The sequence below is a fragment of the Oceanimonas marisflavi genome (assembly GCF_003049725.1).
GTDB lineage: Bacteria > Pseudomonadota > Gammaproteobacteria > Enterobacterales > Aeromonadaceae > Oceanimonas > Oceanimonas marisflavi.
Map to the genome: position 1 here is coordinate 1 of NZ_QAGM01000007.1, position 57,671 is coordinate 57,671.

The 57,671-nt window shown below is 59.6% G+C and carries 51 protein-coding genes and 2 pseudogenes (1 of these 53 running past the window's edge); 17 read left to right on the forward strand and 36 right to left on the reverse strand.

Annotated features, from left to right (window positions below):
* Window positions 1–233, forward strand: a pseudogene (locus DA373_RS16430) (hypothetical protein); the annotation flags it as partial.
* A 110-nt stretch (window positions 234–343) separates the two neighbouring features.
* On the opposite strand, the gene DA373_RS06055 reads toward DA373_RS16430, so the two are convergent.
* The 20 genes and pseudogenes from DA373_RS06055 to DA373_RS06155 form a co-directional block, all read right to left on the reverse strand.
* The gene (locus DA373_RS06055) at window positions 344–943 is read right to left on the reverse strand and encodes a LysE/ArgO family amino acid transporter (RefSeq protein ID WP_107851439.1); all 600 of its coding nucleotides are present in this window, start codon (window positions 941–943) and stop codon (window positions 344–346) included.
* Between the two features lie 80 nt (window positions 944–1,023).
* Entirely contained in the window at window positions 1,024–1,335 is a 312-nt protein-coding gene (locus DA373_RS06060) for a hypothetical protein (RefSeq protein WP_107851440.1), read from the reverse strand.
* Between the two features lie 42 nt (window positions 1,336–1,377).
* Complete coding sequence (locus DA373_RS06065) at window positions 1,378–1,779, reverse strand: GFA family protein (RefSeq protein WP_107851441.1); 402 nt, start codon at window positions 1,777–1,779, stop codon at window positions 1,378–1,380.
* 312 nt (window positions 1,780–2,091) lie between these two features.
* On the reverse strand, window positions 2,092–2,583 hold the full coding sequence (locus DA373_RS06075; protein ID WP_107851442.1) for a gamma-glutamylcyclotransferase family protein: 492 nt from the start codon (window positions 2,581–2,583) through the stop codon (window positions 2,092–2,094).
* 23 nt (window positions 2,584–2,606) lie between these two features.
* The gene (locus DA373_RS06080; protein WP_107851443.1) at window positions 2,607–2,981 is read right to left on the reverse strand and encodes a VOC family protein; all 375 of its coding nucleotides are present in this window, start codon (window positions 2,979–2,981) and stop codon (window positions 2,607–2,609) included.
* A gap of 31 nt (window positions 2,982–3,012) precedes the next feature.
* A pseudogene (locus DA373_RS06085) lies at window positions 3,013–3,189 on the reverse strand (YnfA family protein); the annotation flags it as partial.
* A gap of 286 nt (window positions 3,190–3,475) precedes the next feature.
* Window positions 3,476–5,569: an elongation factor G gene (gene fusA / locus DA373_RS06090; RefSeq protein WP_107851444.1), complete on the reverse strand. Its 2,094-nt coding sequence runs from the start codon at window positions 5,567–5,569 to the stop codon at window positions 3,476–3,478.
* Window positions 5,570–5,968: 399 nt separating this feature from the next.
* The gene (locus DA373_RS06095; RefSeq protein ID WP_107851445.1) at window positions 5,969–7,213 is read right to left on the reverse strand and encodes a hypothetical protein; all 1,245 of its coding nucleotides are present in this window, start codon (window positions 7,211–7,213) and stop codon (window positions 5,969–5,971) included.
* A 223-nt stretch (window positions 7,214–7,436) separates the two neighbouring features.
* Entirely contained in the window at window positions 7,437–8,741 is a 1,305-nt protein-coding gene (locus DA373_RS06100) for an HlyD family type I secretion periplasmic adaptor subunit (RefSeq protein ID WP_157953688.1), read from the reverse strand.
* Complete coding sequence (locus DA373_RS06105; RefSeq protein WP_107851447.1) at window positions 8,734–10,419, reverse strand: type I secretion system permease/ATPase; 1,686 nt, start codon at window positions 10,417–10,419, stop codon at window positions 8,734–8,736. Before DA373_RS06105 ends, DA373_RS06100 begins: the two co-directional genes overlap by 8 nt.
* A 10-nt stretch (window positions 10,420–10,429) precedes the next feature.
* Complete coding sequence (locus DA373_RS06110) at window positions 10,430–20,449, reverse strand: VCBS domain-containing protein (RefSeq protein ID WP_107851448.1); 10,020 nt, start codon at window positions 20,447–20,449, stop codon at window positions 10,430–10,432.
* A gap of 1,069 nt (window positions 20,450–21,518) precedes the next feature.
* Window positions 21,519–22,454 carry an ABC transporter permease gene (locus DA373_RS06115; protein ID WP_107851449.1) on the reverse strand — a complete coding sequence of 312 codons (936 nt, stop codon included), beginning with the start codon at window positions 22,452–22,454 and terminating at the stop codon, window positions 21,519–21,521.
* Window positions 22,455–22,458: 4 nt separating this feature from the next.
* Window positions 22,459–23,433, reverse strand: a complete 975-nt coding sequence (locus DA373_RS06120) for an ABC transporter permease (RefSeq protein ID WP_107851450.1) — start codon at window positions 23,431–23,433, stop codon at window positions 22,459–22,461.
* 128 nt (window positions 23,434–23,561) lie between these two features.
* Complete coding sequence (locus DA373_RS06125) at window positions 23,562–25,118, reverse strand: ABC transporter substrate-binding protein (RefSeq protein WP_107851451.1); 1,557 nt, start codon at window positions 25,116–25,118, stop codon at window positions 23,562–23,564.
* A 35-nt stretch (window positions 25,119–25,153) separates the two neighbouring features.
* The gene (locus tag DA373_RS06130) at window positions 25,154–26,881 is read right to left on the reverse strand and encodes a dipeptide ABC transporter ATP-binding protein (protein WP_107851452.1); all 1,728 of its coding nucleotides are present in this window, start codon (window positions 26,879–26,881) and stop codon (window positions 25,154–25,156) included.
* A 453-nt stretch (window positions 26,882–27,334) separates the two neighbouring features.
* Entirely contained in the window at window positions 27,335–27,817 is a 483-nt protein-coding gene (locus DA373_RS06135) for a phosphatidylglycerophosphatase A (RefSeq protein WP_107851453.1), read from the reverse strand.
* Window positions 27,814–28,782: a thiamine-phosphate kinase gene (gene thiL, locus DA373_RS06140; RefSeq protein ID WP_107851454.1), complete on the reverse strand. Its 969-nt coding sequence runs from the start codon at window positions 28,780–28,782 to the stop codon at window positions 27,814–27,816. The genes DA373_RS06135 and thiL overlap by 4 nt, the downstream gene beginning before the upstream one ends.
* Before the next feature lie 48 nt (window positions 28,783–28,830).
* Window positions 28,831–29,241 carry a transcription antitermination factor NusB gene (gene nusB / locus DA373_RS06145; protein ID WP_107851455.1) on the reverse strand — a complete coding sequence of 137 codons (411 nt, stop codon included), beginning with the start codon at window positions 29,239–29,241 and terminating at the stop codon, window positions 28,831–28,833.
* Between the two features lie 13 nt (window positions 29,242–29,254).
* On the reverse strand, window positions 29,255–29,722 hold the full coding sequence (gene ribH / locus DA373_RS06150; RefSeq protein WP_014291642.1) for a 6,7-dimethyl-8-ribityllumazine synthase: 468 nt from the start codon (window positions 29,720–29,722) through the stop codon (window positions 29,255–29,257).
* Window positions 29,723–29,828: 106 nt separating this feature from the next.
* Window positions 29,829–30,752 (reverse strand): mechanosensitive ion channel family protein, encoded by a 924-nt coding sequence (locus tag DA373_RS06155; protein WP_107851456.1) that lies wholly within the window; start codon window positions 30,750–30,752, stop codon window positions 29,829–29,831.
* 215 nt (window positions 30,753–30,967) lie between these two features.
* Between DA373_RS06155 and DA373_RS06160 the strand changes: the two genes are divergently transcribed.
* Window positions 30,968–31,870 carry a DMT family transporter gene (locus tag DA373_RS06160; RefSeq protein ID WP_107851457.1) on the forward strand — a complete coding sequence of 301 codons (903 nt, stop codon included), beginning with the start codon at window positions 30,968–30,970 and terminating at the stop codon, window positions 31,868–31,870.
* On the opposite strand, the gene siaD is transcribed toward DA373_RS06160, so the two are convergent.
* The 12 genes from siaD to glyA all read right to left on the reverse strand — a co-directional run bounded on the left by siaD (window position 31,867) and on the right by glyA (window position 42,298).
* Complete coding sequence (siaD, locus tag DA373_RS06165; protein ID WP_107851458.1) at window positions 31,867–32,658, reverse strand: biofilm regulation diguanylate cyclase SiaD; 792 nt, start codon at window positions 32,656–32,658, stop codon at window positions 31,867–31,869. The genes DA373_RS06160 and siaD overlap by 4 nt on opposite strands.
* A complete protein-coding gene (siaC, locus tag DA373_RS06170; protein ID WP_107851459.1) occupies window positions 32,651–33,028 on the reverse strand; it encodes a biofilm regulation phosphoprotein SiaC in 378 nt (125 codons plus the stop codon). Before siaC ends, siaD begins: the two co-directional genes overlap by 8 nt.
* Before the next feature lie 20 nt (window positions 33,029–33,048).
* Window positions 33,049–33,591: a biofilm regulation protein kinase SiaB gene (gene siaB / locus DA373_RS06175; RefSeq protein WP_107851460.1), complete on the reverse strand. Its 543-nt coding sequence runs from the start codon at window positions 33,589–33,591 to the stop codon at window positions 33,049–33,051.
* Entirely contained in the window at window positions 33,551–35,596 is a 2,046-nt protein-coding gene (gene siaA / locus DA373_RS06180) for a biofilm regulation protein phosphatase SiaA (RefSeq protein ID WP_107851461.1), read from the reverse strand. Before siaA ends, siaB begins: the two co-directional genes overlap by 41 nt.
* Window positions 35,597–35,878: 282 nt before the next feature.
* Window positions 35,879–36,223 carry a HopJ type III effector protein gene (locus DA373_RS06185; RefSeq protein ID WP_107851462.1) on the reverse strand — a complete coding sequence of 115 codons (345 nt, stop codon included), beginning with the start codon at window positions 36,221–36,223 and terminating at the stop codon, window positions 35,879–35,881.
* Between the two features lie 15 nt (window positions 36,224–36,238).
* A complete protein-coding gene (locus DA373_RS06190; protein ID WP_107851463.1) occupies window positions 36,239–36,898 on the reverse strand; it encodes an alpha/beta hydrolase in 660 nt (219 codons plus the stop codon).
* Window positions 36,891–37,445, reverse strand: coding sequence for a HutD/Ves family protein (locus tag DA373_RS06195; protein WP_107851464.1), 555 nt, complete (start codon window positions 37,443–37,445; stop codon window positions 36,891–36,893). The genes DA373_RS06190 and DA373_RS06195 overlap by 8 nt, the downstream gene beginning before the upstream one ends.
* A gap of 67 nt (window positions 37,446–37,512) precedes the next feature.
* Complete coding sequence (ribBA, locus tag DA373_RS06200; protein ID WP_107851465.1) at window positions 37,513–38,622, reverse strand: bifunctional 3,4-dihydroxy-2-butanone-4-phosphate synthase/GTP cyclohydrolase II; 1,110 nt, start codon at window positions 38,620–38,622, stop codon at window positions 37,513–37,515.
* A 30-nt stretch (window positions 38,623–38,652) separates the two neighbouring features.
* A complete protein-coding gene (locus DA373_RS06205; RefSeq protein WP_107851466.1) occupies window positions 38,653–39,306 on the reverse strand; it encodes a riboflavin synthase in 654 nt (217 codons plus the stop codon).
* Window positions 39,306–40,421, reverse strand: coding sequence for a bifunctional diaminohydroxyphosphoribosylaminopyrimidine deaminase/5-amino-6-(5-phosphoribosylamino)uracil reductase RibD (gene ribD / locus DA373_RS06210; RefSeq protein WP_107851467.1), 1,116 nt, complete (start codon window positions 40,419–40,421; stop codon window positions 39,306–39,308). Before ribD ends, DA373_RS06205 begins: the two co-directional genes overlap by 1 nt.
* Window positions 40,422–40,871, reverse strand: coding sequence for a transcriptional regulator NrdR (nrdR, locus tag DA373_RS06215; protein WP_107851468.1), 450 nt, complete (start codon window positions 40,869–40,871; stop codon window positions 40,422–40,424).
* 173 nt (window positions 40,872–41,044) lie between these two features.
* Window positions 41,045–42,298: a serine hydroxymethyltransferase gene (glyA, locus tag DA373_RS06220; RefSeq protein ID WP_107851469.1), complete on the reverse strand. Its 1,254-nt coding sequence runs from the start codon at window positions 42,296–42,298 to the stop codon at window positions 41,045–41,047.
* Window positions 42,299–42,535: 237 nt separating this feature from the next.
* Here glyA and DA373_RS06225 point away from each other — a divergent pair, with 237 nt between their 5' ends.
* From DA373_RS06225 to fis, 15 genes are all read left to right on the forward strand, one after another.
* On the forward strand, window positions 42,536–43,159 hold the full coding sequence (locus DA373_RS06225) for a molecular chaperone TorD family protein (RefSeq protein WP_107851470.1): 624 nt from the start codon (window positions 42,536–42,538) through the stop codon (window positions 43,157–43,159).
* Between the two features lie 7 nt (window positions 43,160–43,166).
* Window positions 43,167–43,520, forward strand: coding sequence for a DUF2956 domain-containing protein (locus DA373_RS06230; RefSeq protein WP_107851471.1), 354 nt, complete (start codon window positions 43,167–43,169; stop codon window positions 43,518–43,520).
* A 12-nt stretch (window positions 43,521–43,532) separates the two neighbouring features.
* On the forward strand, window positions 43,533–44,501 hold the full coding sequence (locus DA373_RS06235; protein ID WP_107851472.1) for an amidoligase family protein: 969 nt from the start codon (window positions 43,533–43,535) through the stop codon (window positions 44,499–44,501).
* A complete protein-coding gene (locus tag DA373_RS06240) occupies window positions 44,489–45,178 on the forward strand; it encodes a gamma-glutamyl-gamma-aminobutyrate hydrolase family protein (RefSeq protein ID WP_107851473.1) in 690 nt (229 codons plus the stop codon). The genes DA373_RS06235 and DA373_RS06240 overlap by 13 nt, the downstream gene beginning before the upstream one ends.
* The gene (locus DA373_RS06245) at window positions 45,171–45,602 is read left to right on the forward strand and encodes a YqaA family protein (RefSeq protein WP_107851474.1); all 432 of its coding nucleotides are present in this window, start codon (window positions 45,171–45,173) and stop codon (window positions 45,600–45,602) included. The genes DA373_RS06240 and DA373_RS06245 overlap by 8 nt, the downstream gene beginning before the upstream one ends.
* Before the next feature lie 193 nt (window positions 45,603–45,795).
* Window positions 45,796–47,745 carry an acetate--CoA ligase gene (acs, locus tag DA373_RS06250; RefSeq protein ID WP_107851475.1) on the forward strand — a complete coding sequence of 650 codons (1,950 nt, stop codon included), beginning with the start codon at window positions 45,796–45,798 and terminating at the stop codon, window positions 47,743–47,745.
* A gap of 325 nt (window positions 47,746–48,070) precedes the next feature.
* Window positions 48,071–48,520, forward strand: coding sequence for a type II 3-dehydroquinate dehydratase (aroQ, locus tag DA373_RS06255; RefSeq protein WP_107851476.1), 450 nt, complete (start codon window positions 48,071–48,073; stop codon window positions 48,518–48,520).
* Window positions 48,521–48,555: 35 nt separating this feature from the next.
* Complete coding sequence (gene accB, locus DA373_RS06260; protein ID WP_107851477.1) at window positions 48,556–49,017, forward strand: acetyl-CoA carboxylase biotin carboxyl carrier protein; 462 nt, start codon at window positions 48,556–48,558, stop codon at window positions 49,015–49,017.
* A 9-nt stretch (window positions 49,018–49,026) separates the two neighbouring features.
* Window positions 49,027–50,367, forward strand: coding sequence for an acetyl-CoA carboxylase biotin carboxylase subunit (gene accC, locus DA373_RS06265; RefSeq protein ID WP_107851478.1), 1,341 nt, complete (start codon window positions 49,027–49,029; stop codon window positions 50,365–50,367).
* Between the two features lie 120 nt (window positions 50,368–50,487).
* Window positions 50,488–50,853, forward strand: coding sequence for a RidA family protein (locus DA373_RS06270; protein WP_107851479.1), 366 nt, complete (start codon window positions 50,488–50,490; stop codon window positions 50,851–50,853).
* Window positions 50,854–51,303: 450 nt separating this feature from the next.
* Window positions 51,304–51,546, forward strand: coding sequence for a DUF997 family protein (locus DA373_RS06275; protein WP_107851480.1), 243 nt, complete (start codon window positions 51,304–51,306; stop codon window positions 51,544–51,546).
* Window positions 51,536–52,990 carry a sodium/pantothenate symporter gene (gene panF / locus DA373_RS06280; RefSeq protein ID WP_107851481.1) on the forward strand — a complete coding sequence of 485 codons (1,455 nt, stop codon included), beginning with the start codon at window positions 51,536–51,538 and terminating at the stop codon, window positions 52,988–52,990. Before DA373_RS06275 ends, panF begins: the two co-directional genes overlap by 11 nt.
* A 159-nt stretch (window positions 52,991–53,149) precedes the next feature.
* Window positions 53,150–54,025: a 50S ribosomal protein L11 methyltransferase gene (gene prmA / locus DA373_RS06285; RefSeq protein WP_107851482.1), complete on the forward strand. Its 876-nt coding sequence runs from the start codon at window positions 53,150–53,152 to the stop codon at window positions 54,023–54,025.
* Window positions 54,026–54,197: 172 nt separating this feature from the next.
* Window positions 54,198–55,187, forward strand: coding sequence for a tRNA dihydrouridine synthase DusB (gene dusB, locus DA373_RS06290; protein ID WP_107851483.1), 990 nt, complete (start codon window positions 54,198–54,200; stop codon window positions 55,185–55,187).
* A gap of 2 nt (window positions 55,188–55,189) precedes the next feature.
* Window positions 55,190–55,489, forward strand: a complete 300-nt coding sequence (gene fis, locus DA373_RS06295) for a DNA-binding transcriptional regulator Fis (RefSeq protein ID WP_014291613.1) — start codon at window positions 55,190–55,192, stop codon at window positions 55,487–55,489.
* A 127-nt stretch (window positions 55,490–55,616) separates the two neighbouring features.
* Here the strand turns inward: fis and DA373_RS06300 are convergent, their stop codons facing one another.
* From DA373_RS06300 to DA373_RS06315, 4 genes are all read right to left on the reverse strand, one after another.
* Entirely contained in the window at window positions 55,617–55,913 is a 297-nt protein-coding gene (locus tag DA373_RS06300) for an addiction module antidote protein (protein ID WP_107851484.1), read from the reverse strand.
* Complete coding sequence (locus DA373_RS06305; RefSeq protein WP_107851485.1) at window positions 55,906–56,211, reverse strand: type II toxin-antitoxin system RelE/ParE family toxin; 306 nt, start codon at window positions 56,209–56,211, stop codon at window positions 55,906–55,908. Before DA373_RS06305 ends, DA373_RS06300 begins: the two co-directional genes overlap by 8 nt.
* Before the next feature lie 121 nt (window positions 56,212–56,332).
* Entirely contained in the window at window positions 56,333–57,040 is a 708-nt protein-coding gene (locus tag DA373_RS06310) for an inorganic diphosphatase (RefSeq protein WP_107851486.1), read from the reverse strand.
* A gap of 72 nt (window positions 57,041–57,112) precedes the next feature.
* Window positions 57,113–57,671 carry the 3' portion of an iron ABC transporter ATP-binding protein gene (locus DA373_RS06315; protein WP_107851487.1) on the reverse strand. 200 nt of this gene lie beyond the right edge of the window, so only the last 559 of its 759 coding nucleotides appear in the window; its start codon lies off the right edge, out of view — the gene reads right to left on this strand; the stop codon is at window positions 57,113–57,115.

The following is a 57,671-nucleotide window of genomic DNA, read 5'->3' on the forward strand; positions in this document are numbered from 1 at the left end:
TGATTGCGCAGGTCGCCACGCTGATGCTGTGGCTGGTGGGATTCGAAGCGGAGCACCAAGGATGGCACCGGCGCTACCAAGCCAATACGGCGCAACGCCGGGTGCTGTCCTTTTTGACCTTGGGCAAACAAATGTTGTTTCATGAACCCCGGCGAGTAACGGGCTCGCTCCTGGAGCGAGCCCTGGCACGACTGAGCCGGCTTTATGTACTCTCATTGGGTGTTTCGGCATGATCCCAAAAAACTGGGGAGCCCTCAGCGCGAAGGCGGGAGTCCAGGGCAAATGGCTCCGGTGCTAACGGCAACATCCAGACAAAAAAGCGAAGCCAGGCGGCTTCGCTTTTTTACACCCCCAGCACCAGGGTTACCGCAATGGTGGTCATCATGACCCCCACCACAAACTCCAGCACCTTCCAGGCCCGGGGCCGCTGAAACACCGGAGCCAGCACGCGGGCGCCGTAGCCCAGACTGAAAAAGAACACCATGGAGGCACAGATGGCCCCAAGCGCAAATATTCCCTGAGCCTGATATTGAGTGGAAACGGAGCCCAGCAACACCACCGTATCCAGATAGACATGAGGGTTCAGCCAGGTAAAGGCCAGACAGATGGCCACGGTTTTCAGCAGCGACTGCCGGGTTTCGCCCGAAGCCGTCATGGCATGGGTGGTACTGAAGGCCGATTTAAAACTCAGAAAGGCATATACCGCCAGAAAGGCCGCCCCGCCATAGCGGGCAAGGGTCTCAATGGCCGGAAACTGCTGCACAATGGCCCCAAAGCCCGCCACGCCCAGCGAGATCAGCACCGCATCGGACAGGGCGCACACCGCACACACCACAAACACATGGTGGCGTTTAATACCCTGTTTCAGTACAAAGGCGTTCTGGGAGCCAATGGCCAGGATCAGAGAAAAGCTCAAAGCAAAGCCGGAGAGAAAGGTGGACATCAAATAACAGCGCTCTGTGCAGGAGTAAACCGCTAATGGTACAGGCAGGTGCAGTTGGAATGTAGCCTTATGGCTGTTTATTAACTCCTATGAGGATTTGTTTGTGCCTGAAACTCTTCAGACAGTTCCGCCACCAGCTTATCATCTGCCAGCCCTCTGGATCGCATGGCCAGCAGCTGTAACCGGGCCTGGGAGCGGCTGTGGCCATCAAATATCTCTGACACTTCCTCATCACGCTTATTCATCAGATCAAACAGTGCCAAATAGCGCTGATGTGCCCGCTCATCCTGATGAGTGATCACTTGCTCACACTCGCTCAGTATTTGAGTGCAGAATCTATCCAGAGCCTGCTCTTTAATCACTCTAAATTTCTTCCAGTCACTTTCTTTCATTAATAAAAACCTTGTAAAACCAAGAGTGATGATGAGCTTAGCTCAAACTGGCATCTTCTTGAACACCGGCACTCCATCTGACTTTTTGCTCCAATTCATCTGGCGGCAGGTAAAAATACGTGCCGCGGGCAACAGGGAAACCTCAGTGTCCAGGCTCCCAGCCGGCACCACCAGCAAGCCGGCAACCTGAGTGTTTGGCAAGGCCGAGCCGCAATGCTTGCAGAAGCATTTGCTGTGGCGAGTGCCGGGAAGCGTGAAAGACGCCACCGCATTCACGCCCGACGTCCAGCTCAGCCTGGCCGATTGGGAGAACAGGTTAGCCCCATGGGCCGATCCCGTGTCTTTTTGACAGCGCCGGCAATAACACAGATAAAAGCTGTCGAACTCGCCTTTGACTTCAAAACGCACAGTGCCACACAGGCAAGAACCGGAATATATCGTCATAACCGCTCCTTTCTGGACTGTAAAGTTTCCGGCTTAGCAAACGCTGGCTGCAGCAGTTTCGTTAGTTCTCAGCCAGTGGTATGGCCTGCCCGATACTGTGCTATTGAGCGCTCAAGGTGCCTGTCATTTTCGAAAGAGCACAGCAGATACACCGTTTCCATCAGGCTGTTGTAATACTCAAGCGACATCTTCAGAGTTTTTACGAGTAATAATGGTCACATCGGCGTCATTAACAACGTCACCCAGCACCGCTTTCAGGCGGTTACTGACTTCGGTAAAAGATACAATTTTCATGACGGCTCCATTATCACATCATTGGTAAAGCCCGGTCTCCCGCCGGTGGCGCTCCCGATTTGAATCTTCAATTGCCGCAACCGCACCCAGCGCCCTGAGATAGTCGGCCGGCAGACCATGCTCCTCGGCGCCGTGCAGCACATGGGCCTTGTACCATGAAAACGGCATCAGGCCGGCATCGATATGGGTGGCGACATAACACACCGCCGCCAGTTCGGCTCCTGACAGTGTTATCACCCGTACCGGCTTTTCAGCATAACCGGCACCCAGCCCTTCCACCCGATCCAGCCAGGGCTTCTCCGCCGGCGAAATATCATACACTACACCGTAAACAAGGTCGCTCGGCTGCCCGGTGCTGACAATATCGCACTTGCCCGAGCCGTCCTGGCCGACCTTGTGAAACATCAGCCGGTACCGGCTGAGCTGGGCCACCGCAATCACTCTAGAGGAAGGCACCCGAGCGCGCATGCGGGCAAGAGATAGATTGGAGCCGTAAGCGAAATAGAGCATGGGTTTATCTGATATGACCGCGTCTAAGACCAGGACGCGGCATCCTGGCAGACCAGGTGAATGATGGATGCCGGGCTCGATATCCAGAACGCCTGCATACCCTCTGGCAGCGGCTCAATCTCGTCACGGCGCACCACGCCCGCCGCGTTAAGCTGCTGTGCGGCACCGTCAATATCATCGGTGACCACTTCAAGCCAGGTTTCGGCCTGGCTCAGCCCCGGAACGGAATCGAGCCAGAGATTGTTGGTGCCAAACTGAAAGCCCACGGCAGGTGCCTGCTCCGTTATTTCCCGAAAACCGAGAACATCACGATAGAAGCGCACCGTTTCATCGTACAAGTGAGGCGGTATCTTAAGCGCGATATTGCGGCCGGCCGTAAACTTCACTTTTTTGCTCATACGAACCTCCGAGTGGCTGACGCTGCATTAACTATACGCTTCTGGGAGCGAACATGATGATCGCCATTCCCAGCAAGGCGACTGATACCCCCACCAGATCCCATAAGGTGGGGCGAATGCCGTCCACTGCCCACAACCAAAGTATCGCCACAAAAATATAGACACCGCCATAAGCGGCATAGACCCTGCCCGCCGCCGTTGGGTTTAGCGGTGTTTGTGGAATGGGCTCCCGCCTTCGCGGGAGCGACGAATGAAAGTGCGGGAGTGATAGCAAGCAGACAACTCTGTAGTATCACGAAGCAGCAGCGGGGATTGCCGGAGCTGACCGTCACATGCCAGGGATGGCATGTGCCGAGCGACCCAGGGAGGGGCTGGAAGCGTGTCAGCGGAGCGCAACCACGCTGCTGCTTCGCATTGCGTTCGCTGATGTTCCGGGCAAAAAAAACCGCTGCCGAAGCAGCGGTTTTTATCGAAGTATTCGGGGTTAGCCGAACTTACTTCTTGGCTTCGGCGGCCTTGCGCTCTTTCACCTGAGCTACCACTTTCTCGGACACGTTGGCCGGGCAGGCAGCGTAGTGAGAGAATTCCATGGAGAACTGGCCGCGGCCAGAAGTCATGGTACGCAGAGAGCCGATGTAACCGAACATTTCGGACAGGGGTACGTCAGCCTTGATGCGCACGCCGGTCACGCCCGCGTTCTGATCCTTGATCATGCCGCGACGACGGTTCAGGTCACCGATAACGTCACCCACGTGATCTTCCGGAGTGAACACGTCAACCTTCATGATCGGCTCCAGCAGCTGGGGCTGAGCTTTCGGCAGAGACTGACGGAAGGCGCCCTTGGCGGCGATTTCGAACGCGATGGCGGAGGAGTCAACCGCGTGGTAGGCACCGTCGGTCAGTTCGAACTCGATGTCCAGTACCGGGAAGCCAGCGATCGGGCCGGTCTTCATCATGCTGGCAACACCCTTTTCGATGGCGGGCCAGAATTCCTTCGGTACGTTACCACCCACTACGGAAGACTTGAACACCAGACCGGTGTTGGCTTCGCCCGGACGGATGATGTAGTCGATCTTACCGTACTGACCGGAACCACCAGACTGCTTCTTGTGGGTGTAGCTGTCTTCAACCTGAGCGGTGATGGTTTCGCGGTAGGCTACCTGCGGCTCACCTACAATCAGCTCAACGCCGTAGGTACGCTTCAGAATGTCTACCTTGATGTCCAGGTGCAGTTCGCCCATGCCTTTCAGGATGGTTTCACCGGAATCTTCGTCGGTTTCTACGCGGAAAGACGGATCTTCGGCAACCATTTTACCGATGGCCACGCCCATCTTCTCGGAACCGCCCTTGTCCTTCGGCGCAACGGCAATGGAGATTACCGGCTCGGGGAACACCATGGCTTCCAGGGTGCAGGGGTGCTTGACATCACACAGGGTGTGACCGGTCTGCACGTTCTTCATACCGATGATGGCGATGATGTCACCAGCCTGGGCAGAGTCCAGCTCGGTACGCTCGTCGGCCTGCATTTCTACCATGCGGCCTACGCGCTCGGTCTTGCCGGTGGCGCTGTTGAGGATGGTGTCACCCTTCTTGATGCGGCCGGAGTAGATACGTACGAAGGTCAGGGCGCCGAAACGGTCGTCCATGATCTTGAACGCCAGCGCTTTCAGCGGGGCGTCGGCGTCTACGATGGCGTGCTCGCCGGTCTCGTTGCCTTCTTCGTCGGTCAGCGGCTGCGGATCAACTTCGGTCGGGCTCGGCAGGTAGTCGTTCACGGCGTCCAGCACCAGCTGCATGCCCTTGTTCTTGAACGCGGAACCACAGTAGGCCGGGAAGATGGCCATGGTGCGGGTACCCTTACGGATACAACGCTTGATGTCTTCGATGGAGGGCTCTTCACCTTCCATGTAGGCTTCCATCAGGTCGTCGTCTTGTTCAACGGCGCTTTCTACCAGCTGCTCACGGTATTCTTCAACCATGTCAACCATGTCGGCCGGCACGTCTTCGATGGTGTAGTTTTCGGCATCACCGGAGTCGTCCCAGATATAGGCCTTGCGGGTCAGCAGGTCAACCACACCCTTGAACTCGTCTTCACGGCCGATGGGCAGAACCATTACTACCGGGTTGGCAGCCAGTACGTCGCGGGTCTGCTGAACTACGCGCAGGAAGTCGGCGCCCAGACGGTCCAGCTTGTTCACGAAGATGATACGGGCAACGCCGGATTCGTTGGCATAGCGCCAGTTGGTTTCGGACTGGGGCTCAACACCGCCGGAACCACAGAATACGCCGATACCGCCATCCAGTACTTTCAGTGAACGGTATACTTCAACGGTGAAGTCAACGTGTCCGGGAGTGTCGATAACGTTGAAACGGTGACCTTTCCAGAAGCAGCTAACAGCAGCAGACTGGATGGTAATACCCCGCTCGGCTTCCTGCTCCATGAAGTCGGTGGTGGACTCACCGTCGTGGGTCTCGCCCGCCTTGTGGATTTTACCGGTCAGCTTGAGGATACGTTCGGTTGTGGTGGTCTTGCCCGCGTCAACGTGAGCAAAAATACCGATGTTTCTGTAATGTGATAAATCAGACATGATGCAACTTTATATGGTTGATTAAAGAAGTAGACGGAGCATGCGAAGAGTACCAGCACACCGCACCTCAGATTTCGAGGCGCACATTATGCAGTAGAACCCAGCCGCGCGCAAATGGCCCGAGCGGGTTTGCGTGCACTTTTTGTGCAGAACCGGCTCAACGCCCCGGCTCCGTATTTTCTGCCGTCTTTCACGGCCGGACCGCCCCCTTGATTCCGGCATGCAGTCCGGTAGCCTGCTCAGATACCGCCGTTGGCCACCTTATAGTATACCCAGCCAAACAGGCCGGCGAAGATAATCACGGTCAGCAACACCTTTAGCCAGATAAATTTCACGTTGGTCTCCTGTGGAGCCGGGAGGCCCCTTCCGCAGGGCATGATTGTGACATTGCCCAGACGGTTATGCCAGCCCGGGCAGCGCCGCCAGCACAAAAATGGCCACCACCACCAACGCCGACATGGCCGCCGCATAGCCCAGATTCCAGCGCATAATGCGGAACGAGTCCAGCCCGTAACGGCCCTGAAACGCCAGGTTAATGCCCGACAGCGGCCCGGTGGAAGTGCCCACCGCCCAGGACGACAAAAACACCAGCGCCAGCAGGGTATGGTCGGGCTCAAGGGGCATCAGCACCGCCCCTGCCAGCGAGATACAGATAATGGGATGAATACCGAGCAACGACAGCACTACCGTGGCCGAATAGGTCACACTGGCCTCCACCGGGCCAAAGTGCGTCAGTGGCAGGCTGCCGCCCAGGGTGGAAAACAGGGTTTCCAGGCCATAGCCCAGCACCCCGGCGGCCAGAAACAGCGCCAGCTCGTTGCCCATTTGCGGCAGCCGGCCACTCACCAGCCCGGCCACCACCGCCAGCGGTCGTTGCCGCTTTACCGTGAGAATGGCCAGGGTCAGCGCCGGTGCCATCAGGGTGATCACCGCCAGAATGGAGAGCGCCGGCTTCAGCTCATGCAGTGTCAGCACCGCCGCCGCCAGCAAACCCGGCAGCAGCAGGCTGCACAGTGCCAGGGGCATGCTCACCAGCCACAGGGTCGCCAGCCGGGCATCGGGGGCCACGCTCAGCGACACCGCCATGGCGACAAAAAACGGCGACCAGAAGGCGGCGGCGGTAAAGCCGCGGATCAGCACCAGCGCCTGCTCCCGGGTCACACTACCGCGCCGGGACAGACGATCGCCGATAATAAACACCGACGACAAATTGATCACAGAGCCAAACAAATGCACCGCCGCCAGGGTGGACGCCAGCGCCCGCTTGCCTTTGGGCGAACGCTCGTCGTCTTCGGTTTGTGGCCGGCTCACCAGGCTTAAAAAGCTGACCGCCACCAGCATGGACAACAAGCCGCTGTTGCCCGCCACCAGCCGCTGCGGATCCACCTCGGCCCCCTGCCCTGCGCTCCAGACCAGGCAGCCGCCCCCCACCAGCAACAACACCAGCGCCTGGGTGCGGTTGCGTTTGGCCAGCCCCGGCCACAGCAGCGCCGCCGCACACCAGTACGCCAGCCCCGCCCAGTGCGGCGCAATCCCCAGCCCCAGCAGACCGGCGGCAATCATCGCCATGGCCGCCAGGATCAGGCCTCCGGCCAGTTGCCGGCGCAAAGACAGGGGAAACAGCGAATACAGGGTGGCGAGCAAGGCAGGCTCCGGGATAACGACGGTAAAGGCGGATGATAACCATAAACACCGCGAGCTGTAAGGCTGTAGGTTGTGATGAGCGAAGCGAATCCCAACAATGCAGGCGCCTGTGACATGCCGTCATTTCCGCGCAGGCGGAAATCCAGGAGCCCGACGCCGGCCTGTAGCACTGCGCCGGGCCACACATGGTCCCCCGCCTTCGCGGGGGCGCTTTCTGAAAGCCTTATTGCTCCCGCATCGCCCGGTTCAGCCCTCGTCGCAGGGGGTCCAGCAGGTAATCAATGGGCGTATGGGCACCGGTCAAAACGATCACTTCCGCCTGCATGCCGGGATAAAGCTCGGCCCCGGCGGGCAACGCCGTTGTTGCATCCTCCCCCAGCGCCACCCTGGCAAGAAAATACCCCTGCCCGGTTTGCTCATCCACCAGTCGATCCGCCGACACCCGTTGTACTTTCCCCGGCAAGGGCTGCATGTAGCGCATATTAAAGGCGGGCAGATGCACCAGCGCATCCAGGCCGGGTCGTACTACCTCAATGTCTACAGGATCTATCCTGGCTTCTATCACCAAGGGCTCATCGCTGGGCACTATGTCGAGTATGGGTTGTCCCGGTGACACCACCCCGCCCAAAGTATGCAGTTGCATATTGACCACCACGCCATCCAGAGGCGCACGCAAGACAGTTCTGGCCAGTACATCTCTGGCCGCCCTGAGCTGTTCATTCAGATCCAGCAATTCCGACTGCACCTCACGCAACTCGGCCACCACCTTACTCAGGTGGGACACCCGCAACTCATCGAAACGGATCTCATTCTCGGCAACACTCTGGTGCAACAGGGCCACCCGGGCCCGGCTTTTACTGATTTCCCCCCGGGCCTCGGCCAGCTCCTTTTGCAACTCCAGCAGCCGTGGCTTGCTGGCCAGTCCTTTTTCCACCAGTTTGCGGTTGCTGCCAATCTCATCCCGGATCAAGGCTACCCTCCCCCGCTGAGCCTGAATAAACTCCCCCAATCCGTCCATCTCAGCCTGATACTGGTGAATACCCTGGGCAATAATATCGTGACGTCTGGCCAGGTATTCCCTGTTGGTGGCGAAGATCCGCTGCTGCACCGAAAAAATATCGGCCCAGCGCTCCAGCTTGCCTTCCACCGGTGCCGCTGCCGGCAACGGCAGCTCGGTCTCGCCATCCCGCTCCGCCATCAGCCTGGCCTCCAGCGCCCTGGCTCCCAGATAACGCCCTTCCAACAACTCCAGGTTGGCTCTGGCCTGAGTCGCGTCCAGCTCAACCAGCACCTGCCCGCGCCGAACCTGATCACCATCCTGCACCAGCAAATCTTTAACAATTCCGCCCTCCAGATGCTGCACCGTTTTGCGCCTGGACTCCACACTGACCAGCCCCGGTGCCAGGGCCGCACTGTCCAGCGGAGAAAGAAAGGCCCAGGCCCCCAGACCACCAAAAAACAGCGCCAGCACCAGTACCCCCACCAACACCGGCGCCGCCAGACCAATTGTGTGCGTCGACTTATCCATGTTGACCTCCCGCATGTTGCACCAGTGGCGCCATCACTTCTTCCCTGGGGCCAAAGGCGGCCACCTGCCCCTGTTGCAGCACCAGCACCTTGTCTACCTGCTGCATGGTGGCGGGTCTGTGGCCAATCAGCACCACTGTCGCGCCTCTTTCCTTGAGCCGGCCTATGGCCTGCTGCAGTGCCTGCTCGCCCAGGTTATCCAGGCTGGCACCGGGCTCGTCCAGCACCACCAGAATCGGTTTGCCAAACAGGGCGCGGGCCAGGGCCAGGCGCTGACGCTCACCACCGGACAAGGCGCGCCCGCCGTCTCCTATTTCGGTGTCGTAGCCCTGAGGCAGCCGCAATATCCACTGGTGGCATCCCGCCGCCTGGGCCGCTTCCAGAATTTGTGGTGAATCTTCTTCTCCCATACGGGCAATGTTCTGTCGCACCGTACCGGAAAACAGCTCCACATCCTGAGGCAGATAACCGCAGTGAGGTCCTTTTTCCTCAGACGGCCACTGGCTCATTTCCACCCCGTCCAGGCGCACTTCTCCCGCCTGAGGCCTGATATTGCCAAGCAGCAACCGGACCAGGGTGGACTTGCCCGCTCCCGAAGGACCGATAATGCCCAGCACCTCCCCCGGCGCCAGCTCAAAGCCAATGCCCCTGAGCAGGGGGGACTGGCAGCCGGGATGGTAGTAAGTCAGCCCTTCTACCGTGAGTTTGCCGGCAGGCTCGGGCATGGCAAGAGCAGGGGCAGTGTCGGCAATGGGTGCCAGCATGGCCCTTACCTTGCGGTAGGCGCCCAGTGCCGACAACATGGTCCGCCAGGAGGCAATGGATTGCTCCACCGGGGCCAGGGCCCGCCCCATCAGAATGGAGCCGGCAATCATGCCACCACTAGTCAGCTCGCCCTGGATCACCAGCCAGGCGCCGGCTCCCAGCATCATAACCTGCAACCCCAGGCGCACAAACTTGGAGCCGGCCGTCACCAGGCCGGCTCGTTCGCTGGCCCGGCACTGGGCCGCCTGCCCGCTGTTGTAGCTGCTGCGCCAGTGCGTCAGCAACTGGGGCATCATGCCCATGGCGTGAATGGCGTCGGCGTTGCGCACCGCGCCTTCGGCACGTTCCATCGCCTGCCGGCCGGCACCGGCCGACGCCGCCAGCAGCCGGCGGGTTAGCCACTGGTTCAGCAACGCCAGCACAAACAGTACCAGGGCACCGGCACTGGCGGCCCATCCCAGCAGGGGGTGAAGCACAAATACAAAGGCCAGAAACACCGGTACCCAAGGGCAGTCCAGCAACGCCAACACGGCGGGGCCGCACAAAAAGCCCCGCAGCCGCTCCAGCTCGCGCAGCCCCTGCACCGAGGGCGCTCCCCCTTGGCCGGCGGCGCGGATCTCCGCCGCCAGCAATTCATTGGCCCAGTGGTTATCCAGCCAGCGGCTCAGCCTAACCATCAGCCAGCCCCGCACTACTTCCAGGGCAGCCATGGTGGCTAGCGCTACCAACACCATCAGGGTGAGCAACAACAGGGTGTCCTGGGAGCGGGAGTTGAGCACCCGGTCATAGACCTGCAGCATGTAAATGGGAGTGGCCAGCATCAGCAAGTTAACGGCCATGCTGAACAGCAGCACCCAGGCCATGGCTCCCCATAACCGCCCCAAGGGGCGGTGAAACACGGACTTGGCATTCATATCGGCCTCCTCAGCTCAGCAGATCGTTGGGGTCGGTAATGCCGGTCACGCCCAGCAGGGTGACCTGATTGCCATCGCCCAGATCCACCTGGGTGGCATCCAGGCTGCCGTTGCCGTCGGTATCGGTCTCATTCAGGCTGTTGATGGTCACGCCATCGGTCAGTTGCAACTGATCCTGGCCGGGCGCAAAGTCGATAATGGTGTCCTGGCCCGAGTTGGCGCCAAACACAAATACATCCGCATCATCGCCGCCCAAGAGCCAGTCGTTGCCCTCTCCCCCGGTGAGGGTGTCGACGCCGCCCTCGCCCAGCAGCAGTTCCGCCAGGGCGCTGCCCGTCAGGCCGTCTGCCCCCGGCCCCCCCCGCAGCACCGCCTCGGGGGCAAGCAAGGTAGTGGTTACCAGGCCGCTGTCGGCTATCTGCACCAGCAAATACTGGGTGGCCAGGGCGCCGTCGGCGTCTTCAATGCGAATGCCGTACAGCTGGCTGAGCTGCTGCCCGGCCTCCAGGCCGGCCTGCTCGGCGGCGCTTAACGAGAAGTCCCAGTGCACCCGGCCCTGGCCGTCGCCGCTGGCGCTGTCGGCCAGGGTCGCGGTCAGGGTGCCCAGGTAGCCGCCGTCCAATTCCAGCACGCTGACCTGGTGGCTGTCGTTCAGATCCAGATCGGAGAAATAAATCTCGTTCTGGGGCTCCAGGTCGATGATTTTCTGGGCAATTCCCGGGCTATCATACCAGGCCACCACCAGGGCGCCGTCGCCCCGGACCGAGAAAGAAGGCTGGCCCTGATAGCCGACCGTATTGCCGTTAACCACAAATTCATCTCCGATGGCGTTACCGTTGGCATCATAGCGCTGGCCGGCGATGCCAACACCGTTGCCATCCACTCCTTCCGACTCCCAGATAATCACAAAGCCGCCATCGTCCAGGCCCTGCACCCTGGCGTTGCCCTGTTGTCCAGGTGTTTGGCTGTTGGCCCGGAACTCACCGCCCACGGCGTTGCCGTCCCCGTCGAAGCGCTGGGCAAAAATGTCGAAGCCAGAGCCATCCGAACTTTTCCAGACAATCACAAAGCCGCCGTCATTCAGGGCCCCCACGGAAGCAAAGTACTGGGTACCCGCCGTGGTGCTATTGACCTGGAATTCATCGGTGCTGCCACCTATGGCCAGCGGGGTGCCGTCGCTTGCAAACAGCCGGGCGAAAACGCCCCAGACATTGCCATCGGCGCTTGAGCTATCGCTCCATACGCTGACCAGGCGACCATTGGCCAGGCCCGCCACCGTCTCGGCGCTACTGCCTTGCGTCACCTGGGTGCCGGCGATGGTGGTATTGGTGAGCAACTCACCGGTGGTGGCGTTGCCGCCGGCATCGTAAAAGCGGGTATAGATATCACCACTATCACTTTGCCTGCTGGTCCAGCTTACCGTAAAGCCGCCATCGGCCAGGGCGGCAACGCTGGCATCATACTGCTCGCCGACAGTGGACTCGTTTATCAAAAACTCGCTGCCCTGCGCCACTCCGCTGGCATTGTAGCGCTGGCCGTAGACGCCAGCGCCCGAGCCATCCTGGTTAAGGCTATGCCAGACCACCACAAAACCACCGCCCTCCAAGCCGGCGGCGCTGGGGTAATATTGCTGATCCGCCGTGGTGGTATTGATCAGGAAGGAGCCGCCCACCGCATCGCCATTGGCATTGAAGCGCTGGCCGAAAATATCCTGACTTCCGCCGTTGAATTGATACCACACCACCAGATGGCCACCGTCATTCAGGGCCGTCACCTCGGGGGCAGAGCCGGAGTTGCTCACCGCTTGGTCCTGGCCCGTGGCCGGCAGGGTGGCGGTGTGCTCGATCACCTTTTGCATTAACTGGCCGCTATCCTGCCAGACCGCCACCAGGGCGCCGTCTGCCCGCAGCGTTACAGCAGGGTTGGTCTGGCTGCCCGAGGTGAGGGTATTCACCACAAATTCATCGTCCAGCGCCAGGCCGCCGGCATCATAACGCCGGCCCGAGATGCCCCAGCTATTGCCGTCGACCCCATTGGACTGCCAGAGGATCACAAAGCCGCCGTCGCTCAGCCCCTGCACCCTGGCGTTTTGCTGCAAGCTCTCGGTATAGAGATTGACCTGAAATTCGCCGCCCAGGGCGTTGCCGTCGCCATCGAAGCGCTGGGCAAAAATGCCGTCATTTGAACCGTCCGGGCTTTGCCAGGCGATGACAAAACCACCGTCATCCAGGGCCCCGACAGACGCCACCCACTGATTGCTCGCCGTGGTGCTATTGACCTGGAATTCATCGGTGCTGCCATTCACCGCCACCGCGATGCCCTGGTTATCCAGCAGCCGGGCGAAGACGCCGTAGCCGCTGCCATCGGCGCTAGAATCGATCCACACGCTCACCAGGCGACCATTGGCCAGACCCACCACGGTTTCGGCCGTGGAGCCAAAGGTCGCCTGAGTGCCGCTTGTGGTGGTATTGGTCAGCAGTTCATTGGTGGTGGCAGAACCGTTATCATCGTAGAGCCGGGTATAGATATCGGCACTGCCGCCATGATCGCTCCTCCAGCTGACCGCAAAGCCGCCGCCGGCCAGGGCGGTCACGCTGGATTCAATTTGCTCATTGGCGGTGCCCTGGTTTATCAGGAACTCGCCGCCGATGGCGGTGCCGTTGGCGTCATATAACCGGCCCACTATGCCGTTTCCCGAGCCATCCAGATTCTGGCTTTGCCAGACCACCACCACATGACCGTTCTCCAGGCCGGCGACGCTGGGGTAGCGCTGATCGCCGTTGGTGGTGGTGTTGATCAAGAACTCGCCGTCCACCGCCTGGCCTTCGGCATCGAAACGCCGGCCGTAGACGCCGTAGCCAGAAGCATCCGGGTTGCCGCTGTGGCTGGCCATCCATACCAGCAGATGGCCGCCGTCGGCCAGGGCGGTAATGGCGGGGCTTTGGTTATTCTGGATCACCTCGTTAACAAACCCCGCCAGGGTAACATCGGCCGGGCTTTCAATGATTTTCTGCGCCATCTCACCGGTATACTGGTCACGCCAGACTACCACCAGGGCGCCGTCCGCCCGCACCGCCAAATCCGGAGCGCTTTGGTTACCCAAGGTCTGGTCGTTAACGATAAACACATCCCCCACCCGGTTGCCATTAACATCGTAACGCTGGCCGGCAATGCCGTAACCGTCGCCATCCAGGGGTAACGTCGCCCAGACAATCACAAAACCGCCGTCATTCAGCCCCTGCACCTTGGGGTTAAACTGGCTGGTACTAAAAGGCTCCCTGTTTATCTGGAACTCGCTTCCCAGGGCGTTGCCATCGCCATCGAAACGCCGGGCAACAATATCACCGCCGCTATACCAGCTAATCACAAAACCGCCGTTATTCAGGGCGCCGACCGAGGCCCAAAACTGGCCTCCCGCCGTGGTGGTATTGATCTGGAACTCATCACTGCTGCCACCGATGGCGACCGGAGTGCCGTCGCTTTCCAACAAGCGGGCGAAAACGCCACTGCCATCGGCGCCGGATCGGTCAACCCAGACGCTAACCAGACGACCATTGGCCAGGCCCGCTACCGTTTCGGCTTGATGGCCTTCGGTAACCTGATCGCCGGTGATGGTGGTATTGGTCAGCAGCTCGTTGCTGGTGGCGGTGCCGCCGGCATCAAAAAACCGGGTATAGATATCGGCATCACCGCCATGATAGCTGTACCAGCTTACCGCAAAGCCGCCACCGGCCAGGGCGGTGACGCTGGGCTGTTCCTGAGTGCTGGCAGTGCTCTGGTTAATCAGAAACTCGCCGCCGCTTGGAGCACCGCTGGCATCAAGCAACTGGCCGAAGATGCCGCTCCCATCGCCGAGGCCATTGCCTCGCCACACCACCACAGCACCGCCTCCCGCCAGGCCGGTGACACTGGGGTAATGCTGCGAATTGACCGTGGTGGTGTTGATCAGGAACTCAGCGCCCACCGTGTCGCCATTGGCATCAAAGCGGCGGCCATAAACGCCGGAGCTCGAGGCATCGGGGTTAGCGCCGTCACTGGCCGTCCACACCACCAGATGGCCGCCGTCGGCCAGGGCCGCCACCGAGGGCGTGCCGCCGTGCCCGGCAATATCGGGCCCGACCGACTGATCCAGCGTTGATACCGGCCGGGCCGGACGCAAGCCTGTGGCCAGGTTGGCGGTGATCACCGGGGCATCGTTCGGGTCGGTCAGCTCCTCGGCCGAACCTAGGCCGATCACGCCCAGCAGGGTGACCCGGTTGCCATCGCCCAGATCCACCCGGGTGGCATCCAGGCTGCCGTCACCGTCGGTGTCGATTTCATTCAAGCCGTTGATGGTCACGCCATCGGTCAGTTGCAGCCGATCCTGGTTCACTGCAAAGTCGATGACGGTGTCCTGGCCTGAACTGGCGCCAAACACAAATACATCCGCATCCGCTCCGCCCAAGAGCCAGTCGTTGCCTTCGCCCCCGGTGAGGGTGTCGGCGCCGCCCTCGCCCAGCAGCAGCTCCGCCAGGGCGCTGCCCGCCAGGCCATCGACCCCCGGCCCACCCTGCAGCACCGCCTCGGGGGCAAGCAAGGTGGTGGTTACCAGGCCGCTGTCGGCAATCTGCACCAGCAAATACTGGGTAGCCTGGGCGCCGGCATCATCTTCAATGCGAATGCCGTAAAGCTGGCTAAGCTGCTGCCCGGCCACCAGGCCGGCCTGATCGGCGGCGCTCCAGTCAAAGCGCCAGTGCACCCGGCCCTGGCCGTCGCCGCTGGCGCTGTCGGCCAGGATGGCGGTCAGGGTACCCAGGTAGCCGTTGCCCAACGCCAGCACGCTGATCTGGTGGCTGTCGTTCAGATCCAGATCGGCAAACTCGATGTCGCCTTGCGGGTCCAGTTGAAATATTTTCTGAGAGATACCGCCGGTTGTACTATCTTGCCAGGCCACCACCAGGGCGCCGTCATCCCGCACATCAAAGGAAGGGTTAAATTGATTTCCCACGGCTTGGTTGTTGATTGAAAATTCACCACCCAACGCATTGCCGTTTACATCATAACGCTGGCCGGCGATGCCATAGCTAAAGCCGTCGGCGCCTTGGGATTGCCAGATAATCACAAAGCCGCCATCGTCCAGGCCCTGTACTTTAGGATACAGCTGCTCACTTTGAGTAAAGCCGTTGACCTGAAACTCGCCGCCCACGGCATTACCATCACCATCGAAGCGCTGGGCGAAAATACCGTTTCCCGAGCCCTCCGGGCTAAGCCAGACGATGACAAAGCCACCGCTATTCAGAGCCCCTACCGAGGCATAGAACTGGTTGTCCACCGTGGTGGTATTGACCGGGAACTGATCGGTGCTGCCATTTACCGCCACTGCGTTACCCTGCGCATCCAGCAACCGGGCAAAGACGCCCCAATTGCTACCATCAGCGCCTGAGTTATCGCTCCATACACTCACAAAACGGCCATTGGCCAGGCCCGCCACGGTTTCGGTGAGAGCGCCGAAGGTGGCCTGGTAACCGCTTGTGGTGGTATTGGTCAGTAATTCACCGGTAGTGGCTATGGCGCCAGTACCGTTGGCACTATAAAGCCGTGTATAGATATCAAGATCACCAGTATGATCACTGGACCAGCTCACCGCAAAGCCACCATCGGCCAAAGTTGTGACACTAGCTTCGTATTGAGCAGAAGTGGTTGTCTGATTGATCAGAAACTCATTTCCGATTTCATTATCACTGGCATCGAATAACTGACCATAAATGCCATTACTGGAGCCATCCTGATTGGCACTTTGCCAGACCACCACAAAACCACCGCCATTCAAACTGGCGGCACTGGGATTTGACTGCTGATCCGCCGTGGTGCTATTGATCAGAAACTCTCCGCCCACCACACCGCCATTGGCATCGAAGCGTTGGCCATAAATGCCGTTACCTGAGCCATCATCGGCATGCCAGACCACCAGGTGGCCACCATCGGCCAGAGCCGTCACCTCGGGGCCAGAGCCGGAGCCGGTCACCGCTTGGTCCATGCCTGACGTTGCCAGAGCGTTAACATCCTCAAACACTTCTTGCACCAGCTGGCCGTTGTGCTGCCAGGCCGCCACCAGGGCGCCGTCCGCCCGCAGCGCAAGCGAGGGGCTCGCTTGGCTCCCCACAGTTAGAGGGTTAATCACAAATTCACCGCCCATCGCCTGGCCACTGGCATCGAAACGCCGTCCCAAGATGCCATCAAGGCTGCCATCAGCCAGATAGGACTGCCAGATAATCACAAAACCGCCGTCGCTCAGGCCCTGCACCCGAGCGTTTTGCTGCAAATTAAAGGTATGAACATTAACCTGGAACTCGCCACCGACGGCGTTGCCGGTGCCATCGAAGCGCTGGGCAAAAATGCCATCACTTGAACCGTCCGGACTTTGCCAGGCGATAACAAAACCACCGTCATCCAGGGCCCCTACCGAGGCCTCGATCTGATGGCCCGCCGTAGTGGTATTGACCTGAAATTCATCGGTGCTGCCGTTAACGGCGATTGCGTTGCCCTGATCATCCAGCAGGCGGGCAAAAATGCCGCTGTCTTGACCATCGCTCCCAGAATAATCCGTCCAGACACTGACCAGGCTGCCATTGGCCAGACCCGCCACCGTCTGAGTCGTATTACCAAAAGTGGCCTGATCGCCATTGGTGGTGGTATTGGTCAGCAGCTCAGGGGTGGTGGCCGTGCCGTTGACATCGTAGAGCCGGGTATAGGTGTCGTTATCGCCACCATGAATACTGGTCCAGCTAACCGCAAAGCCACCGCCGGCCAGGGCGGTGATACCGGGATAATACTGAGAGGTTAACGTACTCTGGTTAATGAGAAACTCGGCGCCAATGGCATTGCCGTTATTATCAAAACGCTGGCCATAGATTCCCGAACCAGCACCATCCTGACTTTGCCAGACCACCACAAAACCACCGCCTTCAAGGGCGGCGACACGGGGGAACTCCTGCGTATTCGCCGTGGTGGTATTGACCAGAAACTCATCGCCCACCGCATCGCCATTGGCATCAAAACGGCGGCCATAGATGCCAAAGCCCGAAGCATCGGGATTAGCACCGTTGCTGGCCATCCACACCACGATATGACCACCGTCGGCCAGGGCTGCCAGATCAGGTTTTTGCCCCCCCAAAATGGACTCATCCACGATATTCAGCGGCGTGACAGTGTCGTCGGAACGAATCACTTTTTGCCTCATCTGTCCATCAGAGGCATCCAGCCATGCCACCACCAGGGCACCGTCTTCCCTTACCGCCAGATCCGGATTCTGCTGAAAACCCTGTTGCCGGTCATTGATAACAAACTCGCCTGCCACGCGGTTGCCCCTGGCATCAAACCGCTGACCTGAAATACCATCAACATCACCATCTGCGCCATAAGACTGCCATACAATCACAAAGCCGCCATCTTTTAATCCGTGAACCTTGGGGTTAGCTTGTTCGCTCAAGGTATAGCTATTTACCTGAAACTCGGTGCCAACGGCGTTACCATCGCCATCGAAGCGTTGGGCAAAGATACCGTTAGCTGAACCGTCCAAACTTCTCCAGGTGATAACAAAACCATCCCCTTCAAGAGCGGACACTGAAGCTAGCCATTGACTGCCTGCGGTCGTCGTGTTGACCTTAAACTGACCAGGGTTAACAGTCACGGCAGTGCCATTACTTTCAAACAGCCGGGCAAACACGCCTGAACTACTGCCATCCTGACCGGAGGCATCCGTCCAGACGCTCACCAGCCGGCCGTTACTCAGGCCCGCGACGGTTTCGGCTCTCGAACCGTAAGTGAACTGCATGCCTACCGTTATATGGTTAGTCAACAACTCCCCCGTGATGGCACCATTGCTATCGAACAGCCGGGTATAGATGTCGTAATCACCGCCATGATTGCTGGTCCAGCTTACCGCAAAGCCACCACCAGCCAGGGCGGTGACGCTGGGGTCAAATTGAGTGTTGGTCGTGCTTGGATTAACCCTGTACTCACTCCCCACCTCATTGCCGCCGGCATCAAAAAGTTGAAGGTAAATTTCGTCTGCACCTCCACCGCCAACGCCCTGCCACACCACGACAAAGCGTCCATCCTCCAGTCCAGTGACGCTAGGGTTGCTCTGAGTACCGGGAATGTAACTATTAATTAGGAACTCTCCACCCACTTCATTGCCATTGGCATCATAACGCTGACCATAAACGCCATGGCTGGAACCATCGGGATTGGCACTGTGATTGGCGGTCCACACCACGATATGACCACCATCCGCCAGAGCCGCCACCGAAGGTGACCCGGAATGACCGGCGATGCCGGAACCCACCACTTGTTCCTGAGGCAGTTTGACCGGAGTTAAGTCCGTGGCGGTTGCAGCGGTGATCACCGGACCATCATTAACGCCGGTGACGGTAATGGTGACGGTACCGCTGCTGCTGGTGGCCCCTGCACTGTCGGTGGCGGTGTAGTCAAAGCTCACCTGGCGGGTTTCGCCCTCGGCCAGATCCTGAAAGTCATTGCCCGGATCAAAGCTGAAGCTGCCATCGTTGTTGTTGCTGACCGCGCCCTCGGCGGGCTGGCCGGTGATGGCAAAGGTATGGCTGTCGCTGCCGTCGGCATCGCTGACCACAAAGTTGCCGGTGGCCGCATTACCGTCTTCCACCGCATTGACGCTCACCGCCGAGACCACGGGCGCGTCATTGACGCCGGTGACGGTAATGGTGACGGTGCCGCTGTTGCTGGTGGCCCCGGCGCTGTCGGTGGCGGTGTAGTCAAAGCTCACCTGGCGGGTTTCGCCCTCGGCCAGATCCTGAAAATCCGTGCCCGGATCAAAGCCGAAGCTGCCGTCGTGGTGGTTGACCACGCTGCCCTCGGCAGGCGGGTTGGTGATGGCAAAGGTGTGGCTGTCGCTGCCGTCGGCATCGCTGACCACAAAGTTGCCGGTGACCGCATTACCGTCTTCCACCGCATTGACGCTCACCGCCGAGACCACGGGCGCGTCATTGACGCCGGTGACGGTAATGGTGACGGTGCCGCCGTTGCTGGTGGCCCCGGCGCTGTCGGTGGCGGTGTAGGTGAAGCTGACCTGGCGGGTTTCGCCCTCGGCCAGATCCTGAAAATCCGTGCCCGGATCAAAGCTGAAGCTGCCGTCGTGGTGGTTGACCACGCTGCCCTCGGCAGGCGGGTTGGTGATGGCAAAGGTGTGGCTGTCGCTGCCGTCGGCATCGCTGACCACAAAGTTGCCGGTGACCGCATTGCCGTCTTCGGTGGCGGCCACGCTCACCGCCGAGACCTCCGGCGCGTCATTGACGCCGGTAACGGTAATGGTGACGGTACCGCTGCTGCTGGTGGCCCCGGCGCTGTCGGTGGCGGTGTAGTCAAAGCTCACCTGGCGGATCTCGCCCTCGGCCAGATCCTGAAAATCCGTGCCCGGATCAAAGCTGAAGCTGCCGTCATTGTTGTTGACCACGCTGCCTTCGGCGGGCTGGCTGGTGATGGTAAAGGTATGGGTATCGTTGCTGTCGGCATCGCTGACCATAAAGTTGCCGGTGACCGCATTGCCGTCTTCGGTGGCAGCCACGCTCACCGCCGAGACCACGGGATCGTCGTTGCTGCCGGTGACGGTAATGGTAATGGTACCAACCTCACTGGTGGCATTATCCATATCACTGCTATCGGTAGCAGTGTAAGTGAAACTCACCTGCCGGGTCTCGCCTTCACCCAGCTCCTGGAAATCGCTGCCGGGGTCAAAACTGAACGTGCCGTCACCGTTATTTTGCACCTCTCCTTCGCTGGGCTGACTGGTGATGGTAAAGGTGTGGGTATCGCTGCTGTCGAGATCAGTAACCACAAACTGGCCGATCACCGGAATGCCATCCTCTTCGGCAGAAAGATCAATATCATCCACTTCCGGCTGAGCATTCATACCCAAGTTATCTCGGATACGTTCTCCCAGATCAAAGTCAGGGCCTCCCTTGCCGGGCTTATTACCGTTGACCAGTGGATGATCATTTTTATTAGCTTTAGGCATGTCAGACTCCCTTCTTTATTTAGCATAAATAAAATAATGCCAAGGCACCGATTAATGTGCGCATCGGTAAATGTGCAATATGATAGAGGGAGTGTCTCAAGGCGAGGGCAGCAATGAAATCTATTCCATAACATTTGGAGTAAGCACTGCTGCCATTAGAATGACCTAGGTATAAAAGAAAAGGAAAGCGGGAAATACACTACAACCATTAATAACAAGATTCGTTTGACACCACCCGAAATGGCATTCTTGCTGTCGTCCCAGCTGAGCTACCCTGCCCCAAGATCTGGGTAGTAATGGCTTTGTAGCCTTTCACCTACTGTCCCTGTTCGTTTTATGCTCCCTGCTGCTCATAGGGATATATAGTACCTAATTGCTCCGACCGCATATAGAAATTACACGAAGTCGCAACAAAAACCAAATGCAAGACTAAGCAACCTGGTTAAAGACATTAAAAAACAACAAGTTAAATAACCTCAAAAAACACACCAATTAAATCGAACATAACGAAGTCTAACTAAGGGTGATTTCACTTAAAAAACTCGAGTGACTCTCATAAAAAGTAAGATGTCACGATTCATCCAGTAATGCTTGACGTACACAACGTTTCAGAAATGGAAGAGTTGATAGGTAATTTGGTTCAGGTTTGTTAAGGTTTTATCAAACAGCAGTAATGAAATCAGCCTCAGTTGAGCACACCGATGGTTGCTTGAACTCTGTCGATATAGGTATTATCTACTTAAACTACGGGAACGTAGGGGCGAGTTTACCTTTTCGTCATTTCCGCGCAGGCAGCCCGGCGCCGGCCTGTAGCACTGTGCCAGGCCACACATGGTCCCCCGCCTTCGCGGGGGCGACGTATTTTGGAACCTTCGCGGGGGCGACGTATTTTGGAACCTTCGCGGGGGTAACGTATTGGGAAGGCCCTCAAGGGGTGACCTCGTTCCCACGCTCTGCGTGGGAATGCATACCGTAATCTCTACCAGCGCCGACTGGAGACCCGGTATACACTCCCACGCGGGAGCGTGGGAGCGAGTTATAGCTTAAAGCTGACAGCTTCCAGCTTCAGTTACCCTTTGTAAATCTTGGGGTTAAACACATCCCGCAGCCAGTCGCCGAGCAGGTTGATCACCAGCACCAGCACCACCAGATAGATGCCGGGAAAGGCGGTGATCCACCAAGAGCCGGAGAAAATATAGCTGAAGCCCATGCTGATAAGCGACCCCAGCGAAGGCTTGTCCACCGGCATGCCGAGGCCCAGGAACGACAGCGCCGCCTCGCTCATGATGGCGTTGGCCACCTGCACCGTGGAGATCACCAGAATGGGCGACAGACAGTTGGGCAGAATATGGCGGAACATGATGCGCATGGACTTGAAGCCCATCACCTGCGCCGCCTCCACATATTCCTTTTTCTTCTCCGCCAGCACGGTGGCGCGAATGGTGCGGGCATATTGCGGCCATTCGGCCAGACCGATAATCACCACCAGCATCAGCACCGCATACTGGGCGTAAAAGTCCGCTCCCAGGGTGGCCTGAAACACCGCCGACACGATGATCGCCACCATCATGGTGGAGAACGACAGCTGCACATCGGCCACCCGCATCAGCAGGTTGTCGATACGCCCGCCAAAATAGCCGGCACTCAGGCCCACCACGATGCCAATGGCCAGCTGCAGCGCCACCGCGCCCAGACCGATGATCAGCGACACCCGCGAGCCATAGAGAATGGTGCTGAGAATGTCCCGGCCCTGCACGTCTGTGCCCAGCACAAAACGTTCGTCACCCATGTCCTGCCAGCTGGGGGGCAGCTCGGAGTCAAGAATGTCGATGGTGGCCAGATCGTAAGGGTTATGGGGCGCGATAACCGGCGACAGAAAGGCCGCCGCCACCAGCGCCACAAACACCGCAAAGCTGACCATGGCGACCTTGTCGCGCAGAAAATGATAAAGAAAGTCCGACTGGCGAAAACGGGCCCAGCGGCTTTGAGAAAGTTCGGTGCTCATGTGCTTATCCCTTTGCTGCCAGGTTAACGGTGGGGTTCACCAGGCCGTAGATCAGATCGACAATGGTGTTGGTGACCACGAAGATAAAGCCCACAAAAATCACGTAGGTGGTGATCAGCGGCGTATCCACCCGGGTAATGGCCTCAAGGAACAACAGACCGATGCCCGGCCACTGAAACACGGTTTCGGTCAGAATGGTGTAGGCCACCATGGTACCGATTTGCACCCCACCGACCGTGATCAGCGGCAGCAGTGTGTTCTTCAGCGCATGAATAAACCAGATGCGGTATTTATCCAGGCCCTTGGCCCAGGCAAACTTCACATATTCGGCGCTGAGCTGCTCCAGCATTTCCGAGCGCACCAGGCGAATAAACAGCGGCAGCATAATGGACGACAGCGCAATACTCGGCAAAATCAGGTTGCGGAATCCCTGCCAGTTAAACAGTCCCGACTCCCAGCCCAGGGGGCTGGTGAGCTCGCCCCGGCCATAGGCAGGCAGCCAGCCCAGCTCGATGGAGAACACATACATCAGCAAAATGGCGGTCAGGAACACCGGCACCGAGATGCCCACAATACTGATGCCCATAATGATTTTGGACAGCACGGCTCTGGGCTTGATGGCCGAATACACCCCCAGCGGTATGCTCAGGGCAATAATCAGAATGCTGGCGCAGAACACCAGCTCCAGGGTGGCCGGCAGCTTGTCGAAAATCACCTCAATGGTGGGCTGCTTGAAGAAATAGGAGGTGCCAAAATCCCCCTGCACGGCCTGGCTGACAAAGCGGCCGTATTTCACCATAAAGGGATCGTTCAGGCCCATTTCATCGCGCATCTGCTGACGCACTTCTTCCGACACCGACTGCCCCACCAGCTCGCGCAGAGGGTCACCCAGGTTGTCCTGAATCGAGAAGGCCACCAGACTGATGACAAACATCACCACCAGGGCCTGAAACACCCGTTTAAGTAAAAAAGTAAACATGCTTTAAATTCCAACTGCGGGAGTTGGGACGAAAAAAAGGGATTGGGGATTAGGGATTAGGGAATGGCAAAACCCACTCCCTGCTCCCTATTCCCTATTCCCTATTCCCTACTCCCTATTCCCAGGTCTTATTCTTCGACGACCAGATCACCCAGATAGGGGAAGTCCATGGCGTTCACCACGGCTTCGGCCTGAACGTTGTTGCGGGCGCCCCAGGCCAGATCCTGCCAGTGCAGGGGCACAAAGGCGGCATCGTCATAGAGGATTTTCTCCGCCTTCTGCAGCATGACTTCCCGCTTTTCACCGTCGGTTTCGACGTTGGCGGCTTCAATCAGCTGGTCCAGCTCGGGGTTGGCATAATGACCACAGTTATACTGGCCCCGGCCGGTTTCCTCGTTGCGGGTCATGGTGAGGAATTCGGAGAAGTTGGCGGTATCCTCAGTGTCGGAGTGCCAGCCAATCATCAGCATGTCGGCGGCGCACTTGTCGAACTCGGGCCAGTACTGGGCCACCGGCAGGGTCTTGAGCTCCACATCAATGTTGATGCGCGCCAGCATGGCCTTGACCGCTTCGGCAATACGGTAGTCGTTCACATAGCGGTTGTTGGGGGCGATCATGCTGATCTTGAAACCATCGGCGTAGCCGGCTTCCGCCATCAGCGCCTTGGCCTTTTCCAGATCGTAGCGGGGCACCAGCTCCGGGTTGTGACCCACATAACCGGCGGGGGCCTGCTGGCCGGCGGTGGTGCCAAAGCCGCGCATAATGCGCTTGACGATGCCTTCCTGGTTAATGGCGTAGTTCACCGCCTGGCGCACCCGCACATCCCGGAACGGCTCAAAACGATCCTGGTTCAGCTGGAAGGTAATAATGCGGGTGCCCGACTCGGTCACCAGCTTGACGCCATCGGCAGACTGCACACGCTTGTGATCGTTGGGGGACACCGGCTTGATAAAGTCCACGTCACCGGCCAGCAGGGCGGCCACCCGGGTGGCGTCTTCCTTGATGGGCACCAGGGTCATGTGCTCCACGTTGCCGGGGGAATTCTTGTCCCAGTAATCGGCGTTGCGCTCATATTCCACCTTCACGCCCTGCTGACGGAACTTCAGCTTGAACGGGCCGGTACCTGAAGGGTTGGTAGAGGCAAAGGTGCTGCCGTGCTTGGCCAGTTCGCTCTTGTTTTTGCCGTCCTCTGTGGTGCCGGTGTAGAACTTGCTGTCCATGGGGAACAGATAGGTCACGGTATTCAGCACCAGCGGGAACGGGCCCTTGGTCACCAGATCCACTGTGTACTCATCCACCTTTTTCGCTTCGGCAAAGGGTTCGAAAATGGCCTTGAAGTCGGGTGAAGATTTCAGACGGTTAAGAGTCCATACCACGTCGTCGGCGGTAAAGTCGTTGCCGCTGTGAAATTTCACACCCTGGCGCAGATGAAAGCGCATGGTGGTGTCGTCCACCCGTTCCCATTTTTCAGCCAGCCGCGGCTCAAATTTAAAATCCTTGGTCCAGCGCACCAGGGGGTCAAACACCAGGTGCGACATTTCCAGGGTGGCGCCCGAGATCTGCTCGTGCGGGTCCATGGAGACCGGATCGGCATCGTAGGCAATGGTAATGTCGGCGGCCTGCACACTGAAGGCGACACCGGCGGCCACCAGGGCGGCAGCTATTTTGTTGAGTCCTTTTTTCATGTAACACTCCATTTACTTGAGTTAATGTTGCGCTCTTAAGCCTGTTGCGAAATATCCAGCCCTTCCCGGGACATGCCCTTGAATTCGGGCATCAGCGAGATCAGCGAGCGGCTGTAGGGATCTGCGGCATTGGTAAACAGTTGCTCGGTGGCGGCCACCTCCACCAGGGTGCCCTTTTTCATCACCCCGATGCGGTCGCACATTTGCCGGATCACCGGCAGATCGTGACTGATAAACAGCATGGTGAGCCTGAGCTCGTCCTGCAGATCCTTGAGCAGGTTAAGGATCTGCGCCTGCACCGACACATCCAGCGCCGAGGTGGGCTCATCGCAGATCAGCAGCCGTGGCCGGGTGGCCAGCGCCCGGGCAATGGAGATGCGCTGGCGCTGACCGCCGGAAAACTCGTGAGGAAACTTCACCCCGGCGGCCCGGCCCAGCCCCACGTAGTCGAGCAGATCGGCCACAATGCCGCGAATTCGCGCCTCGCTCTCGGCCAGACCGTGAAAGCGAATGGGCTCGGCAATAATGTCTGCCACCCGCATGCGCGGATTGAGCGACGAATAGGGGTTCTGAAACACCATCTGCATCTGCCGGCGCAGCGGGCGGCGCTCCTGCTCGGTCTTGATGGCGGTGAGCTCTATGCCCTCGAACCAGATTTTGCCGGTATCGGGCGGATACAGGCCGGTAATGGCCCGGGCAATGGTGGACTTGCCGGAGCCGGACTCCCCCACCAGGCCAAAGGTTTCACCTTCGTGAATTTCAAAGCTCACATCATTGGTGGCCTGCAGATATTCCCGGCGGGACGGAAAAATCGAGTCTTTGGTCACAAAGCGCAGATTGCAGTGCTCCACCCGCAGCAGGGCGCCTTCATAGTCGCGCTGATCCTGACTCTGGCCCAGCCAGTGGTGTTTCAGATCCAGAGTGGCTTTCTCTTTGGCGTCCTCGATATAGGACACCAGCGGAAAGCGGCGCAGCTTGATGTCGGAGCGGGGCACGGCGGAGATCAGACTGCGGGTATAGGCATGCTCGGGGGTGCCCAGCACTCGTTCCGTGGGGCCAATTTCCATCAGTTTGCCGCGGTACATCACCGCCACCCGGTCGGTAACGTTCGACACCACCCCCATATCGTGAGTCACCAGCATGCAGCCCACGTTACGCTCCTTGCACAGGCCGCGAATGAGGTTGAGGATCTGATCCTGAATCGACACATCCAGCGCCGTGGTGGGCTCGTCGGCAATGATCAGCTCCGGATCGCAGGACAACGCAATGGCGATCACCACCCGCTGGCGCATGCCGCCGGAAAACTGATGCGGATACTGCTGAATGCGCAGCTCCGGCTGGGGAATGCCCACCGCATCGAGCAGGGAAATGGCTTTCTTGCGCGCCTGCTCGCGGCTGAGACTGGTATTGGCCAGCAGGGTCTCGACCATCTGAAACTCCACCGTAAACAGCGGGTTCAGGGAGGTCATGGGATCCTGAAAAATAAAGCCGATGCGCTTGCCGCGCACCGTGCGCATGGCGTTGGGCGACAGCGCGGAGATTTTCTCGCCATCCAGATACACATCGCCGCTGGCAATGCGTCCGGGCGGGCTGAGCAGGTCGATCACAGCATTGCCGATGGTCGACTTGCCGGCGCCGGACTCGCCGACCACGCCCAGTATTTCACCCTTTTCAATGGTGAAGGAGAGATCTTCCACGGCGGCCATCACGCCGTGACGGGACGGATATTCAATCCGCAGGTTTTTTACTTCCAGTAGCGACATGCTCATCCTTAAACGGGTTTTGCTCCCGTTGCTGCGCCTGAGGAGTGACCGGGCTTCAAGGTGCCTTCAATATAGCCTCATTCGGCAATGTGCCACCCGTATCAAACGCAACAAAACAATAACATCCAGGTGCATTCTAATCCGGCATTACGCCAAAAACAAAGACTGATTGAATAGAACAGCGTCAATTTATCAGCACATTTAACAAGTGATGAAAAATAACGCAGAACTTATGACTAAACCTTTACTGAAAGATAAAGCAAGCGTAAGCAAAAGAAAACAGGGGAAAACGCCAGGGGAATGGGGAATGGGGAATGGGGAATGGGGAATGGGGAATGGGGAATGAGTAGGTTGTGATGAGCGCAGCGAATCACAACACAACCGGCGGCGCCGGCTGCATGTTGGAATTCGCTACGCTCATTCGCAACCTACTGACTTAGCTCAGCTTACGGCTTACAGCTGCAATAAAGCCAGGCCCTGCAGGCAGGCCAGGGCAAACAGGCCGGCGATCAGATCGTCTAGCATAATGCCAAAACCGCCGTGCACCCGGCGGTCGAACCAGCTGATGGGCCAGGGCTTGACCATGTCAAAGAAACGGAACAGCACAAAGCCGATGGCAATCCATTTCCAGCCCGCCGGCGCCGCCAGCATGGTCACGCCAAAGCCGATAAACTCGTCCCACACAATGGCGCCGTGATCGTGGCGGCCAATGGCGGTGGTGGCGGCATTGCAGATTTTAATGCCGGCAACAAAGCCGACGATCAGCAAGGCCACATAGAGCCACAGCGGCAGGCCGGCCATCAGCAAGTACAACGGCACGGCCGCCAGGGTGCCCATGGTGCCGGGCATTACCGGGCTTAAGCCTGAGCCAAAGCCCAGGGCCAGCAGATGCAGCGGGTTGGACAGCTTCAGCGCTGCCAGCTCGGGCTTTCTCATTCGCCGCTCCGGAAATGATCCCAGCTTCTGGCGGCCAGCTTGTAGGGCTTGCCGTCAGCATGCAGCTCTACCCCGGGCTCACCCGCCACCATACGACCAATACGGGTAAACTTGACCCCGCAATGAGCCAACGCAACTTCCAGCTGCCCCCGGTGCATTTCAGGCACGGTAAAGCACAGTTCATAATCGTCGCCGCCGGTCAGCGCCAGCTGCCAGCCCTGCTCCCGTGTCACCGAGTCGAGCATGGCCTGGCTCAGGGGCAGGTGCTCCAGCTCAAGCACGGCACGCACGTTCGAAGCCTTGGTAATGTGGCCAAGATCGCCGAACAGGCCGTCAGACAAGTCCAGGGCGCTGGAGGCAATATCGCGCAGCGCCTGACCGGCGAGAATACGCGGGTGCGGGTGTTCAAACTTGGTGCGCACAAAGGCTTGGTGAAACTCGCTCACCTCAATCTTGCCCAGCTGCTGTTGCAGACCCAGGGCCGCATCTCCCAGGGTGCCGGTCACATAAATGCCGTCGCCGGCCCGGGCGCCATCGCGGCGCAGCCCCTTGCCCCTGGGCAGAGAGCCGTGCACGGTCACGGTAATAGAGAGCGGCCCCCGGGTCATGTCCCCCCCCACCAGGGCCACGTTGTAATATTCCGCCAGTTCAAAGAAGCCTTCACAAAAGCCCTTCAGCCAGGCCTCGTTGACTTCAGGCAGGGTCAGCGCCAGCGACACCCAGCAGGGGTCGGCGCCCATGGCCGCCAGATCCGACAGATTCACCGCCAGCGCCCGGTGGCCGAGGGCCACCGGATCCATATCGGCAAAGAAATGAACGTCCGCCACCAGGGTATCGGTGCTCACTGCCAGCAGGGTATTGGGTGGCATCTGCAGCAGGGCACAGTCGTCGCCTGGCCCCATGATCACGTCCTTGCGACCGCTGTGGCCGGTAAAATATTGTTTTATTATTTCAAATTCATTCATAGAAAATGAAAAGCCAGCGTTCAGCTGGCTTTTTTCCCGTGCATTCTGTTATTTTTTCAACTGCTTGACGACCTTGTCGAGCACGCCATTCACGAACTTGTGACTGTCTTCGGCGGCAAACGCCTTGGCCAGCTCAATGGCTTCGTTGATAACGACCCGATAAGGCACATCTTCACGCCGGGTCAGCTCGTAGCAGGCCAACCGCAGCACCGCCTTGTCTACCATGTCCAGCTCGGCGAGCGGACGGGACAGGTAAGAAGAAAAGACGCCATCCAGATCGTCGGCATGTACCGACACACCAAACAGCAGATCACGGAAGTAATCCATGTCTACACCCTTGGTTTCCTGTTCCAGGGCAAACTGCTGGGCAATGTCGGCCACGTTGTCTTTGGTCATTTGCCACTGGTAAATGGCCTGGGTGGCGAGACGGCGGGCCTTGCGGCGTTCAGACGGTTTCAATGCAGTACTCCTCTCAGTCCAGCTGTTGCAGGACGTTAATCATTTCCAGCGCGCTCAGGGCCGCTTCTGCGCCCTTGTTACCCGCCTTGGTGCCGGCGCGCTCGATGGCTTGTTCAATGTTTTCGGTGGTCAGCACGCCAAAGGCGACGGGGATTTCATAATCCATCATCACGCTGCTCATGGTTTTGCTGTTTTCGTTGGCCACCAGATCAAAGTGATAGGTGCCGCCGCGGATCACGCAGCCCAGGGCCACAATGGCGTCGTACTTGCCGGTTTTGGCCAGCTTTTTACAGGCCAGGGCAATTTCTACCGCGCCGGGTACCCGTACCAGGGTAATGTTGTCATCCTTGACCTGGCCCTGACGCTTGAGCACGTCCAGGGCGCCGGCCACCAGGCTGTCGTTGATAAAGCTGTTGAAGCGGGCGACCACGATCGCCACTTTGGCCTCAGGTGCGGCCATCAGCCCTTCGATTACCTTCATGGGAATCCTTGTTTGCAGAAAAGTGCGCACATTCTAGCACAATCGGCGATTGACAAAAGCCTTGGGGGCGTCTCCCGCCGGACATTGCGCACAGCCGCCAGAGCACTCAGTCGCCGGTGGCCGCCCCCTCTGCGCCATCCTCGTCCTGGCGCTGCAGCAGACACAGGCGGGTTTCACCGGGCATATCCACATTGGCGCCTTCCAGGGTCAGCTTGATGGTCTTCACCACTCGGGCATGAGTCCGGGTCACCGTGCTCTGCTGGCTGTCGGTCCACCAGCGCACGCGAATGGTGACCCAGCTGGCGGCCAGATCCCAGGGCAGCGCCTGCACCTCCTTCTCCGGGCTTACCCCTTCCACCTTTGCCACCGCCTGCTCCAGCAGCTCGCAGGCGCGGTCGATGTCGTCTTCATAGCCAATACCCACATCATACTGGCTGCGCCGTATGGCATAGGCGGTTTTTACCAGCACCGCATTGGTGTAGATATCACTGTTGGGGATCACAATGCGCCGGCCATCGTGGGTTTTGATGATGGTGGCGCGGGTTTCAATGCGCTCCACCGTGCCATGATGGCCGTTCACCTCTATCTGGTCGCGAATATTAAAGGGCTGACGCAGCAGGATCAGCAGACCGGCCAGCCAGTTTTGCAGTATGTCCTTGAAGGCAAAGCCAATGGCCACCGAACTCACCCCCAGGCCGGCGATCAAATCTCCCGGCCTGAGGCTGGGAATGACAATGGTCGCCGCCAGCAAAAAACCCAGCAGCACCATGGCCCATTTGACAAAGCCGCCCAGCACTTCGCCCAGATTTTCCCGCTCCCGCCGCCGGGCATGGGCCAGCACCATGCGCCGCACCAGCACCGCCAGGCCGTAAAAAAGCGCCAGCACCAGCAACGCCACCACTATGTTGGGCACCAGCCGCACGGCGCCGTCGAGCCAGCTGTCGAGCCGCTCCATGATGACACCGGGATCCATGTCGATTTGCTGAGGTTGATCCTGTTCGCCGCCCGCAGCCTTGTCATGCTCCGCCATGCTCTCCTCCTGCCGGTGCCTCATGTTGCACCCTGTAAAAAGCGTAGGCTACCGGCCGGCATGCTACCCGGCTCACAAAGAAACGCCGGGGCAGGTGTGCAAGCCCGGACAAATCCCTTAGAGTAGGCCAACATCAGACAAGCGTCCGATTGTCCGGTTTTGCGGCGGATCCGCCGCGTAATTCTTCTTCACATCAAGCTATTCAAGGGGTTTTTATGCTGCCGGAACGGCGCGGCGATCTGCTTATTTTAACCGCTACCCTGCTGGCCTCGGCGGGCTGGCTGTTTTCCAAGGAGGCGATCACCGCCCTGCCCCCGGCCGGCTTTGTGGGCTGGCGCTTTGTGCTGGCATCGCTCATTTTGCTGCCCTTCTGTTACCGGCAGCTGCGCGCCACCTCCCTGTCCAACCTGTTCAAAACCGCGGGCATCGGCCTGGTGATGACCCTGAACCTGATTTTCTGGATTCAGGCGGTGTCGCACAGTGAAGGCATTGGCGAGGGCGCCTTTATCATGAGCCTGGCCATGCTGATGGTGCCGCCTCTGGCCTGGCTGATGTTTCGTGAGCCCCCCAGCCGCCAGTTCTGGATAGCACTGCCCATTGCCGTGGCCGGACTGTTTTTGCTGACCTCGGGCAACGGATTCTCGCTGTCGCTTGGGCAGCTGCTGTTTTTGCTGGCCTCGCTGTCACTGGCGCTGTATTTCAGCCTGAACAGCCGCTTTTCCCGTCGGGTGGATCCCATGGCGCTCACCTGTGTGCAACTGGCGGTCACCGGCATTATGCACCTGGGCTACTCCGCCCTGTTTGAACAGTGGCCCGGGCAGATCCCCGACCATATCTGGGGCTGGTTTGCCGCCAGCGTGCTGCTGGCCACCTCGCTGCGCTTTTTCTGTCAGAGTGCCGGACAGAAGTTCAGCAATGTGGCCAATGCGGCGCTGATCATGATGCTGGAGCCGGTATGGACGGTATTGATAAGCGTGTTCTGGTATCACGAGCCGATGCCGGCCCAGAAGATAATGGGATGTGTGCTGATTTTGCTGGCGCTGCTCAGCTTTCGCAGCCGGCCGCTATATGAATGGTACCGCAACCGCCGGGCATTGCGGATATCTCGAAGCGGCTAGCCGCTTTCGGAAGTGGCCATGCACAGCCGGTTCCGGCCGGACTGCTTGGCCCGGATCAGCGCATGGTCGGCCCGGCGAATGGTGTCATCCAGGGGCTCCTGAGCATGGTATACCGTCAGCCCGGCACTCACCGTTAACTGCAGCTCAGGGATGGCGTCCAGCCGCAACTGCTCTATCGCCGTCATCATCCTTTCAAGCAGGGCTTTGGCCGGCTCCAGGCCGGTATGGGGCAACAACAGCATAAACTCCTCTCCCCCCCAGCGGGCGCACAGATCCTGAGTACGTAACTGCGAGCTGATCATGTTCACCAGCCGGCACAGTACCTGATCACCCACATCGTGGCCAAAACCGTCGTTAATGCGCTTGAAATGATCCACATCGATCATGACCAGGGCAAAGGCCGGTTGGCCACGCCGGCAACGGGCCTGCTCATCATACAGCCGCTCCATCAGCTGGCGCCGGTTGGCCAGGCCGGTGAGTGGATCCTTCAGGGCAGCATGACGCAGCTGCTCGTTCAGCTCTATCAGATTGCGCTGATAGCGATCGGAAATACGGGTGATCTTGTCGAGCCGTTTCAGCTGACGATCATACTGCTGCAGCAGGTCCTGACTGTGGGACACCGCCATACCGTAGCTGCAGTCGGAGATACGCAGCAAGCGCTCCAGCCGAATGCGCTGCTCACGGTTTTGCTCCACCACCGCCATCAGCAAGGGCAACAACGGATTGTTCCGATGCTCGGGCAGTGCCAGCAACCGCTCCAGCTCTTCGTCCGAGGGCAACTCAGCCATGAGCCAGCACCTCAAAGGGGAAACTGCAGTCTTCCCGGAATTCATCGGCCAGCTCTTCCACCCGCTCGTTTTCCGGATCAAAAAACCATTGCACAGACACGTTCCGCCCCTTTTCAAAGGCGGCTTCCAGCATGTCGAAGATGTCCATCATGGCCTTGACGCTGCTGGTGTTCATGTAAACCAGATGCAGCTCCAGATGCAGTGCACCGGTACGGCTGGCAAGATATTGTTCAATCCAGCCAATGATGTCCTGAAAGAATTCAAAGGAATTTTCCGGATAGGAGTCTCCCTTCATGGCCACAGTGCCATGCTCAGGATCGCAAACAACATCAGGCGTTGAATGAGTACCGGTTATTTCCAGTGTGTTCATTGCCAGTTCCGTTTCCATACTTATACCACCGCCAAAATACTTAAAAATCCGCGCCCTTCGCCGATTTCCACCAGACGGGCCGTCATGGGGGAAGCAGATTTGCGCGCCACATCCAGCAAGCCAAGCCCGGCGCCATTCGTACTCCCTTCGTCCCGGGGCTTGCGCAGTTGGGTCTTGTAAGCGGCTTTAAGCTCACTCCTGTCCATGACCGCCAATTCTTCAAGTCGCTTGCAAATGGCCTCGCCGTCGGCAAGCTCCACCAGATTGCCGGCCATGACGTTGTAACGACCGGCTTCATTCCGGGCCACCACCACGGTAGCCGAGCCTTCATATTCGCTGTAATTCATGCGGCTGGCGTAATGGCGAATATTTTGCGTCAGCTCAATATAAACGCCAAATACATCCATGGCGGCACCGGGCTGAGCATTATCGGCCTGCAGATAATTGCGCAGCGCCTTGCCAATTTCCTCGATCAGGCTGCGGGAAATGGGGCCGTTAAAACACAGCAGAATACGGTTTTGATTAAACTGCTCTCGTATCGACAGCAGATCTATGCCTTGCATGGTTTACTCCTTGTAAGTTGGCTTCCATTCGAAACGCCAGCAGAGTGATGTCGTCCCGCTGGGCATGATTGCCACGATATTCATCCAGCGCTTGCTTCAGTGCTTCGGCCTGTTCGCCCAGGGGCCGCTGTGCATGGGTGCACAGCAATTCCCGGAACCGGCTGCCCCCCATGCCAAAGCCCTTGGCGCCGCCGGCCTGATCCAGGTAGCCGTCTGTGCTCAGGTAATACACCTTGTCATCACTGGCCGGCAACACCCGATCTTCAAACACGCCCCGGCGCCGGTCCAGCAGGCTGCGACGCTGACCCTTGTGCTCTTCCACCGTTGTGCCATCGCTGCAATACAGCGACATTTTGGCCCCCGCAAACACCAGCTGCCGGGCCTGCGGGTCCACATACACCAGGCCGGCATCCATGGTGGTGGCCATGCCCCGGGGCAGCTCGCAGTCCTGCAACATGCCCCTGAGGGTCTGATCCGCCAGCTGCAAAATGGCTGCCGGCGAGTTCATCCCCTGCTCGCGCACTGCATGATCCAGAGCGGCACGACCCAGCATGGTCATCAGTGCCCCGGCCACGCCATGGCCGGCACAATCAACCACCCCCACCAGAAAGCATCCCTGTTCACCGGGCTGAAACAGATAGAAATCTCCCCCCACCACATCCCGCGGATGCCACAGCACAAAATGATGTTCACCCAGCACTCGGGTCATCTGGCGGTCGGGCAAAATGGCTTTCTGGATCAGGCTGGCGTAATCGATGGAGTCGTTAATCTGCTGATGGGCCTGGCGCATTTGCCGGTTGGCCCGCTCCAGCTCTTGCGTACGGCTTTGCACCGTTTGTTCCAGCTCTTTGGTATGGTTGCGTACCTTGCTTGCCATCAGTGCAAAAGCCCGGCTCAAATCACCGATCTCATCTCCCGAGGGGGCCGGCAGCGACACATTATAGCTGCCCTCGGCAATGGCGGAGGCCGAGCCTTGCAGGCGCCGCAACGGGCGCAGCACCACCCGCTCCACCCCATACGCCAGCCCCAGCAGCAACACGGTCAGCATCAGCACCAGGCCAAGCAGTGCCACCTTGACCAGACTGGGATCCAGTACCTGCGCCAGCCCCAGATCCACCGCCGTGACCAGATACCAGTCCAGCTCTGGAATATAACTGAGGGCCAGCAGCTGCCGTTTGCCATTCAGGGTGAACCAGTCCATGACCACATCACCGGAATCCGCCGCCCGGGCCTGCAGCAGGCTCAGCCGCTGCTCCTGCCCGGACGAATCCAGCATATCGTGCAGGGTCGTGCTTTGGTCATTCACGCCCGCCGCCGAGCCCAGGGCGATCAGACTGGCGTCGGGGTGCGCCTGAAAGCGGCCATCCCGGTCGAGGATCATGGGCATGACCCCCTGCTGGTTAATGGCGATAAAATTGTTGATAAAGCGGGTCAGGTCAATGCCGGTGCCGGCCAGCCCCAGCGATCCGTTTTCACCTTCCACCCGCACATTGATCCACACCCGGGTAGTACCAAGCCGGGCATCGTGATTGACATTAATATTAAGCCGTTCGCCTGTCTGCATAAGATTAAAGAACCACTGATCCTCGGCGCTGGCAGGAGCCAGGCGATAACTGGGTTTGGCATCAAAGGGCTGCTCGGGAGCACGATAGTAATAGTCGCGGCTGGCGGCGTTGACCAAAAACCAGGAGTGGCTGCTGAATTCGGCGGCAAACCCCTCGGCTTCATCCATAAACAGTCCGGCGTCATCCTTGCCGGCAAGCCACCGGCGGGTTAATACCGAATCGGCAAAACGGCGTGACAAGGCCAGCTCACGAACGAGCGGTACCAGGATCTGCTGACGGTTTAAACGCGTGAAGTTTTCTGCATAGGCGCGGCCAAAGTGCTCCTGCACGCCGCTCAACAGCTGCCAGCCGATGCCAATGGCCGGAATAAAAGCCAGCACACAGGCCAGCAACAGGGCCCAAATGGATTTCGCCCGAAGTCCTTTTCCCCAAATGGCCATGCTTGCCTTTATTAATTAAATAATATGGTTGTGGCCGGTATTGTTGACCCTTTTCTCCATAAACTCAATCTGAAAGGAGTATTTCGAATCTGTAGAGGAGAATGAGTGAAATGTTGGGATTCGCTACGCTCATCCCAACCTACGCCTGAAGATAGTCGGTAGTTGGCCTCGCTCCCACGCTCCGGCGTGGGAGTGTGTACCGGCCATGAAGCCGGCACTGTCTGTCATTAAGGTATGCGTTCCCACGCAGAGCATGGGAACGAGGTAAGGGCCTACAAAGGCTTACTTCGCGGTGAGCGCGTCGCCGCTGAACTCGATGCCCGCCCAGCCGGTTTTCATAAAGTTGCGAATGTTCTGGTGATCGTCGCCGTCCGGGTTGCCGAGCACGTCGTTGCGATAGAAGGCGCCAAAGCAGGCCAGGGTCTGCTGCTGGTCAAAACCCTGCAGCCGGGCAAAGGCAAACAGCTTGCAGGAGCCGTTGTTCTGGCCGGCGTCGTTATGCTGATCGCCATTGGTAAAGGCCACCGGATGAAACTCGTAAAAGCCGTCAATCAGCGCCATTACTTCGGCGAACTCAATGGTTTCCGGCGCATCGGCCAGCTTGGTCTGCAATTCCTGAATGTTCATTAGGGTTCCTTTTGCTTATTTGAGTGCCAGACAGCGGCACAGAAAACGGGAAATATCGGCGATCTCTTCGGCGCACACCGCGTGCGGCATGGGGTAGCTGTGATATTCGGGCACATGGCCGAGGGCTTCCAGGGCGCGGCAGGCCCGCAACCCCAGCTGCTCGCTCACCACCGGATCCTGCGTGCCGTGCAGCACCAGAATGGGCAGCGCACGGTTGGCATCGCTAGGCATTATGCTATCGGCGGTGGCGAAATAGGTCGACATGGCAATCAGTCCGCCCAGGGGCTGGTCAAAACTCAGCGCCGCCTCATAGGCCACGGCGCCGCCCTGGGAAAAGCCCGCCAGCACAATACGCCGGCTGTCGATGCCGGCGGCAATCTGCTGTTCAATCAGTTCAGTCACCGCCGCCGCCGAGGCGCGCAGCTGGGCTTCATCCACCTTGCGGTCGATATCCATGGCCAGAATGTCATACCAGGCGGGCATGGCCATGCCACCGTTGATGGTCACCGGCATGGCCGGCGCATGGGGAAACACAAACCGCACCGCCGCACCGGCAGGCAGTCCCAGCTCGGGCACGATGGGGGCAAAGTCGTGACCGTCGGCCCCCAGGCCGTGCAGCCAGATCACGCAGGTATCGGGGTTGGCGGCGGTGTCGTGACACAGATACTCAAGCATGGCGGGTCTCCGTCAGTGAATGGGGGTACAGCTCAATTTCGATCAACGGCCGAGAGGCCTCGGCGGGCGCCAGGCTCAGGACTTCGCCCGGTTCCAGCAGCCACAAACGGGGCTCGTCGCCGTGCTCATAGAGCAGCCGGGCCGGCGCGCCGTCACTGATAAACTCCTCGCCGGCCCGGCGCCGGTGCACCCGCAGGCTGGCCCTGCCCCAGTCGCGGCGGACCATCAGGTTGAAGTCGAGACACTCCCCGCCCAGCAGCCGGCAGTGCACCGCCTGCTCACCGGCAAAATGCAGCGGCGCAAAGGGCGTGTCCAGGCGGTGCGGCTCACCGGCCAGATCGAGCGCAAAGCCGTCGCCGCTCAGCAGCATCAGCACGCGATCCACGCCGGGAAAATACGAAAAGGGCCCGCTTTGTCCCACCCGGGCCATGGACAGGCGCAGATCGAACTCGCCACCGGCGGGCAGCCGGAACAGCTCGCGGGTGGTGCCGCCGCCGTTTTTCCAGGGCATGTCGGTAAAGTCGGCGCGGGTCAGCAGCTTGCTCATTGAAAGGCTCTCACAAAAAGTCCGGCCGGCATGATGCCGGCCGGAACGGTATGCCGGTGATCCGGCCTTATTCGGTGACGTATTCCACCACTTCCAGGCCAAAGCCCGACAGCGCGTGGTAACGCTTGGGCGAGCTCAGCAGGCGCATCTTGCCCACCCCCATGGCGCGCAGGATCTGCGAGCCCACGCCCACCCGGCGTGACGTGCCCTGACGCTTGGCCGCTTCCGGGCGCTCGCCCTTGTCGGCGGCTTCAAACATGCGTACCACAGACAGCAGGTGATCCGGGGTTTCTTCCTTGCCGAGGATCACCAGCACGCCGCCTTCGTCGGCAATGCGCGCCATCGACTTGTCCAGCGGCCAGCTGCGGCTGGCGTGGCGGTCGGTCATCAGCACATCGGTGAGCATGTCGTGAATATGCACCCGCACCAAGGCCGGCTGATCCGCCTTGATCTCGCCCTTGCGCAGGGCAAAGTGCACCTGGTTGTCGATGGTGTCGCGGAAGGTCACCAGCTCGAACTCGCCGTGATCGGTGGGCAGCTTGCAGCGGGCCACCTGCTCTATGGTGGTTTCATTCTGGTTGCGGTACTCAATGAGATCGGCAATGGTGCCCAGCTTCAGGCCGTGCTCTTCGGCGAACTTTTCCAGATCCGGGCGGCGCGCCATGGTGCCGTCTTCGTTGAGAATTTCCACGATCACCGCCGCCGGCTCCACGCCCGCCAGCCGGGCCAGATCACAGCCGGCCTCGGTGTGGCCGGCGCGGGTCAGCACGCCGCCGTTCTGGGCCTTGAGCGGAAAAATATGACCAGGCTGCACCAGATCGGCAGGCTTGGCGTCCTTGGCCACGGCAGCCTGCACGGTGCGGGCGCGGTCGGCGGCGGAAATGCCGGTGGTCACCCCTTCGGCGGCCTCGATGGACACGGTAAAGGCGGTGGAGAACTGCTCGGTGTTGCGGCTCACCATCTGGGGAATGTCGAGCTGACGGCAGCGGTTCTCGGTCAGGGTCAGGCAGATCAGGCCCCGGCCGTATTTGGCCATAAAGTTGATGTCTTCCGGACGCACGTGCTCGGCGGCCATGATCAGATCGCCTTCGTTTTCCCGGTCTTCGTCATCCATCAGAATGACCATTTTGCCCTGACGAATGTCGTCGATGATTTCCTGGGTACTGCTTAAGGCCATGATGTTCCCCTTGAGTAATTCGGTTAGCCGCTATTTCACAAAACCACTGGCGGCCAGGGTCGCCAGGGTGAGTCCGCCACCGGCCTGAGTCTGGCCGCCGGTCAGCAGGCGCTCCAGGTAGCGGGCGATAATGTCTACTTCCAGGTTGACGCTGCGGCCAACCTGCCAGTCGTTCAGTGTGGTGTTATTCAATGTATGGGGCACCAGCGTCAATTTAAAGGCCGCGCCCGATACCGCGTTCACGGTCAGGCTGATGCCGTCCACGGTAATGGAGCCCTTTTCGGCAATATAGCGGGAAAGCTCGGCCGGGGCGTCGATCCACAGCTCAATGGCAAACCCCACTTTGGCCTTTTTGCTGATGCGGCCCACGCCGTCCACATGGCCGGACACCAGATGACCGCCGAGCCGGGTGGTGGGCAGCAGCGCCTTTTCCAGATTGACCGCCTGGCCCGGCTGATAGTCGGCAAAGCCGGTGCGATTAAGAGTTTCAATCGACACATCGGCGCAATAATAATCCTTGCCCAGTTCGGTCACGGTGAGGCAAACGCCATTGGTGGCGATGGAGTCGCCCAGGGCGACGTCGGACAGATCCAGCCCCGGGCAGTGAATGCGGATCACCGAGGAGGCACCCTTTCGCTCAATGGCGGCCAGGGTGCCGGTGGCTTCAACAATACCGGTAAACATCAGTCGATTACCCTTGCAGTCAGTTTGAGATCGCCACCCACCAGGCGGCAATCCTGCCAGGCCAGCCTTGGCGGCTGACTCATGGCGGTAAATTCCGGCAGAGCCAGCAGGCCCCGTGCCGGGTTGCCCATCAGCATGGGCGCCTGATACACAATCAGTTCATTCACCAGACCGGCAGTAAACAGCGCCCCCCCAAGAGTGGCCCCCGCCTCTACCCAGAGGTGATTAAGCTGACGCCGGCCCAGCTCGTCGAGCAGCAGCTCAAGATCCAGCTTGCCACTGGCAGAAAGCCGCAGCACGCATTCTTCCACCTCATCGCCAAAACCGCCGGTCACCTCGCCGCGCAGCAGCAGCACAGGGCCGGGCTGCGCAAACAGCCTGAGCCCGGCATGCAGCCGGTTTTGGGTGTCGATCACAATGCGCAGGGGCTGACGCAGTTCGGCTTCGGCATAGTCATGGCGCAGCGAGGCCGGCAGCTCCTGCCAGCGCACGTTGAGGGCGGCGTCGTCCATTAATACGGTGTTGGCGCCGGAGAGAATGGCGCAGCTTTGCGCCCGGTGGCGCTGCACATCGCGCCGGGCGGCGGGTCCGGTGATCCACTTGCTTTCGCCGTTGGCCAGTGCAGTGCGTCCATCAAGACTGGCGGCCAGCTTCAGGGTAACAAAGGGCCGGCCGGTGCGCATGCGGTGCAGAAAACCCACATTCACCGCCTCGGCGGCCTCTGTCATCAGTCCGGCCTCGGCCTGAATGCCCGCTTCCTGCAGCATGGCCAGGCCACGACCGGCCACCTGCGGGTTGGGATCCACCATGGCGGCCACCACTCTGGCCACGCCGGCGTCGATCAGTCCCTGGGCACAGGGCGGGGTGCGGCCGTGATGAGAGCAGGGCTCCAGGGTCACATAGGCGGTTGCGCCGCGCGCGGCCTCACCGGCGGCACGCAGGGCAAACACCTCGGCATGGGGGCCACCGGCACGCCGGTGAAAGCCCTCGCCCGCCAGTTGACCGTCTTTCACGATCACACAGCCCACCGCCGGATTGGGGCTGGTGGTAAAACGGCCACGGCGGGCCAGCTCAAGCGCCCTGGCCATCCAGTGCGCGTCTTGGGTAGTGAACACTTATTGCTCCAGGCGGGCTATCTCTTCGCCAAACTGGCGCAGATCCTCAAAACAGCGGTAAACCGAGGCAAAGCGAATATAGGCGACCTTGTCGAGCTGCTTGAGCTCTTCCATCACCAGGTTGCCCACCAGCTCCGACGGCACTTCCCGCTCGCCGGTGGCCCGCAGCCGCGACTTGATGCGGCTGATGGACTGCTCAATGGCCTCGGTGCTCACCGGGCGCTTTTCCAGCGCCCGCTGCATGCCGGCTTCCAGCTTGTCTTCGTTGAAGGGTTCGCGAATGCCGCTGGTCTTGATGATACGCGGCATCACCAGCTCGGCGGTTTCAAAGGTGGTAAAACGCTCCCGGCAGGCATTGCATTCCCGCCGCCGGCGCACCTGCAGGCCATCGCCCACCAGACGGGAGTCGATCACCTTGGTTTCGGTTGCGTTACAAAAGGGGCAGTGCATGGTGCCTCCACGGGGCCTGTTAATCGGCTGTTAGTGTAAAGAAGCGGGCTGTGGATTAAAAGCGGGGAGTTAAATACAGGGACTCGGGATTGGGGAATGGGGAGTAGAAAATAAAAAAGGGACCGGGGTACAAATCCCCAGTCCCTATTCCCTAATCCCTAATCCCTACGCTGTTACGCGTAAACCGGGTGGCGACGGCAGATATCCAGCACCTGCTCTTTCACGCTGGCGATGGTGGCGTCGTCGTTGATGTTGCTCAGCACATCACAGATCCAGCCGGCCAGCTGGCGCACTTCGGCTTCCTTGAAACCACGACGGGTCACCGCCGGAGTACCGATACGGATACCGGAGGTCACAAACGGAGAGCGCGGGTCGTTGGGCACGGCGTTCTTGTTCACGGTGATGAAGGCGCGGCCCAGGGCGGCGTCGGCTTCCTTACCGGTGATGTCCTTGTCGATCAGGTCCAGCAGGAACAGGTGGTTGTGAGTGCCACCGGATACCACTTTAAAGCCACGCTTCTGGAACTCGTCGGCCATGGCCTGGGCGTTTTTCACTACCTGAGCCTGGTATTCCTTGAACTCGGGCTCCAGGGCTTCCTTGAAGGCCACGGCCTTGGCGGCAATCACGTGCATCAGCGGGCCACCCTGACCACCGGGGAACACGGCGGAGTTCAGTTTCTTTTCCAGCTCTTCGTTGTTGGCGGCAGACAGAATGATGCCGCCACGGGGACCGGCCAGGGTCTTGTGAGTGGTGGAGGTCACCACGTGGGCGTGAGGCAGCGGGTTGGGGTACACACCGGCGGCGATCAGGCCGGCCACGTGAGCCATGTCAACCATGAACCAGGCGCCTACCTTGTCGGCGATTTCGCGCATGCGGGCCCAGTCAACGATACCGGAGAAGGCGGAGAAGCCACCGATGATCATCTTCGGCTTGTGCTCAATGGCCAGACGCTCCATTTCTTCATAGTCGATCACGCCCTGATCGTTGATGCCGTAAGGCACGATGTTGTACAGGCGGCCGGAGAAGTTGGCGGGAGAGCCGTGAGTCAGGTGACCACCGTGGGCCAGGTTCATGCCCATCACGGTGTCGCCGGGCTTGACCAGCGCCAGGAAGACGGCGGAGTTGGCCTGAGAGCCGGAGTGCGGCTGCACGTTGGCCCAGGTGGCGCCAAACAGCTCTTTAACACGCTCAATGGCCAGCTCTTCCACTACGTCGACGTATTCACAGCCACCGTAGAAACGCTTGGCCGGATAGCCTTCGGCGTACTTGTTGGTCAGCTGGGAGCCCTGAGCCTGCATGACCCGCGGGCTGGTGTAGTTTTCGGAAGCGATCAGCTCGATGTGCTCTTCCTGACGCACGGTTTCACTGCTGATGGCCTGCCACAGCTGGGGATCATAGTCGGCGATATTCATCTCACGCTTTAACATCCGTCTCTCCTGACTCATGGGGGATTGTCACTGAAAGCCAGAGTGTACCCCCAAGCGGCGGCCCGGCCTAGTCCTGAGGACCGGATTTACACTTTTTTTTTACCTTTATGTTGAAAACTTCACAAAAAGTTGAAGACCCATTAACACAATCCATGTTCGGCACGGGTAGGAATCCTATCGGCAAACCCGATAGAATGGTTTTACTTTCCCAGACCAAACAAGCTGTTGAAGAGAATTATGCAAGAAGCCTTCAGAGTAACTTCCCAGCGCCGGGCCGAGCTGTATTACTGGTTTACCGCCCTGTTTGCCGCTCCCCTGAGCGAAGATGAACTCAGCGAGTTTGGCGGCTACGACATGCACCGCTTTCTCGACAGTCTGGCCACCCTGGATCCGCTTACCGAGGCGGCCGAGGCCTTTCGCAGCCAGGCAGAACAGGCCCTGCAGCAAGCCGAACCGCAACCTGCCCTGAGTCATCATTATCAGCAGCTGACCGGCAAGCCCTCGTTGCTCGACATTACCCGCCTCACCGAGCCGGATCAGGAAGCCCTGCTACTGATGACGGTGCTGCTCAAGCAGCACGGCACCGGGCTGGCCGACGACGATCCGCTGCATGTGTGCAACCAGCTGGAAATGATGGGCACCCTGGCCATGGCTGCCGCCGAGGCCGGTAACGATGAACAGCGCACCCGGCTGCTGGATCAGCAACGGGAGCTGGCCAACACCCTGCTTATTGACTGGCTGCCCGTCTTTGCCGGGCGCTGTGCCGAGCGTGACGAACAAGGCTTTTACGCCGCCGCCGCTGCCCTGCTGCAGGCCGTGTTTATCATGGATCTGCATTACCTCAACAATGTGGCGGAATAGGCAATCCATGCGTTATAAAAAACACAAAAAGACCGATGCCTCACCCGAAACCCGGGCCGAAGCCGAGCGGGTGGCCAAAGCCACTCAGCGTCCCGGCCAGACCAAGGAGCAGACCCGGCTGATTGCCCAGGGGATTCAGAAAGGCATAGAGGAATATAAAAAGCAGCAAAAGGCCAAAGCCCGGGCTGCCGACAAGGCCCGCCGGCAGCAACAGCGCCAGCAGGATACAGAGGAAAACACGGAAGGTGGCGGCGGGCCTGAACTCGCCCCTGCCGGGCGTTCTGCCCTGCTGCCCTGGATACTGCTGGGTCTCAGTTGGGCCGGATTCCTTCTATACTTGTGGCTGCCCCGCCACGGCTGAACAGGAGAGACCATGCCATTACCCATGCCCCCGCAACTGCACACCACTCACGGTGCCGAGCGCCGGCTGGGTGTGGAGCTGGAGCTGAGTGGCCTTACTCTGCCAAGGCTGGTGACCCTGATGGCAGAAACCCTGCAGGGTGAAAGCCAGCCGGTGTCCGAATACGAGTTCGATATTCTCACCCCGCTGGGCAGCTTTCGTGTGGAGCTTGATTTTGACTATCTCAAGCAACTGGCCCGGGAGCAAAAGCGGCACCCGCCCGGTGAGCTGGAGCAGGCCGCCACCGATCTGCTGGGCAGCCTGGCACTGCAGCTGGTGCCCCTGGAACTGGTGTGCCCCCCCCTGCCCCTGTCCCGACTGGATCAACTCAGCCCGCTGTTTGAACAACTGCGCAAACAGGGCGCCCGGGGCACCCGCCATGCCCTGCATTATGCCTTTGGCCTGCACCTCAACCCCGAGCTGCCCGACACCGGCATAGCTACCCTGCTGCGTTATTTCCGGGCCTACCTGTGCCTGCATGACTGGCTGGAAGCCCACGAAGACATCGTCACCGCCCGAAAAATATCGCCTTATATTCGCGCCTTTCCCAAGGATTATGTACGTCTGGTGCTGAGCCCGGACTACCGGCCGGACATGGCCCGTTTTACCGACGATTATCTGGCCTGGAACCCGACCCGCAACCGCTCCATGGATTTGCTGCCCATGCTGGCCTGGCACGATGAGCCCCGGGTACAGGCGGTGGTGCAGGACGACAAGGTCAACAAGCGTCCCACCCTGCACTACCGGCTGCCCAATTCCGATATCGACAACCCGCTGTGGTCGCTGCATCACGCCTGGGAAGGCTGGCTGCAGGTAGAATGGCTGGCCAGTGACGAACAAAACCTGAGCAACGCCTGCCGGGCCTACGAGGAACATCTGGATCAGCTGACTCCCGATTTTATGGATCCCTGGATCATCAAGGTGCGTTCATGGCTGCGCTGATCGGCGTCACCGGCCCCAACAGCCGCCTGCCCCTGGCCTGGTGGGCCAGCAATCTTGCCCTGCGGCTGGCCGGTGGCCAGGGCCTTCATCTGACCCCGGCCAACATGCACAGGCACAAGCGGGATCAGCTGCAGGGCCTGATTATCGGCGGCGGTGACGATATCGACGCCGCCCTCTACGGTCACGACACCGGGCGGGCGCCGGCGGATCCGGAGCGGGACGCCTTTGAAATCGAGCTGATCGAGCACGCCCTCGACACCAACCTGCCACTGCTGGGCATTTGCCGGGGCGCCCAGCTGATCAACGTGGTGCTGGGTGGCTCGCTGCACGCCGACATTCGTCCCCTGCGCCAGAACACTTCCAACCGGCGCACGCCGCTGCCACGCAAAACCGCGGTTGGCTGTGGCAATGGCCGGCTTAACCGCATCATGCAGCAACCCCGCTGGCGCATTAACAGCCTGCACCACCAGGCGGTAGACCGTCTGGGCGGTGGCCTGTCGGTGGTGGCACGGGATCTGGACGGCTTTGTCCAGGCCATTGAAAGCACCACGGATCACTACCTGCTGGGAGTGCAGTGGCACCCGGAATACCTGCCCTACCTGCCCTGCCAGCGGCGACTGTTTCAGCATCTGGTGCAGGCGGCCCGGTGCAGCCAGCCCGAGGCTCTCTATGACTGACTATCTGCTGGTGTTTGGCAGCAGCCTGCTCGCCGCCACCATAGCGCCCTTTTACTCGGAAGTGGTGCTGGCCGCCGTGCTCACCCGCCAGCCCGACGCCGCCCTGCTGCTGTGGCTGCTGGCCAGCACCGGCAACACCCTGGGGGCCATGATCAACTGGTGGCTGGGCAAGTACCTGCTGCATTATCAAAACAAACGCTGGTTTCCGGTCAACGAGAAACAGCTGCACCGCGCCCAGCGCTGGTTTCAGCGCTTTGGTGTGTGGTCGCTGCTGCTGTCCTGGGCACCGGTGGGCGGCGACGCCCTCACCTTTATTGCCGGTATCATGCGGGTGCCGCTGGCGCTGTTTACCCTGCTGGTGTTCATCGGCAAGGCGCTGCGCTACGCCGTGGTGCTCTGGTTTGCCGATACCCTGTTGCTGTAGCCTGCACCACAGGCGGTGAACTTTGCCCGGCTGCTGCTGGATCGGGGCCGGCAAGGCCGTATACTGACGGAACAGGATATCTCAGGATGCAGCCATGCCCTATCCGGCTCGGCTAGCCGAAAGTCTAATTGAGCGTAACGACCATCTGGGTCACCTTGTTAACCAATGGTTACGAACCCCAAGGAGTGGAATAATGAGTGAAGTAAAGGTTCATCCGGTCAAGCCCGAAATTGCAAAGACCGCGTTGCTGGACGATGCCGGCTATCAGGCCATGTATCGCCAGTCCATTGAAAACCCCGATGAATTCTGGGGTGAGCAGGGCAAAATCATTGACTGGATCAAACCCTACACCAAGGTGAAAAACACCTCCTACGACCCGGGACATATCAGCATCAAGTGGTTTGAGGACGGTACCCTGAACCTGTCCGCCAACTGTATCGACCGTCACCTGGCCACCAGGGCCGACGAGGTCGCTATCATCTGGGAAGGCGACAGCCCTGACGACGACAAAAAGGTCACCTACCGCGAGCTGCACGAGCAGGTATGCCGCTTTGCCAACGTGCTCAAGGCCCAGGGCGTGAAAAAAGGCGACGTGGTCAGCATTTATATGCCCATGGTGGTGGAAGCCGCCGTGGCCATGCTGGCCTGTACCCGCATTGGCGCCGTGCATTCCGTGGTATTCGGCGGTTTCTCCCCCGATGCCCTGGCCAGCCGCATTATCGACTCCCAGGCCAAGGTAGTGATCACCGCCGACGAAGGCCTGCGCGGTGGCCGCACTGTGGCGCTGAAAGCCAACGTGGACGCCGCCCTGGCCAACCCCAAAGTCACCTCCATCAACAGCGTGATCGTTTACCAGCGCACCGGTGGCGACATTGCCTGGAACGAGCAACGGGATGTATGGTGGCACGAGGCCGCTGCTCAGGTCAGCGCCGACTGCCCACCGGAAGAAATGAACGCCGAAGATCCGCTGTTTATTCTGTATACCTCCGGCTCCACCGGCACACCCAAGGGCGTGCTGCATACCACGGGTGGTTACCTGGTTTACGCCGCCCTGACCTTCAAGTACGTGTTCGACTACCACCCGGGTGATGTGTACTGGTGTACCGCCGATGTGGGCTGGATCACCGGCCACAGCTACCTGCTCTATGGCCCGCTGGCCAACGGCGCCACCACCCTGCTGTTTGAGGGCGTGCCCAACTATCCCAAGACCAACCGCATGGCCCAGGTGGTGGACAAGCACCAGGTCAATATTCTGTATACCGCCCCCACCGCCATCCGCGCCTTTATGGCCAAGGGTGACGAGGCCGTTGAAGGCACCAGCCGCGCCAGCCTGCGAGTGCTGGGCTCGGTGGGTGAACCCATCAACCCGGAAGCCTGGGAATGGTACTACCGGGTGATCGGCAACGAGCGCTGCCCCATTGTGGACACCTGGTGGCAAACCGAAACCGGCGGCATTCTGATCACCCCGCTGCCCGGCGCCACCCTGCTCAAGTCCGGCTCGGCCACCCGTCCCTTCTTCGGCGTGCAGCCGGCGCTGGTGGACGGCGAAGGCAACATTCTCGACGGTGTTACCGACGGCAACCTGGTGATCCTGGACTCCTGGCCCGGTCAGATGCGCACCGTGTTCGGCGATCACGACCGTTTTGAACAGACCTACTTCTCCACCTTCCCCGGTACCTACTTCAGTGGTGACGGCGCCCGTCGTGACGAAGACGGCTACTACTGGATCACCGGCCGGGTGGACGACGTGCTCAACGTGTCCGGCCACCGCATGGGCACCGCCGAAATCGAGTCGGCACTGGTGGCGCACCCCAAGATTGCCGAAGCGGCGGTCGTGGGCGTCCCCCACGACATCAAGGGCCAGGGCATTTACGCCTATGTCACGCTCAATGCCGACGAAGTACCGTCTGCCGAGCTGCACAAGGAAGTCAAAGACTGGGTACGCAAGGAAATCGGCCCCATCGCCACCCCCGACGTGATCCACTGGGCCGAGGGCCTGCCCAAGACCCGCTCCGGCAAGATCATGCGCCGCATTCTGCGCAAGATCGCCACCGGCGACACCGGCTCCCTGGGTGATACCTCCACCCTGGCGGATCCGGGTGTGGTGGATCGTCTGATTGAAGAGCGTAACCGGGTGGCCTGATGCTCACCCGCTGATATCAAAACGCCGCCTTGTGCGGCGTTTTTTTATGCACCACGCCGGCAAAAAGGTCATTTTTTGTCGTACCGGCAGCGGTTTGCGGAACCTTTTGGCGTTAATCCTGCCCACCTTCTGCGGCTGTTTGCTGTCCGGATAAAAAATTTTCTCAGTCATTAGACCAGTAAATTGCTGCCAATTTTCATGAAATCACTATAATTGGGCGCACCGGGCCAAAATGCGTATTTTTATTTGCCAGCGACCGGCAAAAAACGCTAGGCTCACCCAAACTCGACGTGAATACCGCAAGATAGACGAGGATTGCTGCACAATGGCCGACAAATACCGAATTCTGCTGCTCAACGGGCCAAACCTTAACCTGCTGGGCCGGCGCGAACCGGGCATTTACGGCAACAACAGCCTGAACGACATCGTGGCCCGCCTCACCGAGCAGGCCGCCGGCCGCGATATCGAACTCAGCCACGTTCAGTCCAATGCGGAGCACGTACTGCTCGACGCCATCCACCAGGCCGACGGCCGGCAGGACTTCATCATCATCAACCCTGCCGCCTTCACCCACACCAGCGTGGCCATTCGCGATGCCCTGCTGGGAGTCAACATTCCCTTCATAGAAGTGCATCTGTCGAATGTGCACGCCCGTGAGCCCTTTCGTCATCATTCCTATCTGGCGGACAAGGCAGTGGGCGTGATCTGTGGCCTGGGAGCCGATGGTTACGAATTTGCCCTGGATGCGGCGGCCCGCTACCTGGCCCGTCGCTGATTGATATCAGCATCAACAACACAAAGAGAACGCTCATGGATATTCGTAAAATCAAGAAACTGATCGAACTGGTTGAAGAGTCCGGTATCGCCGAGCTGGAAATTGCCGAAGGCGAAGAGTCGGTACGCATCAGCCGCTACGGCGCCGCCGCCCCGGCCCCGATGATGCCCCAGTATCAGGTGCAGGCTGCCCCGGCTCCCGCCGCAGCGCCGGCTGCCGCCCCGGCTGCTCCCGCCGCCGAAGCCGCTGCCCCCGAAATGAGCGGTCACGTGATGCGCTCTCCCATGGTGGGCACCTTCTACCGTGCCTCCAGCCCCGGCGCCAAGAACTTCGTGGAAGTAGGCCAGACCGTGAACGTGGGCGACACCCTGTGCATTGTTGAAGCCATGAAGATGATGAACCAGATCGAGGCCGACAAGTCCGGCGTAGTGAAGGCCATTCTGGTCGACAACGCGCAGCCGGTCGAATTCGACGAGCCTCTGTTCATCATCGAATAAGGAATTCCCATGCTGGATAAAGTAGTCATCGCCAACCGCGGTGAAATCGCCCTGCGGATCCTGCGCGCCTGCAAGGAGCTCGGGATCAAGACGGTTGCGGTGCACTCCACCGCCGACCGTGAACTCAAGCACGTGCTGCTGGCCGACGAGTCCATCTGCATTGGTGGCAACCAGTCCTCCCAGTCTTACCTGAACGTGCCCTCCATCATCGCCGCCGCCGAAGTGACCGACGCCGTGGCCATTCACCCCGGTTACGGCTTTCTGGCGGAAAACGCCGACTTCGCCGACCAGGTGGAAAAGTCCGGCTTTATCTTCATCGGCCCGCGGGGCGACACCATTCGCCTGATGGGTGACAAGGTATCCGCCATCGAGGCCATGAAGAAGGCCGGCGTGCCCTGCGTGCCGGGCTCCGACGGCCCCATCGGCGGCGACGCCAAGCGCAACGCCGCCATTGCCAAGCGCATCGGCTACCCGGTGATCATCAAGGCCGCCGGTGGCGGTGGTGGTCGCGGCATGCGGGTAGTGCGCTCCGAAGCCGAGCTGGAAAAGTCCATCGCCATGACCAAGGCCGAGGCCGGTGCCGCCTTTGGCAACGACATGGTGTATATGGAGAAATTCCTGGAAAACCCGCGCCATATCGAAATTCAGGTGCTGGCCGACGGCCAGGGCAACGCTATTCACCTGGCCGAGCGCGACTGCTCCATGCAGCGCCGTCACCAGAAGGTGGTGGAAGAAGCACCGGCGCCGGGCATTACCACCGAAATGCGCAAGTTCATCGGTGAACGCTGCTGCAAGGCCTGTGTGGAAATCGGCTACCGTGGCGCCGGCACCTTTGAGTTCCTCTATGAAAACGGCGAGTTCTACTTCATTGAAATGAACACCCGTATTCAGGTGGAGCACCCGGTTACCGAAATGATCACCGGTGTGGATCTGATCAAGGAGCAGCTGCGCGTGGCCGCCGGCCTGCCCCTGTCCATCACTCAGGATCAGGTCGTGGTGCGCGGTCATGCCGTTGAGTGCCGCATCAACGCCGAAGATCCGCGCAGCTTTGTGCCGAGCCCGGGCGAAATCACCCGCTTCCACTCTCCGGGTGGTCTGGGTGTGCGCTGGGACTCCCACATTTATGCCGGCTACCGGGTACCGCCCTACTACGACTCCATGATCGGCAAGCTGATCTGCTACGGCGAAAACCGCGATATCGCCATCGCCCGCATGAAGCACGCCCTCAACGAGCTGGTGATCGAAGGCATCAAGACCAACGTTCCGCTGCACAAGGAAATCATGAGCGATGAGAACTTCCGCAATGGCGGAACCAACATCCATTACCTTGAGAAGAAGCTGGGCCTGTAAGGCTCACGCGGAATGATAAAACGGCGCCTGATGGCGCCGTTTTTGTTTTGCGAGCCCGGTGGTTTTTCCCAAACTGGCCAGCCGCTAAACTACCCCCTCAGCCCACTGAGACATAAAGACATGAATATTCATCGCATCAACCCCTGCAAACGCTGGTCCGACATTACCGTGTTCAACGGCATCGCCCATTTTGTGGAAGTGCCCGAGTGCGATCTTTCCCTCGGCATTCAGGAGCAGACCCGCCAGGTGATGGCCCAGGCCGAAGAAGCCCTGGCCAAAATCGGCAGTGACAAGGGCCGGCTGCTGTCGGTGACCATCTACCTTACCGACTTCGCCAACCTGCCCGCCTTTAACGCCGTGTGGGACGACTGGTTCCCCGAAGGCACCGCCCCCAGCCGCGCCTGCGTCAAAGCCGAGCTGGCCAACCCCGGCTACCTGGTGGAAATGGCCTTTGTCGCCGCCGCCGGCGAGGAATATCAGGGGTAATGTCATACCGGGCCTCGACCCGGTATCTTTCCTCGGATCCCGTAGGTTGGAATGAGCCCCGGCGAATTCCAACATGTCACAGGCGCCTTCGTGTTGCGACTCGCTGCGCTCATCACAACCTACCGCCCGGATCCCCTGGGTTTTCCTCGTTCCCGTGCTCTGCCTGGAAGCGAGTGCACATAACAAGTGGAGCGCGGGCGGCTCGCCCGCAAATTGCCGCGCAGCGGTAACCCCTTTAAGCGCCCTGCGGGCGCTGATGCAGGCTGGCAGCCTGCGCTCCATCAAAACCGAGCACTCTTTGGAGCGCGGGTCTTGTCCCTGAAGAGGGGCAGCCTGCCCGCATATTGCCGCACAGCGGCAACCTTGCTCCCTCTCTCACTTTCCGCCCCCGTATTTGTCCCCTAATTCCCTCGCTGGTATGCTTCGCCCCTTCCTGAAGGAGCCCCCGACATGAATTCCATCGTATCCATTGCCCGGCGCGAAGCCCTGCTCAGCGTGCTGCTGGCGCTGCTTTATCTGGCGCTCTGGTCGGCCTGTGCCTGGCTGGTGCCACCGGCGCTGACCCTGGCCGGCTGGCCACTGTGGTTTTTGCTGAGCTGTCTGTTTAACCCGCTGCTGTTTATTGTGCTGTGCGCGCTGATGGTGCACCGCTGTTTCAGGGCGGTCAATCTGGAACACCCGCATGAATCCTGAACTGATGATTCCCCTGCTGATTTACCTGGCCGTGATGATTGGCCTGGGGCTGTGGCTGGGCCGCCGCCAGAGCACGAACGGCTTTGTGCAGGACTATTTTCTTGGCAGCCGCTCCATGGGCGGCTTTGTGCTGGCCATGACCATGGTGGCCACCTATGCCTCGGCCTCGTCCTTTATCGGCGGGCCGGGCGCGGCCTACCGCATGGGGCTGGGCTGGGTGCTGCTGGCCATGATCCAGGTGCCCACGGTGTGGCTGACCCTGGGGGTGCTGGGCAAGCAGTTCGCCCATATCGCCCGGCGGGTGAATGCGCTCACCATTAACGACATGCTGCAGGCCCGCTATCGCAGCCCGCTGGTGGTGCTGCTGGCGGGCCTGGGCCTGCTCGCCGCCTTTGTGGCCACCATGGTGGTGCAGTTTATCGGCGGCGCCCGGCTGCTGGAAACCGTAACCGGGCTGTCGTATCAGAGCGGTCTTGTGCTGTTTGCCGGCGCCGTGCTGCTCTACACCCTGGTGGGCGGCTTTCGTGCCGTGGTGGTCACCGACGCAGTGCAGGGCGTGCTGATGCTGCTGGGCACTGTGGTGCTGGTAGCTGGCGTGCTGCAGGCCGGCGGCGGTGCCGCCGCCATGTTTGCCAAACTTGAGGCCATCGACCCCGGGCTGGTGCAGCCTCACGGCCCCGACGGTTTCCTGGGCATGAGCTTTATGCTGTCGTTCTGGGTGCTGGTGTGCTTTGGCGTAATTGGCCTGCCCCATTCGGCGGTGCGCTGCCTGGCCTATAAAGACAGCGCCGCCATGCACAGGGGCATTATTATCGGCACGCTTGTTGGCGCCGTGCTGATGTTTGGCATGCACTTCGCCGGAGCACTGGGCCGGGTGCTGGTGCCGGAGCTGACGGTGCCCGACAAGGTGATGCCCACGCTGATGCTCACCGTGCTGCCGCCGCTGGTGGCTGGGTTGTTTCTGGCCGGACCCATGGCCGCCATTATGTCCACCATCGACTCCCAGCTGATCCAGGCGTCTGCCACCCTGGTGAAGGATCTTTACCTTAACCACCTGTGCAAAACCGAACCTGCTCCCGCCACCATCAAGCGCGCCAGCAAGCTGGTGACCCTGGGGCTGGGGCTGATTGTGCTGTGGGCGGCCCTGAGTCCGCCGGAGATGATTATCTGGCTGAACCTGATGGCCTTTGGTGCCCTGCAGGCGATCTTTTTCTGGCCGCTGGTGCTGGGCCTGTACTGGTGGCGGGGCAACAGCACAGGAGCGCTGGCCTCCATGCTCACCGGGGCTATCAGCTACAGCCTGCTGCTGAGCCTCGGCATCAAGCCCCTGGGACTGCATGCCATCGTGCCCAGCCTGGCGCTCTCGGGCCTGGCCTATGTGGTGGGATCCCTGCTGACACCACCGCCCTCACCCGAGGTGCGCGCCCTGTTTGGCCGAGACTGATGCAAGTCTGCAGATAACAAGGCTACAGGGTTACCTCCACCGACACGCTTCGAGTACATCCATGTAACGCTCAGCACATGACATCCCTGCAGCCCACCAAGGGGACAGCGAAGCAGGTCGGTGGTAGAATCGCCGCTTTACCGCTTTACGAAGACTGCCATGCCCTGGATACAAATTCGCATCAACGCCACCGAAAAGACCGCCGACAAGGTCAGCAACATGCTCTCCGGCCGCGGCGCGCAGGCGGTGACCTATATGGACGCCGAAGACAAGCCGGTGTTCGAGCCCCTGCCCGGTGAAACCCTGCTGTGGGACGACACCGTCGTCGTGGGCCTGTTCGACGCCGAAACCGATCCGGCCCCCATCATCGACTTTCTGAAAAAGTTCTACCGCAAGGATCTGGTGTACAAGGTGGAGCAGCTGGAAGACAAGGACTGGGTGCGGGAATGGATGGACAGCTTTCACCCCATGCGCTTTGGCAAGCGGCTGTGGATTTGCCCCAGCTGGCGCGATGTGCCCGAGCCGGACGCGGTAAACGTGATGCTGGATCCGGGCCTGGCCTTTGGCACCGGCACCCATCCCACCACCGCCCTGTGCCTGGAATGGCTCGACGGCCAGGACTTAACCGGCAAAACCGTGATCGACTTTGGCTGCGGCTCCGGCATTCTCGGTCTGGCCGCACTCAAGCTGGGTGCCAAAGAGGTAATTGGCATCGACATTGATCCCCAAGCCCTGCAAGCCAGCCACGACAACGCCGAGCGCAACGGCGTGGCCGACCGCCTGAGCGTGTACCTGCCCGAGGACCAGCCCGAGGGGCTGCAGGCCGACGTGGTGGTGGCCAACATTCTGGCCGGCCCGCTGAAAGAGCTCTCTCCCATTATCAGCGGCCTGGTGCGTCCGGGCGGCCGGCTGGCCCTGTCCGGCATATTGGAAACCCAGGCCGAGGGCCTGAACCAGGTCTACGACCAGTGGTTCACCATGGCCGAGCCCGAGTTCCGGGAAGAATGGGCCCGCCTGAATGGCAGCAAACGCTGACACAAGGCTCCTTTCGGAGCCTTTTTTAACCCTGAAACCGCTTCACTATTGCATAAAAAATGCACCGGCATCTTGACTTATAAAAAATTATGCGCCGGTCAATTTGTGAGCTTTTCAGCACCGTCAAAAATGCGTAAGATACGCGACCCTGAGCCGAGACAGTCTTATCCTCATGGAAATTGGTCCTTACAAACTGGACGCCCCTCTGCTGGTGGCACCGATGGCGGGCGTAACCGACCGACCCTTCCGCACCCTGTGCATGCGCATGGGGGCCGGCATGGCCGTGTCGGAAATGATGTCGGCCAATCCCCTGCTGCGGGATTCCGACAAATCGCGCCGGCGTATGGACCATGAAGGGGAAAGCGGTATTCGCTCCGTGCAGATTGCCGGCGCCGATCCGGCGTTGATGGCCGATGCAGCCCGATACAATGTGGATCAGGGTGCGCAGATCATCGACATCAACATGGGCTGTCCGGCAAAGAAAGTAAACAAGAAGATGGCAGGCTCCGCCCTGCTGCAATTCCCGGAGCTGGTGCAGGACATCGTCAGCGCCGTGGTAAATGCAGTGTCGGTGCCGGTGACCCTGAAAATTCGTACCGGCTGGGATCCGGATAACCGTAACGGCGTGCACATTGCCCGCATTGCCGAAGACAGCGGTATTCAGGCCCTGGCCGTGCATGGCCGCACCCGTGCCTGCATGTACAAGGGGAACGCGGAATACGACACCATCAGGGCAATCAAACAGGCCGTCTCGATGCCCGTTGTTGCCAACGGAGACATCACCAGCCCGCAAAAGGCGCGTTTTGTGCTGGATTACACCGGCGCCGATGCCATTATGATTGGCCGGGCTGCCCAGGGACGGCCGTGGATTTTCAGAGAAATCCGCCACTATCTTGAGCATGGCACCACACCTGCACCGCTCCCGAAGGAACAGGAGCAGGCAATGATTCGGGAACACGTTACCGCGCTGCATGACTTTTATGGCGAGGTAATGGGTGTGAGGATCGCCCGGAAACATGTGGGATGGTACCTGCAGGAAAGTGAGGCGGGCCGTGACTTTCGCCGTAATTTCAATGCTCTCGAAGAGGCCGGGCAGCAGCTCGACGCTTTGGAGCAGTTTTTCGCGAATAATAGCTTAACGAACAATAGAAGAGCCGACTGAATATGTTCGAACAAACTACGACTTCTGACGCACTGGTAACCACCACCAAATCTCCGACTTCCGAGCAGCCGACCCAGCGCCCGCTGCGCAACTCTGTGGAGCAGGCCCTGCGCAACTACCTGTCCCAGCTCAACGGCCAGGAAGTAACCGAGCTCTATGAACTGGTGCTCTCCGAAGTCGAAGCGCCCATGCTGGACGTGATCATGCAGTACACCCGCGGCAACCAGACCCGCGCCGCCAACATGATGGGCATCAACCGCGGCACCCTGCGCAAGAAGCTCAAGAAATACGGCATGAACTGATAATATTCAGTTAAAGCACTGACTTTTAAGGCGTTAACTCGAAAGGGTTAGCGCCTTTTTCTTTTTGTAGCCGCCGCTTTAGCTGGCGGGGCCTGCGCAGCAGGCCTTGCAAATTAATGCAGCAGCATCAATGAGGCTCAACATGAGGCCGAGCGGTAATGTCCACGCCAAGAGCGCGGGTTACAGCCATCACGGTTTTCAGGGTAGGATTACCCCGCTCGCTAAAACTGCGATAAAGCTGCTCGCGAGACAGGCCGGTTTCTCTGGCCAACTCGCTCATACCTCTGGCACGAGCCGCAATGCCGATAGCCTTGGAGATATACATGGCATCGCCAGTTTCCAGCGCATCGGCAATAAATTCGGCAATGGCCTCCGGGCTGCTCAGATATTCGGCAGGGTCGAACTCGGTGAATGTTTCAGCCATGATGCTGTTCCCTCCATTCCTTCAACAACTGGTGAGCGGTTTCGATATCGCGGCGCTGACTTCCTTTGTCGCCACCACATAGCAGCAATACCAGCACCTCACCTTGCTGGTAGAAGTAAACCCGATAGCCAGGCCCATAATGAATTCGCAGCTCGCTCACGCCCTGCCCGACCGGGGCCACATCTCCGGGCAGGCCGGCAGCAAGACGACTGACTCGGGAAACAACCTTGGCTCTGCCTGTGTCGTCTCTGAGCTTTTTAAGCCACTGCCGGAATTTGGTTGATTCGATAACCTTCATGACGTGAATTGTAGTTTAAAAATCACAACCGAACAATACAGCGCCTTTCTTTGCCCATGAAACTCCAGGTGGCACACGGATGTAGCCACCGCTTCAGCCGACGCGGCCTGAACAGCAGGCCTTAACGGGCAGCCTCAAAATGAGCGGCAGCGCTGCTCAACACTCGGCGGGCTGATGCGGCATCTTCAAAGCCCAGGCCTTCCATGCCACCGTCCGGGCCCTTGTAGTTCGCAAACCACAGATCGATAATCTGGCTGGCACCGGGGTATTCTTTATCCAGCTGCGCCATGGTCTCTATATGAGCAAAGGGCGAGTCTTTGGCCAGCACGGCGATCAGCTTGTCGTCCTGCTCGCCGTCATCCAGCATTTTCAGCACGCCAATCACGCGCACATCCACCACTTCTCCCCGTGGCACCGCCTGGCCCAGCACAATCACATCCAGCGGGTCGCCATCGCCGCCCAGCTCCTTGGGCAGGGCCGTGCCCGGAATGGCACCATAGTTACCCGGATAGCCCAGATAATTCACCACCCGCGGCTTACCGTTCTTGTACTCCCAGTAAACCGCCTTGGGATCTTCCTTGCTCACTTCCCACTTGGCGGAGGTGCCGGCGGGAATTTCGACAATGGCTTTCACGGTGCCATCTTGGTTCATGGCCTTCAGTCCCATCAGGTCGGCCTGGCCGGCAATGGTGAAGTCGTCTTTTACCGTCATGGCGGCGGCATGAGGAGTGGAGCCCGAAAAGGCCAGGCCACCCAGAGTATTGGCATTAGCCGCACTCGACAGCATCATCAGGCTGGCAACGGCGGACAGAGTCAGGATTTTTTTCATGTGATTCAACTCCTTGAAAAAGAACTGGATCACTATGTGCAGGTAAGGTGACGGCGGTATTACAGGCAGTGATTACCCGTAATACATACAAATGCGCTGGCCGTTCATCTCGGCGATATTGAAACCGGTGTCGTAGATGTCCGACAGTACTTCGGCCTGAATAACCTCGTTTACCGGACCCTGAGTGATCACCCGGCCCTGCTTGAGGGCGATAATATAGTCGGCATAGCAGGAGGCAAAATTGATATCGTGGATCACGATCACCACCGCCTTGTTCAGCTCGTGGGCCAGCACCCGAATGTTGCGCATAATCTGCAGCGAATGCCGAATGTCCAGATTGTTCAGCGGCTCGTCCAGAAACACATACTCGGTGTCCTGGGCCACCACCATGGCGATAAAGGCCAGTTGCCGCTGGCCACCACTCAGCTCGTCCAGGTAGCGGTGCTGAATCTCGGCCAGATCCAGCTGGTGAATGGCCTTGTCGATCACCTCATTGTCCTCACCGGTGAGCTTGCCGCCGCTGTGGGGAAAACGGCCAAACGACACCAGCTCGCGCACGCTGAAGCGCATATTGAGGTTGTTGGCCTGACGCAGCACCGCCAGCCGTCTGGCCAGGGTTTTGGTATCCCAT

Excerpts from the sequence above, each read along its gene's own strand:
- DA373_RS06055 (WP_107851439.1), bottom strand. The coding sequence starts at position 943 with ATGTCCACCTTTCTCTCCGGCTTTGCTTTGAGCTTTTCTCTGATCCTG.
- DA373_RS06060 (WP_107851440.1), bottom strand. The coding sequence starts at position 1,335 with ATGAAAGAAAGTGACTGGAAGAAATTTAGAGTGATTAAAGAGCAGGCT.
- DA373_RS06065 (WP_107851441.1), bottom strand. The coding sequence starts at position 1,779 with ATGACGATATATTCCGGTTCTTGCCTGTGTGGCACTGTGCGTTTTGAA.
- DA373_RS06075 (WP_107851442.1), bottom strand. The coding sequence starts at position 2,583 with ATGCTCTATTTCGCTTACGGCTCCAATCTATCTCTTGCCCGCATGCGC.
- DA373_RS06080 (WP_107851443.1), bottom strand. The coding sequence starts at position 2,981 with ATGAGCAAAAAAGTGAAGTTTACGGCCGGCCGCAATATCGCGCTTAAG.
- fusA (WP_107851444.1), bottom strand. The coding sequence starts at position 5,569 with ATGTCTGATTTATCACATTACAGAAACATCGGTATTTTTGCTCACGTT.
- DA373_RS06100 (WP_157953688.1), bottom strand. The coding sequence starts at position 8,741 with ATGGATAAGTCGACGCACACAATTGGTCTGGCGGCGCCGGTGTTGGTG.
- DA373_RS06105 (WP_107851447.1), bottom strand. The coding sequence starts at position 10,419 with ATGAATGCCAAGTCCGTGTTTCACCGCCCCTTGGGGCGGTTATGGGGA.
- DA373_RS06110 (WP_107851448.1), bottom strand. The coding sequence starts at position 20,449 with ATGCCTAAAGCTAATAAAAATGATCATCCACTGGTCAACGGTAATAAG.
- DA373_RS06115 (WP_107851449.1), bottom strand. The coding sequence starts at position 22,454 with ATGAGCACCGAACTTTCTCAAAGCCGCTGGGCCCGTTTTCGCCAGTCG.
- DA373_RS06120 (WP_107851450.1), bottom strand. The coding sequence starts at position 23,433 with ATGTTTACTTTTTTACTTAAACGGGTGTTTCAGGCCCTGGTGGTGATG.
- DA373_RS06125 (WP_107851451.1), bottom strand. The coding sequence starts at position 25,118 with ATGAAAAAAGGACTCAACAAAATAGCTGCCGCCCTGGTGGCCGCCGGT.
- DA373_RS06130 (WP_107851452.1), bottom strand. The coding sequence starts at position 26,881 with ATGTCGCTACTGGAAGTAAAAAACCTGCGGATTGAATATCCGTCCCGT.
- DA373_RS06135 (WP_107851453.1), bottom strand. The coding sequence starts at position 27,817 with ATGAGAAAGCCCGAGCTGGCAGCGCTGAAGCTGTCCAACCCGCTGCAT.
- thiL (WP_107851454.1), bottom strand. The coding sequence starts at position 28,782 with ATGAATGAATTTGAAATAATAAAACAATATTTTACCGGCCACAGCGGT.
- ribH (WP_014291642.1), bottom strand. The coding sequence starts at position 29,722 with ATGAAGGTAATCGAAGGGCTGATGGCCGCACCTGAGGCCAAAGTGGCG.
- DA373_RS06155 (WP_107851456.1), bottom strand. The coding sequence starts at position 30,752 with ATGGCGGAGCATGACAAGGCTGCGGGCGGCGAACAGGATCAACCTCAG.
- DA373_RS06160 (WP_107851457.1), top strand. The coding sequence starts at position 30,968 with ATGCTGCCGGAACGGCGCGGCGATCTGCTTATTTTAACCGCTACCCTG.
- siaD (WP_107851458.1), bottom strand. The coding sequence starts at position 32,658 with ATGGCTGAGTTGCCCTCGGACGAAGAGCTGGAGCGGTTGCTGGCACTG.
- siaC (WP_107851459.1), bottom strand. The coding sequence starts at position 33,028 with ATGAACACACTGGAAATAACCGGTACTCATTCAACGCCTGATGTTGTT.
- siaB (WP_107851460.1), bottom strand. The coding sequence starts at position 33,591 with ATGCAAGGCATAGATCTGCTGTCGATACGAGAGCAGTTTAATCAAAAC.
- siaA (WP_107851461.1), bottom strand. The coding sequence starts at position 35,596 with ATGGCCATTTGGGGAAAAGGACTTCGGGCGAAATCCATTTGGGCCCTG.
- DA373_RS06185 (WP_107851462.1), bottom strand. The coding sequence starts at position 36,223 with ATGAACATTCAGGAATTGCAGACCAAGCTGGCCGATGCGCCGGAAACC.
- DA373_RS06190 (WP_107851463.1), bottom strand. The coding sequence starts at position 36,898 with ATGCTTGAGTATCTGTGTCACGACACCGCCGCCAACCCCGATACCTGC.
- DA373_RS06195 (WP_107851464.1), bottom strand. The coding sequence starts at position 37,445 with ATGAGCAAGCTGCTGACCCGCGCCGACTTTACCGACATGCCCTGGAAA.
- ribBA (WP_107851465.1), bottom strand. The coding sequence starts at position 38,622 with ATGGCCTTAAGCAGTACCCAGGAAATCATCGACGACATTCGTCAGGGC.
- DA373_RS06205 (WP_107851466.1), bottom strand. The coding sequence starts at position 39,306 with ATGTTTACCGGTATTGTTGAAGCCACCGGCACCCTGGCCGCCATTGAG.
- nrdR (WP_107851468.1), bottom strand. The coding sequence starts at position 40,871 with ATGCACTGCCCCTTTTGTAACGCAACCGAAACCAAGGTGATCGACTCC.
- glyA (WP_107851469.1), bottom strand. The coding sequence starts at position 42,298 with ATGTTAAAGCGTGAGATGAATATCGCCGACTATGATCCCCAGCTGTGG.
- DA373_RS06225 (WP_107851470.1), top strand. The coding sequence starts at position 42,536 with ATGCAAGAAGCCTTCAGAGTAACTTCCCAGCGCCGGGCCGAGCTGTAT.
- DA373_RS06230 (WP_107851471.1), top strand. The coding sequence starts at position 43,167 with ATGCGTTATAAAAAACACAAAAAGACCGATGCCTCACCCGAAACCCGG.
- DA373_RS06235 (WP_107851472.1), top strand. The coding sequence starts at position 43,533 with ATGCCATTACCCATGCCCCCGCAACTGCACACCACTCACGGTGCCGAG.
- DA373_RS06240 (WP_107851473.1), top strand. The coding sequence starts at position 44,489 with ATGGCTGCGCTGATCGGCGTCACCGGCCCCAACAGCCGCCTGCCCCTG.
- DA373_RS06245 (WP_107851474.1), top strand. The coding sequence starts at position 45,171 with ATGACTGACTATCTGCTGGTGTTTGGCAGCAGCCTGCTCGCCGCCACC.
- acs (WP_107851475.1), top strand. The coding sequence starts at position 45,796 with ATGAGTGAAGTAAAGGTTCATCCGGTCAAGCCCGAAATTGCAAAGACC.
- aroQ (WP_107851476.1), top strand. The coding sequence starts at position 48,071 with ATGGCCGACAAATACCGAATTCTGCTGCTCAACGGGCCAAACCTTAAC.
- accB (WP_107851477.1), top strand. The coding sequence starts at position 48,556 with ATGGATATTCGTAAAATCAAGAAACTGATCGAACTGGTTGAAGAGTCC.
- accC (WP_107851478.1), top strand. The coding sequence starts at position 49,027 with ATGCTGGATAAAGTAGTCATCGCCAACCGCGGTGAAATCGCCCTGCGG.
- DA373_RS06270 (WP_107851479.1), top strand. The coding sequence starts at position 50,488 with ATGAATATTCATCGCATCAACCCCTGCAAACGCTGGTCCGACATTACC.
- DA373_RS06275 (WP_107851480.1), top strand. The coding sequence starts at position 51,304 with ATGAATTCCATCGTATCCATTGCCCGGCGCGAAGCCCTGCTCAGCGTG.
- panF (WP_107851481.1), top strand. The coding sequence starts at position 51,536 with ATGAATCCTGAACTGATGATTCCCCTGCTGATTTACCTGGCCGTGATG.
- prmA (WP_107851482.1), top strand. The coding sequence starts at position 53,150 with ATGCCCTGGATACAAATTCGCATCAACGCCACCGAAAAGACCGCCGAC.
- dusB (WP_107851483.1), top strand. The coding sequence starts at position 54,198 with ATGGAAATTGGTCCTTACAAACTGGACGCCCCTCTGCTGGTGGCACCG.
- fis (WP_014291613.1), top strand. The coding sequence starts at position 55,190 with ATGTTCGAACAAACTACGACTTCTGACGCACTGGTAACCACCACCAAA.
- DA373_RS06300 (WP_107851484.1), bottom strand. The coding sequence starts at position 55,913 with ATGGCTGAAACATTCACCGAGTTCGACCCTGCCGAATATCTGAGCAGC.
- DA373_RS06305 (WP_107851485.1), bottom strand. The coding sequence starts at position 56,211 with ATGAAGGTTATCGAATCAACCAAATTCCGGCAGTGGCTTAAAAAGCTC.
- DA373_RS06310 (WP_107851486.1), bottom strand. The coding sequence starts at position 57,040 with ATGAAAAAAATCCTGACTCTGTCCGCCGTTGCCAGCCTGATGATGCTG.